The sequence below is a fragment of the Roseomonas acroporae genome, assembly GCF_023223525.1.
GTDB classification, from domain to species: domain Bacteria; phylum Pseudomonadota; class Alphaproteobacteria; order Acetobacterales; family Acetobacteraceae; genus Roseomonas_E; species Roseomonas_E acroporae.
Genome location: NZ_JALPRX010000078.1, coordinates 56,860 through 97,989, shown reverse-complemented (window position 1 = coordinate 97,989; position 41,130 = coordinate 56,860). Strand labels below are relative to the sequence as shown.

The 41,130-nt window shown below is 74.5% G+C and carries 37 protein-coding genes (1 of these 37 only partly in view); 13 read left to right on the top strand and 24 right to left on the bottom strand.

Annotation, left to right across the window (positions count from 1 at the left end; genetic code table 11):
* Positions 1-252: 252 nt before the first annotated feature.
* From M0638_RS18180 to M0638_RS18145, 8 genes are all read right to left on the bottom strand, one after another.
* On the bottom strand, positions 253-1,605 hold the full coding sequence (locus M0638_RS18180) for an MFS transporter (RefSeq protein ID WP_248668421.1): 1,353 nt from the start codon (positions 1,603-1,605) through the stop codon (positions 253-255).
* 209 nt (positions 1,606-1,814) lie between these two features.
* The gene (locus M0638_RS18175; RefSeq protein ID WP_248668420.1) at positions 1,815-2,987 is read right to left on the bottom strand and encodes a muconate/chloromuconate family cycloisomerase; all 1,173 of its coding nucleotides are present in this window, start codon (positions 2,985-2,987) and stop codon (positions 1,815-1,817) included.
* Positions 2,988-3,046: 59 nt separating this feature from the next.
* A complete protein-coding gene (gene catA, locus M0638_RS18170) occupies positions 3,047-3,976 on the bottom strand; it encodes a catechol 1,2-dioxygenase (protein ID WP_248668419.1) in 930 nt (309 codons plus the stop codon).
* Between the two features lie 79 nt (positions 3,977-4,055).
* The gene (locus M0638_RS18165; protein ID WP_248668418.1) at positions 4,056-4,874 is read right to left on the bottom strand and encodes a 1,6-dihydroxycyclohexa-2,4-diene-1-carboxylate dehydrogenase; all 819 of its coding nucleotides are present in this window, start codon (positions 4,872-4,874) and stop codon (positions 4,056-4,058) included.
* Complete coding sequence (gene benC / locus M0638_RS18160; protein ID WP_248668417.1) at positions 4,874-5,911, bottom strand: benzoate 1,2-dioxygenase electron transfer component BenC; 1,038 nt, start codon at positions 5,909-5,911, stop codon at positions 4,874-4,876. Before benC ends, M0638_RS18165 begins: the two co-directional genes overlap by 1 nt.
* A 31-nt stretch (positions 5,912-5,942) precedes the next feature.
* Positions 5,943-6,473, bottom strand: a complete 531-nt coding sequence (benB, locus tag M0638_RS18155; RefSeq protein WP_248668416.1) for a benzoate 1,2-dioxygenase small subunit — start codon at positions 6,471-6,473, stop codon at positions 5,943-5,945.
* Positions 6,474-6,476: 3 nt separating this feature from the next.
* On the bottom strand, positions 6,477-7,856 hold the full coding sequence (gene benA / locus M0638_RS18150) for a benzoate 1,2-dioxygenase large subunit (protein WP_282572128.1): 1,380 nt from the start codon (positions 7,854-7,856) through the stop codon (positions 6,477-6,479).
* A gap of 10 nt (positions 7,857-7,866) precedes the next feature.
* The gene (locus M0638_RS18145) at positions 7,867-8,064 is read right to left on the bottom strand and encodes a (2Fe-2S)-binding protein (RefSeq protein ID WP_248668415.1); all 198 of its coding nucleotides are present in this window, start codon (positions 8,062-8,064) and stop codon (positions 7,867-7,869) included.
* On the opposite strand from M0638_RS18145, the gene M0638_RS18140 reads away from it, so the two are divergent.
* Positions 8,012-9,202: a LysR family transcriptional regulator gene (locus M0638_RS18140; RefSeq protein WP_456316045.1), complete on the top strand. Its 1,191-nt coding sequence runs from the start codon at positions 8,012-8,014 to the stop codon at positions 9,200-9,202. The genes M0638_RS18145 and M0638_RS18140 overlap by 53 nt on opposite strands.
* Before the next feature lie 159 nt (positions 9,203-9,361).
* Here the strand turns inward: M0638_RS18140 and M0638_RS29140 are convergent, their stop codons facing one another.
* Positions 9,362-10,375, bottom strand: coding sequence for a helix-turn-helix domain-containing protein (locus M0638_RS29140; protein ID WP_248668413.1), 1,014 nt, complete (start codon positions 10,373-10,375; stop codon positions 9,362-9,364).
* A gap of 444 nt (positions 10,376-10,819) precedes the next feature.
* On the bottom strand, positions 10,820-11,623 hold the full coding sequence (locus M0638_RS18130; RefSeq protein WP_248668412.1) for an IclR family transcriptional regulator: 804 nt from the start codon (positions 11,621-11,623) through the stop codon (positions 10,820-10,822).
* A gap of 336 nt (positions 11,624-11,959) precedes the next feature.
* Between M0638_RS18130 and M0638_RS18125 the strand changes: the two genes are divergently transcribed.
* The 5 genes from M0638_RS18125 (at position 11,960) to M0638_RS18105 (ending at position 17,384) form a co-directional block, all read left to right on the top strand.
* Positions 11,960-13,033 carry a beta/alpha barrel domain-containing protein gene (locus M0638_RS18125; RefSeq protein WP_248668411.1) on the top strand — a complete coding sequence of 358 codons (1,074 nt, stop codon included), beginning with the start codon at positions 11,960-11,962 and terminating at the stop codon, positions 13,031-13,033.
* A 2-nt stretch (positions 13,034-13,035) separates the two neighbouring features.
* Entirely contained in the window at positions 13,036-14,100 is a 1,065-nt protein-coding gene (locus M0638_RS18120; protein WP_248668410.1) for a Bug family tripartite tricarboxylate transporter substrate binding protein, read from the top strand.
* Positions 14,101-14,202: 102 nt separating this feature from the next.
* Positions 14,203-15,255 (top strand): Bug family tripartite tricarboxylate transporter substrate binding protein, encoded by a 1,053-nt coding sequence (locus M0638_RS18115; protein ID WP_248668409.1) that lies wholly within the window; start codon positions 14,203-14,205, stop codon positions 15,253-15,255.
* A gap of 247 nt (positions 15,256-15,502) precedes the next feature.
* On the top strand, positions 15,503-16,402 hold the full coding sequence (locus M0638_RS18110) for a cupin domain-containing protein (protein ID WP_248668408.1): 900 nt from the start codon (positions 15,503-15,505) through the stop codon (positions 16,400-16,402).
* Between the two features lie 40 nt (positions 16,403-16,442).
* Positions 16,443-17,384, top strand: coding sequence for a DUF6282 family protein (locus M0638_RS18105; protein WP_248668407.1), 942 nt, complete (start codon positions 16,443-16,445; stop codon positions 17,382-17,384).
* Positions 17,385-17,554: 170 nt separating this feature from the next.
* Here M0638_RS18105 and M0638_RS18100 read toward each other — a convergent pair whose 3' ends face one another.
* The 7 genes from M0638_RS18100 to M0638_RS18070 all read right to left on the bottom strand — a co-directional run bounded on the left by M0638_RS18100 (position 17,555) and on the right by M0638_RS18070 (position 26,852).
* Positions 17,555-18,301, bottom strand: coding sequence for a response regulator (locus tag M0638_RS18100; protein ID WP_248668406.1), 747 nt, complete (start codon positions 18,299-18,301; stop codon positions 17,555-17,557).
* The gene (locus tag M0638_RS18095; RefSeq protein ID WP_248668405.1) at positions 18,298-21,006 is read right to left on the bottom strand and encodes a sensor histidine kinase; all 2,709 of its coding nucleotides are present in this window, start codon (positions 21,004-21,006) and stop codon (positions 18,298-18,300) included. The genes M0638_RS18100 and M0638_RS18095 overlap by 4 nt, the downstream gene beginning before the upstream one ends.
* 28 nt (positions 21,007-21,034) lie before the next feature.
* Positions 21,035-21,631 (bottom strand): potassium-transporting ATPase subunit KdpC, encoded by a 597-nt coding sequence (gene kdpC, locus M0638_RS18090; RefSeq protein WP_248668404.1) that lies wholly within the window; start codon positions 21,629-21,631, stop codon positions 21,035-21,037.
* 2 nt (positions 21,632-21,633) lie between these two features.
* Positions 21,634-23,724: a potassium-transporting ATPase subunit KdpB gene (kdpB, locus tag M0638_RS18085; protein ID WP_248668403.1), complete on the bottom strand. Its 2,091-nt coding sequence runs from the start codon at positions 23,722-23,724 to the stop codon at positions 21,634-21,636.
* Between the two features lie 40 nt (positions 23,725-23,764).
* Complete coding sequence (gene kdpA, locus M0638_RS18080; RefSeq protein WP_248668402.1) at positions 23,765-25,462, bottom strand: potassium-transporting ATPase subunit KdpA; 1,698 nt, start codon at positions 25,460-25,462, stop codon at positions 23,765-23,767.
* A gap of 114 nt (positions 25,463-25,576) precedes the next feature.
* Positions 25,577-25,666 (bottom strand): K(+)-transporting ATPase subunit F, encoded by a 90-nt coding sequence (kdpF, locus tag M0638_RS18075; RefSeq protein ID WP_248668401.1) that lies wholly within the window; start codon positions 25,664-25,666, stop codon positions 25,577-25,579.
* Between the two features lie 328 nt (positions 25,667-25,994).
* Complete coding sequence (locus M0638_RS18070) at positions 25,995-26,852, bottom strand: LysR substrate-binding domain-containing protein (RefSeq protein ID WP_248668400.1); 858 nt, start codon at positions 26,850-26,852, stop codon at positions 25,995-25,997.
* A 193-nt stretch (positions 26,853-27,045) separates the two neighbouring features.
* Here M0638_RS18070 and M0638_RS18065 point away from each other — a divergent pair, with 193 nt between their 5' ends.
* The 6 genes from M0638_RS18065 to M0638_RS18040 all read left to right on the top strand — a co-directional run bounded on the left by M0638_RS18065 (position 27,046) and on the right by M0638_RS18040 (position 33,863).
* The gene (locus M0638_RS18065) at positions 27,046-28,194 is read left to right on the top strand and encodes a muconate/chloromuconate family cycloisomerase (RefSeq protein WP_248668399.1); all 1,149 of its coding nucleotides are present in this window, start codon (positions 27,046-27,048) and stop codon (positions 28,192-28,194) included.
* A 145-nt stretch (positions 28,195-28,339) separates the two neighbouring features.
* Positions 28,340-28,615 carry a muconolactone Delta-isomerase gene (catC, locus tag M0638_RS18060; RefSeq protein WP_248668398.1) on the top strand — a complete coding sequence of 92 codons (276 nt, stop codon included), beginning with the start codon at positions 28,340-28,342 and terminating at the stop codon, positions 28,613-28,615.
* A 7-nt stretch (positions 28,616-28,622) separates the two neighbouring features.
* Positions 28,623-29,600: a Bug family tripartite tricarboxylate transporter substrate binding protein gene (locus tag M0638_RS18055; RefSeq protein WP_248668397.1), complete on the top strand. Its 978-nt coding sequence runs from the start codon at positions 28,623-28,625 to the stop codon at positions 29,598-29,600.
* Positions 29,601-29,830: 230 nt separating this feature from the next.
* Positions 29,831-30,922, top strand: a complete 1,092-nt coding sequence (locus tag M0638_RS18050) for a malate/lactate/ureidoglycolate dehydrogenase (protein ID WP_248668396.1) — start codon at positions 29,831-29,833, stop codon at positions 30,920-30,922.
* Between the two features lie 245 nt (positions 30,923-31,167).
* Positions 31,168-32,430, top strand: a complete 1,263-nt coding sequence (locus M0638_RS18045; RefSeq protein ID WP_248668395.1) for an MFS transporter — start codon at positions 31,168-31,170, stop codon at positions 32,428-32,430.
* 134 nt (positions 32,431-32,564) lie between these two features.
* Complete coding sequence (locus M0638_RS18040) at positions 32,565-33,863, top strand: MFS transporter (RefSeq protein WP_248668394.1); 1,299 nt, start codon at positions 32,565-32,567, stop codon at positions 33,861-33,863.
* Positions 33,864-34,127: 264 nt separating this feature from the next.
* Here M0638_RS18040 and M0638_RS18035 read toward each other — a convergent pair whose 3' ends face one another.
* The 4 genes from M0638_RS18035 to M0638_RS18020 all read right to left on the bottom strand — a co-directional run bounded on the left by M0638_RS18035 (position 34,128) and on the right by M0638_RS18020 (position 37,562).
* Complete coding sequence (locus M0638_RS18035) at positions 34,128-34,514, bottom strand: hypothetical protein (RefSeq protein WP_248668393.1); 387 nt, start codon at positions 34,512-34,514, stop codon at positions 34,128-34,130.
* Between the two features lie 821 nt (positions 34,515-35,335).
* Positions 35,336-35,731 (bottom strand): hypothetical protein, encoded by a 396-nt coding sequence (locus M0638_RS18030; RefSeq protein ID WP_248668392.1) that lies wholly within the window; start codon positions 35,729-35,731, stop codon positions 35,336-35,338.
* 124 nt (positions 35,732-35,855) lie between these two features.
* A complete protein-coding gene (locus tag M0638_RS18025; RefSeq protein WP_248668391.1) occupies positions 35,856-36,752 on the bottom strand; it encodes a metal ABC transporter solute-binding protein, Zn/Mn family in 897 nt (298 codons plus the stop codon).
* Between the two features lie 114 nt (positions 36,753-36,866).
* Positions 36,867-37,562: a hypothetical protein gene (locus tag M0638_RS18020; RefSeq protein ID WP_248668390.1), complete on the bottom strand. Its 696-nt coding sequence runs from the start codon at positions 37,560-37,562 to the stop codon at positions 36,867-36,869.
* A gap of 508 nt (positions 37,563-38,070) precedes the next feature.
* On the opposite strand from M0638_RS18020, the gene pip reads away from it, so the two are divergent.
* Positions 38,071-39,021 carry a prolyl aminopeptidase gene (gene pip / locus M0638_RS18015; RefSeq protein ID WP_248668389.1) on the top strand — a complete coding sequence of 317 codons (951 nt, stop codon included), beginning with the start codon at positions 38,071-38,073 and terminating at the stop codon, positions 39,019-39,021.
* 333 nt (positions 39,022-39,354) lie between these two features.
* Here the strand turns inward: pip and M0638_RS18010 are convergent, their stop codons facing one another.
* From M0638_RS18010 to M0638_RS18000, 3 genes are all read right to left on the bottom strand, one after another.
* Positions 39,355-39,555 (bottom strand): Flp family type IVb pilin, encoded by a 201-nt coding sequence (locus M0638_RS18010; protein ID WP_248668388.1) that lies wholly within the window; start codon positions 39,553-39,555, stop codon positions 39,355-39,357.
* 230 nt (positions 39,556-39,785) lie between these two features.
* Positions 39,786-40,475 carry a substrate-binding domain-containing protein gene (locus tag M0638_RS18005; protein WP_248668387.1) on the bottom strand — a complete coding sequence of 230 codons (690 nt, stop codon included), beginning with the start codon at positions 40,473-40,475 and terminating at the stop codon, positions 39,786-39,788.
* Between the two features lie 251 nt (positions 40,476-40,726).
* Positions 40,727-41,130 carry the end of an amidohydrolase family protein gene (locus M0638_RS18000; RefSeq protein ID WP_248668386.1) on the bottom strand. The gene runs 625 nt beyond the window's last position, so only the last 404 of its 1,029 coding nucleotides appear in the window; its start codon lies off the right edge, out of view — the gene reads right to left on this strand; the stop codon is at positions 40,727-40,729.

Genomic DNA, 41,130 nt, shown 5'->3' with positions numbered 1-41,130 from the left:
GCCCGGGGCCGACGAGGACGATCCGCGGCGCCCGCGATCGCGGGCGCCGCCTCCGCCGCCATGCCTGACGCTCGTCGGGCCCGGCGGGTACGGCCGCCCCGGAGGGGCGGGTGCCGCCACCCGCGAGAGGGGCGGCGGCGCCGCGTGCCTAGAGCCGATCCAGCCTGACTGTATCAGGCCGGAACGGCTCTAGCCTTTTGATTTTTCGCATTTTCCGAGCCGCTGAGCGAGGACGCTCAGCTTGAAAATGCTCTATCGCCCGGCGGCTTCCGCCGCCGGCACGGCGGCCGGCACCACGCGGCCGACCCGTCCCTTGGCCAGGATGGCCAGGGCGGCGATCGCGGCCGGGATGGCGGCGACGCTGAACACCGTGGCCAGGCTCCAGCCCATCGCCAGGAGCTGGCCGCCGACCATGGAGCCCAGCACCGAGCCAGTGCGGCCGACGGCATTGGCCCAGCTCACGCCCGTGGCGCGGCTCGCCGTCGGGTAGAAGGCGGCCGCGAGGGCGTTGATGCCGATCTGCGACCCGCCGGTGCCGACGCCGGCGCCGAACACCGCCAGCACCAGCATGCCGGTGGAGCCGGTCGAGGCGCCGAGCAGCAGGATGAAGGCCGCCGCGAGGGCGTAGCTGCCGGCGAGCACGGCGTGCGGGTTCAGCCGGTCCATCAGCAGGCCGATCCCGATGGCGCCGACCGTGCTGCCGATCGGCAGCATCAGCGCGATCAGCGAGGCGGAGCGGACGGTCTGGCCGCTGCCGTTCAGCAGGGTCGGCAGCCAGCTCGTCAGCAGGTAGAAGACCAGCAGGCTCATGAAGAAGGTGGTCCAGAGCAGCAGCGTGCCGGCGGCGAGCCCCGGGGCGAAGAGCTGCCGCACCGGCGAGCCCTTGCCGGGCCGGATGCCGACGAAGCGCGCCCCGTCCAGCGGCGCCGAGGGATCGACGCGGCGCAGGATGGCGGCGACCCTGGCGTCCTGGCCGCCCTTGAGCACGAGGTAGCGCACCGATTCCGGCAGGACGAACAGCAGCACCACGGCCAGCACCAGCGGCATCACGCCGCCGAGCACCAGCACGCCCTGCCAGCCGAAATCCGCGATCAGCGCCGCGGCGCTCAGCCCGCCCAGCGCGCCGCCCAGGGTGAAGCCGCAGAACATGGCCATCACGAGCAGCGAGCGGTTGCGCTCGGGGCAGTATTCCGAGGTGAGGGTGATGGCGCTCGGCATCGCGCCGCCCAGGCCGATGCCGGTCACGAAGCGCCAGAACGTCAGCATCTCGATGCTGGTCGCGGTCGCGGAGAGCACGCTGGCCAGGCCGAAGGCGGCGGTGGCGAAGATCAGCACCGCGCGCCGGCCCACCTTGTCGGCCAGCGGGCCGAAGATGAAGGCGCCGGCCATCAGGCCGAACAGCCCGGCGCCGAACAGCGGCGCGAGCTGCGGCGGCGTCACCTGCCACTGCGCCCGCAGCGCCGGGGCGATGTAGCCCACGGCGGCGGTGTCGAAGCCGTCCACGGCGACGACGAGGAAGCAGAGCACCAGCACGGTGAGCTGGTAGCCCGAGAGGCGGCGCGAGTTGATGAATTCCTGGATGTCGACGGTCCCGGCGGGCGTCATCTTGTCGTTTCTCCTTCAGAACGTTATGGCTTCAGGCCTGGTCGCGCGCGTGCCGGCAGGCGGCGCCGCGGCATTCCGGCTGGCGAGGCTGGCTGCGTCGCGAGGCGGGAGGCCGCTACCGGCGGCGAACCCCCTCGCGGGCTGGCGGCGAGGCGGCCGGTGGGCGGGCGGCGCCGGCGCGCCGCCCCGCCCGCCGGCCGCCCGCGTTCCTACGGGCGCGCGTAGCGGCGCAGGGCGGCGGGATCGAGCGTCACGCCGAGGCCCGGCCCGGACGGCAGGTGGACGTGGAAGTCCTCGAAGCGCAGCGGCTCGGTGACGAGGTCGCCGGTGAGGATCTGCGGGCCGAAATGCTCGCAGCCCCATTCCAGCGCGCGGAAGGTCGAGAAGACCTGCAGGTGCGCGGCGGCGCCGACGGAGCTTTCCAGCAGGCAGCCGCCGTAGAGGCCGATGCCGGCCGCCTCGGCCACCGACGCCACGCGGCGCAGGCCGAGCAGCCCGGCATGCTTGACCAGCTTCAGCGAGACGGCATCCGCCGCCGCCGCCTGCGCCACGGCCAGCATGTCGTGCGCGTCGAACACGCATTCGTCGGCCAGCAGCGGCGGCGTGCCCGGCCGCGCCCGCAGCCGCGCCATGGCGCCGAGGTTCCAGGCCGGCACCGGCTGCTCGACCAGCGCCACGCCCATCTCGGCGAGCTGCGGCAGGCAGCGCGCGGCGGTGGTCTCGTCCCAGGCCTGGTTGGCGTCGACGATCAGCTCGGCGCGGCCTGCCAGCGCCTGGGCCAGCCGCCGCATCCGCGCCATGTCGGCCGCCGGCGCCAGCGCGCCGATCTTGACCTTGAAGGTGCGGTGCAGCCGCGCGGCGAGCTTGCGTTCCGCCTCCTCGATCTCCTGCGCCGGATCGCCCGAGGCGAGGGTCCAGAGCACCGGGATGCGGTCGCGCGAGGCGCCGCCGAGCAGCGCGCTGACCGGCAGGCCGAGCGCCCGGCCGACCGCGTCGAAGGCCGCCGTCTCGATCGCGGCCTTGGCGGCGTTGTTGCGCTTGGCCGCCTGGTCGAGGCGCAGGCCGAGCGCCTCGAAGCGGTCGGCGGGCTGGCCGAGCACGGCGGGGGCGAGATAGGCGTCGATGTTGGCCTTCATGGCCTCGACGCTCTCCTCGCTCCAGCGCGGCCCGCCGAGGGTGGCGGCCTCGCCGATGCCCTCGGCGCCGCCCGCGAGGCGGAGCCGCACGATGACGTAGCTCTGCGCCGTGACGGAGGTCTGCGAGAGCTTGTGCCGCCGTACCGTCGGCACGTCCACGATGGTGGCGTCGATCGCGGCGATGGCGAGGTCCCGCCGCAACTCGGCCGGGGTGTCCTCGGGGGCGGCCTGGACGGTGTCGAGCATGCTGGTCTCCGGACGCTGGAGAGTGGCGGCCCGGCCGGTTCCCCGGCCGGGCCGGAGGGTCAGGCCGCCTCGGCGTGGGTGCGCTGCACCTCGGGGCTCGGGCCCTTCGCCTCGTCGCGGTTCAGCACGAAGTCGAAGGTGATCTCGGCGAAGGGCGCGTTCAGGCCGCGCCGGCGGACCTCCGCCGCGTCGTCGATGCGGCTCACGGGCGGGATCAGCTCGTCGCGCGTGGCGAAGGCGAAGTCGTCGTGCAGGTACTTGTCGCCGTCGATGTTGATCTGCGTGGTCAGCTTGCGGAAGCCCGGCGCGGTGACGAAGAAGTGGATGTGCGCCGGGCGGTTGCCGTGGCGGCCGAGATGGTTGAGCAGCGCCTGGGTCGGCCCCTCCGGCGGCAGGCCGTAGCCCGAGGGCAGGATGGAGCGGAAGCGGTAGCGCCCCTCGGCATCCGTCTCGATGCGGCGGCGGAAATTGAACGCCTCCTGCGAGGGATCGAAGAAGGAGTAGCCGCCGAGCGTGTTGGCGTGCCAGACATCCACGATGGCGCCGGCCACCGGCCGGCCCTCGGTGTCGCGCACCTGGCCTTCCATGAACAGCACCTCGCCGGCCTCGTGGCCGTTGTCGAGCCGCGCCTCGCCCTTGCTGAGCGGCGCGCCGGCGATGTAGAGCGGCCCCTCGATGGTGCGCGGCGTGCCGCCCTCGATGCCGGCCTGCTTCTCGGCCTCGTCCATGCGGATGTCGAGGAAGGTCTCGAGGCCGAGCCCGGCCACCAGCAGGCCGCCCTCGTTCGCCTGGCCCACGCGGGTCAGGTAGTCCACCGCCGCCCAGACCTCGCTCGGCTGCAGGTCGAAATCCTCGATGATCCGGAAGATGTCGGAGACGACGCGGTGCATGATCTTCTTCGCACGGTCGTCGCCCTTCGCCTGGTCGAAGCCGCTGGCCTTGTCCAGCAGCGTCCGCACCTCGGGCTTGTTCATCACGGTATCGGTCATCGGTTCCATCCCTTGCGGCCCCGGGGCATGTCGCGGGGGCCGTTCGTGTTGTGGCCGGAAGCGGTCCGGCCGCCGTTGGTCAGCCGAGGTCGCCGCCCGCCACGGGCAGGGTGACGCCCGTGACGTAGGAGGCCTCGTCGGAAGCCAGGAACAGGATCGCCGCCGCCTGCTCCTCGGTGGTGCCGTAGCGGTGCAGCAGGCTCGACGCCTTGGTCTGCGCCACCACCTCGCCCCACCAGCGCCGCTCCTGCTCGCTCTGCTCGGGCGCCGCGGCGTTGCGCGGGATGCGCCGCGGCGGCGCCTCCGTGCCGCCCGGCGCGACGGCGTTCACCCGGATGCCCTGCCCGGCATACTCCCAGGCGAGGCAGGCGGTGATCGCGTTCACCCCGCCCTTCGCCGCCGCGTAGGGCACGCGGTTGAGGCCGCGCGTCGCGACCGAGGAGACGTTGACGATCGCCCCGCCGCCCGATTCCAGCATCGCCGGCAGCGCGGCGCGGCAGCACCATAGCGTCGGGAACAGCGAGCGGCGAATCTCGGCCTCGATCTGCGCCTCGGCGTAGTGCGCGTAGGGCATGGCCCAGATCGTGCCGCCGACGTTGTTGACCAGGATGTCGAGGCGCCCGAAGCGTTCCGTCGCCCCCGACACCGCCGCCTCGGCACCGGCATAGGTCTCGAGGTCGGCGGTGACGGCGATCGCCACGGCGCCCGCCGCCTCCGCCTCGTGCCGCACCTCCTCGACCAGCGGGGAGCGGTCCACCAGCACCACGCTGCCGCCCTCGCGCGCCAGGCGCAGCGCCACGCTGCGGCCGATGCCCTGGGCCGCGCCGGTCACCAGCGCGACCTTGCCGGCGAAGCGGCCCGGGAATTCCGTCACCGAGCCCATCACGCCGCCGCCCATCACGCTGCCGCCCGGTGCGTCTCGCCGATGGCGTTCACGGCGCCGCTCGGGGAGAACTTCTCGTAGTAGAAATTGGCCGGCGTGACGCCCTGCGCGGCGAGCCAGTCGCGCACCGCGTCGACCATCGGCGGCGGACCGCAGAGGTAGATGTCCACCTCGCCGCCATGCAACTGCTCCGGCGCGATGTGCGCGGTGACGTAGCCCTTGCGCGGATGCGCGCTGGCCTCGGCCGCGACCACGGTGGCGAAGGTGAAGCCCGGGATGCGGGCGGCGTACTCCTCCAGCCGGTCCACCCCCACCAGGTCCGCGTCGTTGGTCACGCCGTAGACGAGGTGGATCGGCTGCGCGCTGCCCTCGGCGGCGATCCTGCCCAGCATGGACAGGAACGGCGCGAGCCCGGTGCCGCCGGCCAGGAACAGCAGCGGCCGGCGCGCATCGCGCAGGTAGAAGCTGCCGGAGGGGCCGACGAACTCGATCGGGGTGCCGGGCGCCGCCCCGCGCAGGAAGCTGCTCATCAGCCCGTGCGGGATGTCGCGCACCAGGAAGGACTGCGTCTCCGCTCCCGGCGGCGAGCTGAAGGAGTAGGAGCGGCGCGCCTCGGTCCCCGGCACCAGCACGTTCACGTACTGGCCCGGCAGGAAGGAGATCGGCCCCGCCCCCTCCAGGGTGAAGGCGATGGAGGTGTCCGAGAGCTTCTCCACCGATCCGATCCGCGCCTGGAAGCTCTGCCCCCTGGTCTTGCAGACCTCGGAGGAGGCGAGGATGCCCACCACGAGGTCGGTCCTCGGCCGCATCTGGCAGGCGAGGGCCAGGCCCTCGGCCGCCTCCTCGTCGGTCAGCGCGTCCTCGATGTAGCTGCCGCCGTCGTACTCGCCGGATTCCACGCGGCACTTGCAGGTGCCGCAGGCGCCGTCCCGGCAGTCGAGCGGGATGTTGATGCCCATCCGGTAGGAGGCGTCCGCCACCGTCTCGCTCGCATCGCAGTTGATGAAGCGCGTGACGCCGTCCTCGAAGTTGAGCGCGATGTTGTGGCCCATGGCCGCCTCCCCTGCCTGCCGCCGCGTCGGTTCAGATATGGTAGATGTCGACGACGTGGTGGATGTAGTCGTTCTTGAGCACGACCTTCTTGCGCTTGATGAGCGGCTGCGGCCCCGTGGTGTCGAGCATGTAGGAGGAGGTGCCGAAATAGGTGTCCGTGGTCCTGTAGCGGTAGCTGAAGGTCACCCAGTTGAAGCGTAGCTCGCAGCGCCCGCCCTCCTGCCGGAGGATCTCGACGTTGCTGATGTTGTGCGAGGTGCGCGGCTCGGGCAGGCTGGTGGCGCTGGAACGCTCGGTGCGGATGCGGAAGACGCGGTCCTCCAGCCCACCCTTGTTGCCGTACCAGATCAGCGAGACCTCGGTCTGCGGGTCGGTGACGAGCTGGTCGTCGTCGTCCCAGGCCGGCATCCAGAACTCGGCGTCCCTGGCGTAGTGCGCGAGCCAGCCGTCCCAGTCCTTGTCGTCGAGGCAGCGCGCCTCGCGGTACAGGAACTGCTGCGCCTGCTCCAGGCTCAGCACGGCCGCCGGCGTCTCCAGCGGGGCCTCCATCGTGATCGACATCGCTCAGCCCTCCCCGCCCGCGTTCTTCGCCCCGGCGCCTCTTTCCTCGGCCGCCAGCGCCCGCCGCATCGTCTCGTGCCAGTACCTGTGCTGGACGACGAACAGGCCCTCGTCCTCGGTGCGCAGGCCGCTCATCAGCGGCTTCATGCCGATCGCCTCGGCCGCCTCGTCGGCGCCGTCGATCCAGTGCTTGGCGCCGCGGGACATGTCGTTCCAGCGGGCGGTGCCGGCCTGGTAGGAGAACTGGCAGGCGCGGAACTCCTCCAGGTCGTCCGGCGTCGCCATGCCGGAGGCGTTGAAGAAATCCTCGTACTGGCGGATGCGCTGCGCCCGCGCCGCGGCATCCTCGCCTTTCGGCGCGATGCAGTAGATCGTCACCTCGGTCTTGTCGACCGCGATCGGCCGGTAGTGGCGGATCTGCGAGCCGAACTGGTCCATCAGGTACACGTTCGGATAGAGGCAGAGGTTGCGCGAGCGCTGCACCATCCAGTCCGCGCGGGCCTGGCCGAACTGCGCCGCCAGCTCCTCGCGCCGGCCCCAGTTCGGCCGGTCCTCGGGGTTGGCCCAGTTGGTCCAGAGCAGCAGGTGGCCGTGCTCGAAGGAGTAGAAGCCGCCGCCCTGCTTGGCCCAGCCGCCGGCGCTCATGGCGCGCGTGGTGTCGGCCATCTCGGCGTCGCGCAGCTTGCGCTGGTTGGTGGTGGCGGCGTAGTTCCAGTGCACCGCGCTGACGTGATAGCCGTCGGCGCCGTTCTCGGTCTGCAGCTTCCAGTTGCCGTCATAGACGTAGGTCGAGGAGCCGCGCAGCACCTCGAGACCCTCCGGCGACTGGTCCACGATCAGGTCGATGATCTTGGTGGACTCGCCGAGATGCTCGGCCAGCGGCAGCACGTCGGGGTTCAGGCTGCCGAACAGGAAGCCGCGGTAGGATTCGAAGCGCGCCACCTTCGTCAGGTCGTGCGAGCCGTCCTTGTTGAAGCCGTCGGGATAGCCCGCGCCCTCCGGGTCCTTCACCTTCAGCAGCTTGCCGGAGTTGTTGAAGGTCCAGCCGTGGAAGGGGCAGGTGTAGGTGGACTTGTTCGCGCGCTTATGGCGGCACAGCATCGCGCCGCGATGGCTGCACGCGTTGACGAAGGCGTTCAGCTCGCCGTTGCGGTTGCGCGCGATGAAGACGGGCGTGCGGCCCATGTAGGTGGTGAAGTAGTCGTTCTTGTTGGGGATCTGGCTCTCGTGCGCCAGGTAGATCCAGTTCCCCTCGAAGATGTGCTTCATCTCGAGCTCGAACAGCTCGGGATCGGTGAAGATGTTGCGCGCGACGCGGAAGACGCCCTTCCCGGCATCCTCCTCGAGCGCTGCCTCCATGGTCTTCTGGACGGAATCGAGCATCCCTGTTCTCCTATTGTTGTTGGTCGTCGCAAGCGCGGGCATTCGCGGCCGCCTCGCTCCGGAGCAGATCAAGAATTGCTGCGGTGCAGCGGCCGCATTGCGCACGGCATCCGCAGAGGGCGTAGACCTCGCCTGGCCGGACGGCGCCGTCGCCGATGGCCTGCCAGAGGCGGCGCTCGTTCAAGGCGTTGCAGAGGCATACGTACATCGGCGCCTGCCTCACCCGCAGGTGCCGGCGGCGGCACGGGCCCGGCCGCGGGGAGCGGTTGCACGGCATGACGCAGGATTTCGCTGGCGGAGCCGATGGATTGTTGCTTCTGATGTTCGGCGTTGGACCGGCATCTGGCTCATCGTTTTCCCCCTCGCCGCTAGGTGCCCTCTTTTTTCGTTGTCGGTCCAAGACCAAATTGGTTGGGACCATACCTGGGAGGTATCGTCTGGAACTCCGGCATCTACGGTACTTCGTGGCGGTTGCGCGCGAGCGGAACTTCACCCGCGCGGCGGAGGTGCTCCGGGTCGCACAGCCGCCGCTGAGCCGCCAGATCCAGCAGCTCGAGGGTGAGCTCGGCGTGACGCTGATCGAGCGCGGCAGCCGCCCGGTTCGCCTGACTGCCGCCGGCAGGCTGTTCTACGAGCAGGCCGTGCAGATCCTGGAGCGGGTGGACGAGCTCAGGTCCATGAGCCGTCGGCTGCACGAGACCGATCAGACGCATTTCAGCATCGGCTTCGTCGGATCGACGCTCTACGGCTACCTGCCGGAGGTCGTCCGGCGCTACCGGGCAGCCAGGCCGAAGGTCGAGATCACGCTGCTCGAGTTCACCACGCTCGAGCAGATCGCCGCCTTGAAGGAAGGGCGGATCGATGTCGGCTTCGGGCGGATTCCGTTCGACGATCCGGCCGTGGACCGCCTGCTGCTGCGCAACGAGAAGCTGATCACCGCCCTGCCGTCGGCGCATCCGCTCCTCGCGCGGCGCAGCCCGCTGCAGCTGGCCGACTTCGCGGACGAGCCGCTGGTCGTCTATCCCAAGTCGCCGCGCCCGAGTTACGCGGACCAGGTGCTCGCGCTGTTCCGGGAGAGCGGCGTGAAGCCGTCGGCCGTTTACGAGGTGCGCGAATTGCAGACGGCGCTCGGGCTCGTCGCGGCGGAGACCGGCGTGTGCATCGTGCCGGCCTCGGTCGAGCGCCTGCGGCGCGACAACGTGGTCTACCGCCCGCTCGCCGAGGTGGGGGCGGTCTCCCCCATCATCATGAGCACGCGCAAGGGCGACGAATCGACGGAGATCAAGCTCATCCTCAAGCTGCTCCGCGAGCTGTACCGCAAGGAGAAGATCGCCTTCGGTGCCTGAGTCCGGCCCGCACGGGTCCCGACCCGTGCGGGCCGGTATCGCGCGCGGGTTCGGTGGGGCGGCCGCGGCGCCTCGTCGAGGACCGTCCGGGAAACGTCGAAGCGCGTCGAGGCTGGCGCGCTCGGTGCCGTCAGCCGGCGGGACGGCGAGCGGAGCCGTTCACCCGATGCCGAGGCGCCGGAGCAGGACACCGAAATCGGCGGCGGCCGGATTCGCCAGCGCCTTGCCCGGCATCATCTGTCGGCCACTCAGGCCGGTCGTGCGCGCCTCGCCGGGCGTGAAGCCGAATTCGCGCCGGAAGGCGCGGCCGAAGGTGGAGGCGTCGGCGAAGCCGACCTGCTCGCCGATCGCCGCGATGGGCGTCCTGCAGGCCGGATCCGAGAGCTGCGCAAGCGCCATGCGCAGTCGCATGCCCTGGATGTAGTGCGCCACGCCGCCATGCGGCTCGAACAGCCGGTAGAGATTCGAGCGCGAGATGCCGGCGAGCCGGCAGAGCCGGCGCGCATCCAGCATGGTCGAGCCGATATGGCGACGGATGATCTGTCGCAGCCGTTCGAACTGCGCGAGCGCGGCATTCTCGGGCGTGATCGCCTGCGGCATGACGTCGGTGAGCAGGCAGGTCGTGACCATCGAGCGTGTCGCGGCGGCCAGGATGGGCACCTGCTCCGCCGTCGCCACCCGCATGCGCCGTTCCAGCAGCAGCAGGTAGTCGGCGAGGAGCGGGGCGCCGGGCATGTCGAGGCCGCCGGTCGGCAGGGTGGTCAGCCCGGCGGACAATTCCGGGAAGAAGTCGCGCGGGATGTAGAGCGACAGCCAGTCCGCCTCCGTCCTGTCGCTGTCGTAGGGCTCGCCGAGCGAGATGAGGAAGGGGATGCCCGGCCGGTTCACGAAGCACGCCGTGTCCGTGCGGTGGCGCGACCGGCCCGAGCGGGAGACCCGGATCACCCAGTGGTCGATGGAATCGCGCCGGATGTGCTGCCGTGTCCGCGTGCAGATCAGCGCAGGCGCCGTGTTGCGGCTCAGCGCCATCGCGCCGATCTGCCAGATCTCGTTGCGGCCCAGGAAATCCCGGCCGCTGTCCTCGACCGGCGTGATCTCGTTGAAGGAATCGTACTTGCAGCGCCACAGGTCGAGCCGCCGGTTCGACTCGACGGCCTCCGTCGAGAAGATCACGGCGACCGCGGGCGCCGTTTGTCCGGCGTCAGCGGTCGCGCCCGGGCCTGCTGCGGCGTCTGGACGGATGACGGCGTGCCCCGTTCCGGATTCCGTGCCGACGGCGGTTGCCGGCATGGTTCGAGGCGATGTCATTTCGTTGCCACGGCTTCCACGCCAAGCATCGGGGCGGTCTCCCAATGACGTCGAATTGAGAATGCTCCCCCGATCACTGTCAAGTTGCGATCCCCGCGGCGCCACGCCGCGGGCAAGGGGCATGTTGCCGGTGGTGCAGGACCATGGCCTGTGCCATCGAACCCCGGCATTGCGGCATCTGGGCGCCGATGCCCCGCGGATCGACCATGACAGCGCCCTCGCGGCGAGGCGGCGCCTCGACGGCAGGACAGGGGCCCTGGCAGAGCGACGTCGCACGATCCCCAACTCCCGCTTCTCGGACGGGGTGGCTCAGCCGTGACGGCCCTCGGCATTGGCGATGAGCCGCGTCGCATGCCGGGTCAGGTCCAGCACGATCCGGACGTGGTGCGCCTCCGGCACGCGCGGAAGGTGCTGAATGGATCCTACCAGGGCCAGCGCCCCGACGAGCACGCCGCGGCCGTCGCGCACCGGCGCCGCCATGGCGTTGACGCCGAGCAGCATCTCCTCCGGCGCGACGGCGTACCGGCACTGCCGGACGCGCGCCAGCTCCGCCTTCAGCGCGTCCACCGCCGTGATCGTATGCGCCGTGAAGCGCGGCAGCGGATCGGCGAGGACGCGGTCCGGCAGGTCCCCCGGCCCGAAGGCGAGGAAGACCTTGCCCTGGGCTGAGGCATGCAGGGCGAGGCTGCTGCCGAGCCGCACGCCGATATCCACCGCCTGCGTGCCGGCCAGGGTCGCGAGCACGAAGGCCCCCGCCGGCGTCGGCGTGCTCAGCACCACCGCCAGCCCCGAGGCCTCGCGCGCCTCGCGCATGGCCGGCCGCAGCAGGGCCGCCAGATCCTGCGCGGGCGGCGCCAGCCGGCCGAGCAGCGAGACACGGGGGCCGAGCTGGAAGCGGCTCGTGACGGCGTCCTGCACGAGGTAGCCGCGGTCGAGCAGGGTCCGCAGGTGGCGGAACGCGGCCCCCTTCGCGATGCCGACCGCGGCGGCGATCTGGGTGACGCCGAGCGGCTCCTCCGACCAGGCGACCGTCTCCAGCACCGACAGGACGGTGTCGGCGGCCTGGACGCCGCCCCGGCCCGGCCCGGCCTCGCCCGTCGCGCCGCCCTTCAAGGCCCGGCCGACCCGGGGAAGGGCGTCCAGGGAAAGGACACCCTGGGGAGGCAGGGGCGGCGGCCGGGGCGCCGCAGCCGGCCTTTCCTGGCGGGCCGCATCGGGAAGCGCATCGAGGAGCCCTGCTGTCGCGGTTGGGGTGACCTGCCACGGATGACGCGGCCGGGGTGCCGGGCCTGTCAAGAAACCGCTTGACGCGGCGCGGCACTTGTTGTTCCTAACATGAGAACAGCGTTCTCGACAAGAGAACGAGACAGAAGAATACGCCAAGAGCGTGACGACAGGGAGGAACGCCATGCCCGCCCGATCGCCGAACCGCCCGAACGCAGGCACGGCGTGAGCGCCGCGCTGGAGGTCACGGTCGGGTCGCTGCGCCTGAAGAACCCCGTGATCGCCGCCGCGGCGGAACACATGATCGACGCGGCGGGCGTGCGCGCCGCGATCGCGGCCGGCGCCGGCGCCGTCGTGGTGAAATCCACCAACGAGTCCGAGGCGGCGAAGGAGCAGCTCCGGCGCGCCGAGTACCTCGCGCTGGATGCGGACTGGCGGCCGGTGCCCTGGGGCCCGGCGGCGCCGCGCGACGTGACGCTCGCCACCCGCTCCGGCCTCGCGCCGCAGCCCTTCGACGCCTGGCTGGAGCAGACGGTGGCGCTGGACCGCCTCGCGCGGGCGCATGACGCGCTGCTCGTGCCCAGCCTGATCCTCGCCGATCTCGACGCGGCCCTCGGCCTCGCGCGGCGCGTCGAGCAGGCCGGGCTGCGGCTGCTGGAGTTCAACATCGGCACGCCCTATGCGAGCCAGGCGGCGAAGGGCGCGGTCTCGACCGAGCTGCTGCCCGGGCGCGTCGCCGAGATCGTCGGGCGACTGCGCGCCGCGGTGTCGCTGCCGCTCTGGATCAAGATCACCGGGCAGAGCGAGCGCGTGCCGGAGCTGGCGGCGGCCGCCTTCGGCGCGGGGGCGCAGTCGGTGGTGATGGCCGGGCGCCTGCTCGGCCTGGTGCCGGATCTCGACAGCCACGAGCCGATGCTCGGCACCAGCCTCGGCATCGGCGGCTACTGGAACCTGCCGCTCACCTGCCACTGGCTGGCGCTGTCGCGCGCGCGGCTCGGGCCCGGCGCGCCGCTGATCGGCATCAACGGCGCGCGGGACGGGCAGGACGTCGCCCGCATGATGCTGGCGGGCGCCTCGGCCGTGGGCCTCGCCTCGGCGGTGATGCTGCGCGGCTACGGCGTGCTGCCGGACAGCGTGGCGCAACTCGAACGCTACCTCGCCGGCAAGGGGATGACGGCGGCGGCGCTGATCGGTCGCGCCGCCGACCGCCGGCGCAGCTTCGCGGAGATGCCGCCGCTGGGCGAGCACTGGCGCGAATTCATCCCGCCCACCGGCATCGACGGGGCGACAGGGGAATGAGGATGTCGGCGAAGCAGGCCCGGCCGCTGCTGGCACGAAGGGCTCTCGCGGCGGGCCTGCTGGCCCTGCCCGCGCTGCTGCGGCACCGGCCCGCCGTGGCGCAGGCGAACGGGGCACAGGCGAACGGGGCGCAGGCGAACGGGACGCGGTCTGGCGAGGCGCCGCCCGGTTGGCCGGACCGGCCGATCCGCCTCGTCGTCGGCTTCGGCCCCGGCGGCGCCGGCGACATCACCGCGCGCCTGCTGGCGCCGAGGCTCGGCGAATTGCTCGGCCGGCCCGTGGTGGTCGAGAACCGGCCGGGTGCGGGCAGCCTCGTCGCGGCCGAGACGGTGGCGCGGGCGCAGCCGGACGGGCACACCTGGCTGCTCGCGACCAACACGACCGCGACCGCGCCCTTCCTGTACGAGCGCCTCTCCTTCGATCCCGCGCGCGACTTCGAGCCGGTCTCGCGCGTCTCCTTCTTCGACCACGTCATCGCGGTCACGCCCGGCCTTCCGGTACGCAGCTTGGCGGAGCTCGCCGCCTACGCCCGCGCCAATCCGGGCCGGCTGAACATCGGCTCGATCAGCGCCGGCAACGCGACGCATCTCGGCGCGGCGCTGCTGCGCACCATGCTCGGCGCGCCGGACGTGACCCTGGTGACCTACCGCAGCACGCCGGAACTGCTGAACGCGACGGCGACGGGCGAGGTGCAGGTGGCCTCCGAGATCCTGCCCGCCGCCCTGTCGCAGATCACCGGCGGGCGCATCCGCGCCATCGCCGTCGCCGCGCCGGAGCGCTTCGCGCGCCTGCCCGACGTGCCGACCGCCGCCGAGAGCGGCCTGCCGGGCTACGTCGTCCGCTCCTGGAACGGCATCGCGCTGCCCGCGCGCACGCCGCGCCCGATCGTCGAGCGGCTGAACGCCGGGATCGTCCGCGTCATGGCGCTGCCCGAGGTGCGGGAGAAGCTGCTGGACATCGGCGTCACGCCCGGCACGACGAGCCCCGAGGAATTCCGGCGCTTCTTCGCCGAGGAGGCGGCGCGCTGGGCGCGGGTGATCGCCGATGCCGGGATCGAGCGCCAGTAGCCCGCGCCCGCGCCGACCCGTCCCGTCCGGCCGGGCGGAACCGACAACCGAGTCAGGGCCGCGACTTCCCTCCCGAAGCGATGGCCGACCAGGAGACGATCCATGACCCGATGCGACGCGCCGGCGGCTTCGTTGCGCAAGCCGGACTCGATGCGGCCGGCGCCCGGCCGCCGTGCCCTGGCGCGCGCGGCGGCGGGGCTGGCGACGGCGGCGTGCCTCGGCGCCACGCTGTCGCGGCCGGCCGCCGCACAGGCCCCCTGGCCGAACCGGCCGATCCGCTGGATCGTCGGCTTCGCGCCCGGCGGGGTCGGCGACCTCACCGCACGCCTCGTCGCCACGAAGCTCGCGGCGGCGCTCGGCCAGCCCGTCGTCGTCGAGAACCGGCCGAGCGCCGGCGCCATCGTGGCGGCCGAGGCGGTCGCGCACGCGCCGCCGGACGGCCACACCATCCACCTGACCACGCAGACCGACGCGATCGCCCCGGCGCTCTACCGGCGCCTGCCCTACGACATCATGAAGGACTTCGAGTTCGTCTCGGCGATGACCTATTTCGACATCGTCCTGGCCACCGCCGCGGACTCGCCCTACCGCACGCTCGGCGACGTGCTCGCCGCGGCGCGGGCGCGGCCGGGCGCGATCAACCTGGGCTCCATCGCCGCCGGCAACGCGCAGAACCTCGCCGCCGAGATGCTGCGCAGCATGACGCGGACCGACATGACCGTCGTGACCTACCGCAGCACGCCCGACCTGCTGAACGCGACCGCCACGGGCGACGTGCAGATCGCCTGCGAGATCCTGGCGCCGGCCCTGTCGCAGATCACCGGCGGTCGGCTGCGCGGCCTGGCCGTCGCCGCGACGCGGCGCTTCCCCGGCCTGCCCGACCTGCCGACGACGGCGGAAGCCGGGGTTCCCGACTTCGTGGTGAAGTCCTGGAACGGCATCTCCGTGCCGGCGGGCACGCCGCGCCCGATCGTCGAGCGGCTGAACGCCGAGCTGGCGAAGGTGCTGCGGCTGGCGGACGTGCGGAACCGGTTCCTGGAACTGGGCGTGCTGCCCGCCGATCCCGCCCCGCCCGAGGCGTTCCGCGCCTTCGTCGCGGAGGAAGGCCGGCGCTGGGGCGCCGCGGCCGCCGAGGCGAACATCCCGCGGCAGTGACCGTGCCGGGGCCCCGTGCCAGCCATCCCGCGTGCTGCACCTTCCCGGGGCCCCGCCCCGGACCCCGCGAAGGGACGAAGTCCCCTTCGGGACCCCCTTTCCGTGGGAAGGCGGAGACTGCCTTCGGGGAAGGGATCCGGGGGCTTCGTCCCTGGCGGGAGGTGCGGGAGGGCGGCGCCCCGGACGGTCCGACGCACGCGGCCATCGGCACCCGATCCGCGACGAGCATCCTGAACGAGGAAACCCGATGTACGACGCTTCCGACCCCCGCGCCGCCCTGGCGGCGGCGCGTTCCGCCCCGGCCCCGAGCGCCTTCGCCGGCGCCGAGATCGGCCGCTTCCACGCCGAGCCGCCGCAGGAGGACGGGCCGGAGGGCAGGACCTGGTATCTCCGCGGGCAGAATTTCCTCGTCGCGCATACCGAGGCGCGGCCGGGCGCGGTGCTGCGCCGGCAGGCGCAGCCCGACGAGTACGTGCTGCTGCTGATGCGCCCGGACACGCCGGCGCGGATCACGGCCGGCGGGCAGGTCGAGACGGTGCCGGGCCATTCCCTCGTCATCGTGCCGCCGGGCGACAGCGGGATCGCGCTGCCCGAGGGCGGCGCGGTGACGCGCCTCTTCTCCACGCGGTCGGCCGACCTCGCGGCGCGCTGCGCCAACGCGGAATCCTACGCCGCGCCGCACCCGAACATCCCGCCCTTCGAGCCCTGGCCGGCGCCGCCGGACGGGTTCCGCATCCGCGCCTACCCGCTCGACGTGCCGCCCGAGCCCGGCCGCTTCGGCCGCATCTTCCGCTGCACCACGCTGATGATCAACCTGATCGACCCGATGGACGGCCCGCGCGACATCCGCAAGCTCTCGCCGCACCACCACGACGATTTCGAGCAGGGCTCGCTCGCCCTGGACGGAAGCTTCACGCACCACCTGCGCTGGCCCTGGACGCCCGACATGACGACGTGGCGGGAGGATGCGCACGTCGAATGCGGCTCGCCTTCCCTGATCGTGATCCCGCCGCCCGCGATCCACACCAGCCGCGGCACCGATGCCGGGCTGAACCAGCTCGTGGACATCTTCAGCCCGCCGCGCCGCGACTTCTCGGAAAAGCCGGGCTGGGTGCTGAACGCCGCCGACTACCCGATGCCGCGCTGACGCGACGCGCAGCGCACAACCCCCGATCCGCGAGGCCGCCATGCCCGACACCGTCACCGACGAGGCGCTGGAGCAGCGCATCAGCCGCATCCTGCGCGGCGCGATCGACCCGCACGTCCATTCCGGCCCCTCGATCGCGGCCCGCGCGGTGGACCATCTGGAGCTGGCGCAGGACTATTCGCGGGCCGGCTTCGCCGCGGCGATCACCAAGGACCACGACTACAGCGGCGTGATGACCGCGGCGCTGATCGCGCGCCACCATCCGGAGCTGACGACGAAGATCTATTCCGGCGTCACGCTGAACAACGTGGTGGGCGGCATCAACCCCTATGCGGTGGAGCACACGGCGGCGATGGGCGGCCGGATCGTCTTCCTGCCGACCCTGGCCGCCGAGAACCACCTGCGCTGGGAGAAGAACGCCTCCTTCGCGCATCCCGCCTCGACGCAGAGGATGCGCCACGCCTCGCCGGTGCCGGTGGTCACGGACGGCAGGGTCCGCGACGAGGTGAAGGAGGTGCTGGACATCGTGGCGAGGAACGACATGGCGCTGGCCAGCGGCCACATCCATGTCGGCGAGACTTGGCTGATCTTCGAGGAGGCGCAGCGGCGCGGCGTGAAGCGGCTGGTCTTCACCCATCCGGAGGAGATCGTCGGTGCCAGCCTGAACGACGTGCGCGGCATCGCGGCGATGGGCGCCTTCGTCGAGCACTCGCTCTGCATGTTCCTCGAGGGCTCGAAGTTCAAGGTCTGCGAGGGCGAGGCGCTGGGCCGGCACATCGAGGCGGCCGGCGTCGGGCAGACCATCCTGTGCTCGGATCTCGGTCAGGTCGGCGCCTTCAGCCCGCTGGAGGGGTTCCGACGCGGCGTTCGGCTCTGCCTGGAACTCGGCTACGACGACGACCAGATCCACCGGATGGTCTCGACCAACGCCGCGCGCGCCTTCGGGCTGGAAGCGGACGTGGCGCGCGTCCTCGGCGCCTGACGGCGCCTGCGCGGGCGCCGCGGCCGATGCGGGCCGGACCGCATCGGCGGGGACCGTGACGTCGCCCTGGATCCCGCGTCGGAGGATCGTCGGGGGGCGGCGCGCCCTTCGGGCCCCTCCTCCCGCAGGGCCGGTCGGGCAGTCCGCCGCCCTGCCGGGCCGCCGGGACCTCAGCCCGGCACGGGCCGCGGCGAAGCGGCGGGGCTGCCCTCGCCGCGATCATCGCCGCGATCCTCGGCCAGCAGCCGGTAGCCGACGCCCGGCTCGGTCCGCAGCAGCCTCCCCGCCTCGCCCAGCTTCTGCCGCAGCTGCCCGACATAGACGCGCAGGTACTGCGTATCCGCCTTGTGCGCCTCCCCCCAGATGGCGGTGAGCAGGCGCTGCCCGGTCACCACCTTGCCGGCGTCGCGGGCGAGCATCGCCAGCAGCTCCCATTCGCGCGGCGTCAGGTGCAGCGCCACCCCGGCCACGCGGGCCAGGCGATGCTCCAGATCCACCTGGAGCGGGCCGGTCCGCAGCACCGGCTCCGCCTTGCCCGCGCGCAGGGCGCGGCGCGCCGCGGCCCGGATGCGCGCCAGCAGCTCGGCCAGGCCGAAGGGCTTGTCGACGTAGTCGTCGGCGCCGGCATCGAGCGCCGCGACCTTCTCCGCCTCGCGGTCGCGCGCCGAGACCACGATCACCGGCACCGCCGAGAAGGCGCGCAGCCGCGCCAGCGCCTCTTTGCCGTCCATGTCCGGCAGGCCGAGGTCGAGCAGCACGCAGGCCGGGCCGCGCGCGGCGGCGAGGCGCAGCCCCTCGCGCGCCGTCTCCGCCCGCAGCGGCTCGTAGCCGGCGGCCGCGAGGGCGGGGCCGAGGAAGCGGTGGATCTGCGGCTCGTCGTCGACGACGAGCACGATCTCGGGGGCAGGTCCGCTCATGCCGGGAAGCGCGCCGTGACGCGCGTCCCGTGCCCGTCCCGGACCGGGCTTTCCGCCGCGATGGTCCCGCCCATGGCCGTCACCAGCCCGCGGCAGATGGCGAGGCCGAGGCCGGAACCCGCCGCCACCCGATCCGCCCGCGCCGCGCGGAAGAAGGGCGCGAAGACCTGGGGCAGGGCGGCGGGCGGAATCCCCGGCCCGTCATCCTCGACGGAGAAGGACACCCATGCCCCCTCGCGCCGCGCCTCGGCCAGCACGGTGCCCGACGGGCCGGAATACTTCAGCGCGTTGTCCAGCAGGTTCTCCAGCACGCGGTCGAGCAGCACCGGGTCGAGCATCGGCGCCGGCAGGCCCGGCGGCGCCGCCACCCGCACGGCGCGGCCGGGATAGGCGTGCCCGGCCCGCGCCGCCGCCTCGCGCAGCGCCCCGGCGGGATCGACCGGCTCGCGCCGCGCCTGCAATTCGCCGCTCTCCAGCCGCACCATGTCGATGATGGCCGTCATCCAGCGCGCCAGCCGCGTCGCCTCCTCCTCCACGGTGGCCAGCAGGTCGGCGCGCGTCGCCTCCGGCAGGGCGGCGCCCACGGTGCGCAGCGTCTCGGCGGCGCCGCGTATGGCGGTGAGCGGCGTGCGCAGGTCGTGGCCGAGGCTGGTTAGCAGGGCCGTGCGCAGCGCCTCGGCCTCGCCCCGCGCCCGGCGGCGGGCGCCCAGCTCGGCCAGCCGCGCCCGCTCCAGCGCCACCGCCGCCTGGTCGAGCAGCGCGTCCAGCGTCCGGTCCGCCTCGGGGTCGTCCATCCCCCGCCCGGCCTGCCCCGGCAGCAGGCCGAGCAGGCCGATCACCGCCTCCCCTTCCTCGCGCGCCGCGCGCAGCGGCAGGAAGCGCCAGGGCGTCGCCGGCAGGGTGGCGGTGCCGCGCCCGGCCTCGCGCCCGTTGGCCAGCGCCCAGCGCGCGGCGGCCATCGCCGCCTCGTCGGGCACGGCGTCGGCGGGGCTCGCGGCGCGCAGCACCGGCTCGGGCGGGCCGGACGCGCCGGGGGGCGCGTCGGGTGGCGCGAGGTCGGCGCCGAAGACGGATTGCAGCGCCGCGTCCAGCGGCAGCAGCAGGCAGGCCGGGCAGCCGGCGGCCTGGCGCGCCGCCTCGGCGATGGCGCCCTGCAATTCGGGCATCGAGGATTGCGCGTTCAGCCGCCGCGCCAGCGCCGACAGCCGGCGCAGCGCCGCGAGCCGCGCCGCCGCGGCGCGCACCGAGCGGCCGAGCCGCCCCGTGGTGCCCGAGAGCAGCGCCGCCACCACGCCGAACACCACCGCCCCCAGCACGTCCTGCGCCGAGGCGATGACGAGGGTGTAGCGCGGCGGCAGGAACAGGAAATTCCAGGCCGCGAAGGAGAGCGCCGCCCCCGCCGCCGCGTGGGCCGGGCCGAGCCAGGCCGCCAGCGCCACCACCGCCACGAGGTACACCATGCCGAAGCTGGCATCCGGCACCGTGCCGTCCAGCCCGAGGCAGACCAGCGTGGCGGCGGCCACCAGCGCCGGCACGGCGGCAAGCCCGAGCCAGCCCGGCAGGGCGCGGCGCGGCGCGGCCGGCCGGCGCGTCGCCGGCGGGGGGCCGGCGACGACGTGCAGGGTGAAGTCGGCGGCGCGCCGGGCTAGCGCGCCGATCAGGGTGCGGCCCAGCAGCCGCCGCCAGCGCGCCGGCCGGCCGCGCCCGAGCACGATGTGCGAGACGTTGCGCGCCCGCGCATGCGCCAGCACGGCGGCCGGCAGGTCGGCCGCGGCCACCACCTCGGCCTCGGCGCCGAGATCCTCGGCCAGGCGCAGCCCGGGCGCCGGGTCGCCGGTGCCGCCGGGCCGCTCGACGTGCAGCGCCAGCAGCGGCGCGCGCAGCGCGTCGGCGATGCGGCGGGCATGGTGCAGCACCGCCTCCGCCTCGGCGCCGCCCGGGATCAGCACCAGCACCCGGTCGCCCACCGGCCAGGGGCCGGCCACGGCGTTGCGGCGCATCCAGCCGGTGACGTCGGCATCCACCCGCTCGGCGGTGCGGCGCAGCGCCATCTCGCGCAGCGCGGCCAGGCTGCCTTCCCGGAAGAAGCCGCGCAGCGCGCGCTCGGCCTGGTCGGGGCGGTAGATGCGGCCCTGGCGCAGCCGCTCCAGCAGCTCGGCGGGCGGGATGTCCACCAGCGCCACCGCGTCGGCCTCGCGCAGCACCCGGTCCGGCACGGTCTCGGCCACGCGGATGCCGGTGACGCGCGCCACGGTGTCGGACAGCCCCTCCAGGTGCTGCACGTTCATCGTGGTCCAGACCTCGATGCCGGCGTCGCGCAGCTCCTCCACGTCCTGCCAGCGCTTGGGGTGGCGGGAGCCGGGGGCGTTGCTGTGCGCCAGCTCGTCCAGCAGCAGCACGGCGGGGCGGCGGGCCAGGGCGGCGTCGAGGTCGAACTCCGCCAGCGCCTGGCCGCGATACGGCACCGCCCTGCGCGGCAGCACCGGCAGCGGGCCGATGGCGGCCTCGGTCTCGGCGCGGCCATGCGTCTCGACCAGCCCGACCAGCACGTCGGTGCCGGCGGCGAGCAGGCGGCGGCCCTCGGCCAGCATCTGCACCGTCTTGCCGACGCCGGGCGCCGCGCCGAGGAAGACCTTCAGCCGGCCGCGCCCCTCCGCCGCCAGGGCGAGCAGGGCATCGGGGTCGGGGCGCGGCGGTTCGGTCATCGCGGGGCAGGGTAGCGCGGCCGCGCCCTCAGCGCAGCGCGTCGAGCGCCAGGTTCAGCCGCAGCACGTTCACCCGCGGCTCGCCGAGCAGGCCGAATTCGCGGCCCTCCGTGCCCGCCTCGACCAGCGCCGCGACGCGCGCCGGATCGAGGCCGCGCGCCGCCGCGACGCGCGCCACCTGCCGGCGCGCATTGGCCGGCGAGATGTGCGGGTCGAGGCCGGAGCCGCTGGCGGTGGCCGCGTCGGCCGGCACGGGGTCGCCGCCCGCCCCGCCCGCGGCCGCGACGCGCTCCGTCACCGCGTCGAGCAGCGCCTTCGAGGTCGGGCCGAGCTGCGAGGCGGCGGAGGCGGAGGCGTTGTAGGGGGCGGCGCGGGTCTGGCCGGGATGCGCCGGATCCGACTCGGTGGTGGCGGAGGGACGGCCGTGGAACCAGCGCGCGCCGGTGAAGGACTGGCCGATCGGCCCGGCGCCGACCACGGTGCCGTCGCGTTCGATCAGCCCGCCATTCGCGCGCCCGGGCATGACGGCCTGCGCGAGGCCGGTGACGGCGAGCGGCGCGGCGACGCCGAGCAGCAGGGTGGCGCCCAGCACCAGGGTGAGGGTGGGGCGGAGGATGGCGGCCATGGTCAGGCGATCCCGGACAGGGTGAGCAGGAGGTCGATCAGCTTGATGCCGAGGAAGGGCGCCGCGATGCCGCCCAGCCCGTAGACCAGCAGGTTGCGGCGGAGCAGCGCGGCGGCGCCGACCGGCGCGTAGCCGACGCCGCGCAGCGCCAGCGGCACCAGCGCCACGATGATCAGCGCGTTGAAGATCACCGCCGAGAGGATGGCGCTCTCCGGCGAGGTCAGGCGCATCACGTTGAGCGCCGCGAGCCCCGGATACTGCGCGACGAAGATCGCCGGCAGGATGGCGAAGTACTTCGCCACGTCGTTGGCGATGGAGAAGGTGGTCAGCGCGCCGCGCGTGATCAGCAGCCCCTTGCCGATGCCCACCACCTCGATGAGCTTGGTGGGATCGCTGTCGAGGTCGACCATGTTGCCGGCCTCGCGCGCCGCCTGCGTGCCGGTCTGCATGGCGAGGCCGACATCGGCCTGGGCCAGTGCCGGCGCGTCGTTGGTGCCGTCGCCGGCCATGGCGACGAGGCGCCCGTCGGCCTGGGCGCGGCGGATGTAGTCGAGCTTGTCCTGCGGCTTCGCCTCCGCGAGGAAGTCGTCCACCCCCGCCTCGGCGGCGATGGCGGCGGCGGTCAGGCGGTTGTCGCCCGTCACCATCACGGTGCGGATGCCCATCCGGCGCAGCGCCGCGAAGCGCTCGCGCATGCCGGGCTTGACGATGTCCTTCAGCTCGATGGCGCCGAGCAGCCGGCCGTCGCGCGCGACCGCGAGCGGCGTGCCGCCGGCCCGCGCGATGCGCTCCACGGCGGCGGCGAGATCGGCGGGCACCGCCTGCCCCAGCGCGGCCGCCAGCGCGTCCACCGCGCCCTTGCGGTAGGCGCCACGGCCGGGAAGGTCCATGCCCGAGATCCGGGTCTGCGCCGTGAAGGGCACCGCCACCGCGCCCGCCGGCAGCATGGCCGGGGCGGCGAGGCCGTGCCGGTCGCGCGCGAAGGCGAGGATCGAGCGGCCTTCCGGAGTCTCGTCGGCCAGCGAGGCGAGCACGGCGGCCTCGGCCAGCTCGCCCTCCGGCACGCCGGCGGCGGGGACGAAGGCGGCGGCCTGGCGGTTGCCCAGCGTGATCGTGCCGGTCTTGTCGAGCAGCAGCACGTCCACGTCGCCCGCCGCCTCCACGGCGCGGCCGGAGGTCGCCAGCACGTTGAAGCGCACGAGGCGGTCCATGCCGGCGATGCCGATCGCCGAGAGCAGCCCGCCGATCGTGGTCGGGATCAGCGTCACCAGCAGCGCCGCCAGCACCGTGACGGAAGGCGGCGCGCCGTTCCAGCTCGCGAAGCCCACCAGCGTCGCGACCGCGATCAGGAAGACGATGGTCATGCCGGCGAGCAGGATGTCGAGCGCGATCTCGTTCGGCGTCTTCTGCCGCGCGGCGCCTTCCACCATCGCGATCATGCGGTCGAGGAAGGTGGCGCCGGGCTCGGCGGTGATGCGCACCAGGATGCGGTCGGAGACCACCAGCGTGCCGCCGGTCACGGCCGAGCGGTCGCCGCCGGCCTCGCGGATCACGGGGGCGGATTCGCCGGTGATCGCCGCCTCGTTCACCGAGGCGATGCCCTGCACCACCTCGCCGTCCGAGGGGATCAGCTCGCCCGCCTCGACCAGCACGTGGTCGCCGCGCCCGAGCGCGGCGGCGGCGCGCGGCGCGGTGATGGCGGGGTCGGCCGGGTTCGGCACCCAGCGCGCCATGGTCTCGCCGCGGGCGCGGCGCAGGCTCTCGGCCCGCGCCTTGCCGCGGCCTTCCGCCACGGCCTCCGCGAAGGTGGCGAACAGCACGGTCAGCCACAGCCAGGCGGCGATGCCGGCCTGGAAGGCGACGGCGTGGCCGATGGCGGCGTCGCGGAGGGCCAGCACCGTGACCAGGGCGGCCACCACCTCGGTGACGAAGATGACGGGGTTGCGGAGGAGGGTGCGGGGATCGAGCTTGCGGAAGGCCTCGGCCGTGGCGCGGCGCAGGATGGCGCCGTCGAGCAGGGAGGGCGCGGCCGCCCCGGCGCCGCCGCCGGCCTGACCGGCGAGGGCGGGCGTGCCCGTTGTGGTGTCGAGCATTGGCGTATCGCCTCGGGTGCTGTCGTTTCGAAAGGTCTGGTCAGAAGGTCTGGCCGGCGCGCATCACGACGTGCTCCGCGACCGGGCCGAGGGCGAGCGAGGGCAGGAATTGCAGCCCGCCCAGGATCAGGATCACGCCCGCCAGCAGCCCGGCGAAGAGCGGCCCGTGCGCGGGCAGCGTGCCCGGCCCCTCCGGCATGCGCGGCTTGGCGGCGAGGGAGCCGGCAATGGCCAGCACCGGGACGACGAAGGCGAAGCGCCCGAGCATCATCGCCAGCGCCAGCGTGCCGTCGAGCCAGGGCGTGTCGGCGGCGAGCCCGCCGAAGGCCGAGCCGTTGTTGCCGGCGGCCGAGCTGTAGGCGTAGAGCATCTCCGTCAGCCCGTGCGGACCCGCGCCCGGGATCGAGGCCGTGGCCATCGGCAGCACCATCGAGACGGCGGCGAGGCCGAGGATCGTGGCCGGCAGCACCAGCACCGCCAGCATGGCGAGCTTGATCTCGCGCGCCTGCACCTTCTTGCCGAGATATTCCGGCGTGCGGCCGACCATCAGCCCGGCCACGAACACCGAGAGCAGCGCGAAGACCAACATGCCGTAGAGGCCGGAGCCGACGCCGCCCGGCAGCACCTCGCCGAGCTGGATCAGGAACAGCGGCACGAGGCCGCCGAGCGGCGTGAAGCTGTCGAACATCGCGTTGACGGCGCCGCAGGAGGCGCCGGTCGTGGTGGCGGTGAACAGCGCCGCCAGCGCCTGGCCGAAGCGGACATCCTTGCCCTCCATGTTGCCGAGCGCGGGATCGAGCCCGGCGGCGAGGTGCAGCGGGTTGCCCGCCGCCTCGGCGGCGTAGACGGCCAGCGTGCCGGCCAGCACGAAGCCGACCATCACGGCCAGCAGCGCGCGGCCCGGCCGCCGGTCGCCGACGAGGCGGCCGAAGGCGAGGCAGAGCGCGAAGGGGATCACCGCCTGCAGCACGATCTGCAGCGCGGTGGCGAGCGCCGACGGCCCCTCGTAGGGGTGCAGCGAATTCACGCCGAAGAAGCCGCCGCCATTGGTGCCGAGATGCTTGATGGCGAGCTGGAAGGCGACCGGACCGAGCGCGATGGCCTGCCGCGCCCCCTCCAGCGTGGTCGCCTCGGCCGAGGCGGCGAGGGTCTGCGGCACGCCCATGGCGACGAAGGCGAGGGCGGCGACGAGGGAGACCGGCAGCAGCAGCCACAGCGTCACGCGCGTCGCGTCGGCCCAGAAATTGCCGAGCGCCCGCAGCCCGCCGCCGGCGAAGGCGCGGGAGACGGCGAAGGCCAGCGCGATGCCGGTGGCGGCGGAGAGGAAGTTCTGCACCGCGAGGCCGGCCATCTGGCTGAGGTGCGACATCGCCGCCTCGCCGCTGTAGGCCTGCCAGTTCGTGTTGGTGACGAAGGAGACGGCGGTGTTGAGGGCGAGCCAGGGCGGCACGCCGTCGAAGCCCTGCGGGTTCAGCGGCAGCACGCCCTGCAGCCGCAGGATGGCGTAGAGCAGCGCGAAGCCGGCGGCGTTGCAGGCGAGCATCGCCAGCAGGTAGCCGCGCCAGTCCTGGCCTTGCGCGGCATCCACGCCGGCGGCGCGCAGGATGGCGGCATCCAGGCGCGCGAGCGGGCCGAGCCGCCCCGTTGCGAGGGCGGCGAGCCAACGCCCGGCGGGCACCGCCAGGGCGAGCACCGCGCCGAGCACGAGCGCGATCTGCGCCCAGCCGACAAGGGTCATGTCATCAGGTTCCGGAAGCCGTTCTGTTGCCGGTCCGCGACGGGGCGAACCGGCGGGATTGCCTGGTCCGGCGCCGGGCCGCCCCGTACGGGGCGGGACCTGCGCGGGGCGGCGTCAGAGGTGCTCGGGCCGCAGCAGCGCCCACAGCAGGTAGGCGATCAGGCCGAGGGCGACGGTGCCGCCGAGGATCAGGTCCAGGGTCATCGCCGGGGCCCGGTCACACCCTGCCGCAGGCTGCGGCATAGGCGGCGAGAAGGCCGAACAGGCCGAGGCCCAGGATGGGGAGAAGCAGGTCGAGCATGGCGGGTACCTCCGGCCGTGATGTGCGGCCGGAAGGCGTCAGGGGGCCATTCGGAAACGCGAGGTGCGGTGCAAGGGAGTCGTAAAGGGCGCCGCGACCGGCGTGCCGCCGCGCCGCCCGGCAGATCGCGTGCCGGCAGATCGCATGCCCGGCCCCGGCGCCGTGCCGGCCCGAGCGGAGACGCCGGTGCCGGCCGCCGGGCCCGGCCCGCGCCTTGCCGGGGGGCGCGTGTCATCGTCCGCCGAGCCGCCGCCGCGCGAGTTCCGTGAAGCGCCGCGCCGCCGCCGTCTGGTAGCGCGCCGTGGCCCAGAGCAGCGCCGCCTGGCGCATCGGCTGCGGCTCCCCGAGCGGCAGGCGGACCACCTCCCCGGCGCCGGCGGCGCGGTCGGACAGGATGGTGCCCACGGCGCCGGTGCGCACCAGCGCCAGGATGCTGGCGATCGAGGCCATCTCCGCCACGATGCGCGGCCGGAAGCGGCCGGCCAGGGCCGCGTCGATCATCCGCCGCGTCGCGAAGCGGGGCGGCAGCAGGGCGAGCGGAATGGCCGCCGGGTCGGTCCCCGCCCATTCGCTGCCGGGCGCCAGCATCAGCACCAGCGCCTCGCGGAACAGCGGCTGCACGGTGAGGCCCGCCGGATCCCGGGGAAGGAAGGCGAGGCCGAGATCCAGCTCGCCGGCCAGCAGCCGTGCCTCCACCTCGCCGGCCACCAGCTCGTGCGTCTCGACCCGCACCGCGGGGTGCGCGCGCAGGAACTCGGCCAGCAGCGTCGGCAGCAGCCGCTCGTGGAAGCTGTGGATCACGCCGAGGCGGAGCACGCCGCGCTCGGCGCGCTCCAGCTCGGCGATGGCGGCCTCGGCCGCCGCCGCCTCGGCGGCGATGCGGCGGGCGAAGTCGCGGAACAGGGCGCCGCTCTCGGTCAGCCGCAGGCCGCGCCCGACCCGGTCGAACAGGGTGGTGCCGAGCGAGCGCTCCAGCGCCGCCAGATGGTGCGACAGGGTGGAGGGCGCGAGGCCGAGCCGCTCCGCCGCCCGGCCGAGATGCCCGGTCTCGGCCAGCGCCAGCAGGGCGCGTATCTGGCGCAGCTCCATCCTTCGATTCCGTCGCACGTTGCATTCGATCGGCGGGTATTGATCGAACGGAGCGGCGTGCCGCACAAGGCGGGCCGCCAGGGACGGCCGGGCCGGCGCGCCCCACACATTGCCGCGCGGCCGCGCGCTGCCGGGGCGGAGGCCACGCCCGGCCGGTACGGTGGGGCGGCAACGGCTGCAGGAGGGTCTTCGCGTGCCCCAGACGATCGAGCGCATCGAGGCGGTCCCCGCCCGGGTTCCCACCATCCGCCCCCATCACCTGGCCTTCGTCACGGTGGAGGCGATGGACGTGGTGGTGGTGCGCGTCACCGCCGGCGGCGTCACCGGGCTCGGCGAGGCGGCCACGATCGGCGGGCCGCGCTGGGGCGAGGAGAGCCCCGAGGGTATCGCGGCGGCGGTGAACCACTACCTCGCCGAGGCGCTGCTGGGGCAGGACGCGGCCAACCTCAACGCCGTCGAGGACCGCATCGCGCGCGCGCTGCGCGGCAATTCCTTCGCCAAGAACGCCGTCTCCACCGCCGTGCACGACGCGGTGGCGCGGGCGCGCGGGGAGCGGCTGGTCGAGCTGCTGGGCGGCGCGGTGGTCGATTCCATCCCCCTCGCCTGGACGCTCGCCAGCGGCGACACGGACCGCGACATCGAGGAGGGCGAGCGCGCCCTGGCCGAGCGCCGCCACCGCCACTTCAAGATCAAGATCGGCGCCGGCGACCCGGCGCAGGACCTGCGGCACATCGCCCGCCTCGCCGCCGCCTTCGAGGGCCGCGCCACGCTGCGCGTGGACATCAACCAGGCCTGGGACGAGTCCACCGCCAGCCAGTTCGCGCCGGCGCTGGCCGAGGCCGGCGTCCTCCTGTTCGAGCAGCCGCTGCCGGCCTGGAACGTGGACGGGATGGCGCGCCTCGCCACCCGGCTGCGCGCCACGGTGATGGCCGACGAGGGCGTCGCGACGCCGCAGGACGTGCTGCGCCACGCCCAGGCCGCCGCGTGCGGTGCCGTGGCGCTGAAGCCCGGCAAGCATGGCGGCGTGGCCGGCACCCGCGCCGTGGCCGCCATCGCCCGCGCCGCCGGGCTCGGCCTCTACGGCGGCACCATGCTGGAGGGGACGATCGGCACGCTCGGCGCGCTGCACCTCTACGCCACGCTCGGCCATTTCGCCTGGGGCTGCGAGCTGTTCGGGCCGCTGCTGCTGCGCGACAGCCTCGCCACCACGCGCCCGGCGCCGCGCGACTTCGCGCTGCACCTGCCGGACGGCCCCGGCATCGGCACCGAGCTGGATGCCGACAAGCTGGCGCACTACCGCACCGACCGCGCGCGCACCGTGCTCGGCCATGGCGCACCGTAGGGGCGCGCCGTAGGGCCTGACGCGGCGGGCCCGCGCCCGCACGAGCCTGCCGGAGCGCCCGCCCTGGGCGCTCCGCCTGTCCCGGCGATCCCGAACCGCGCCGTCGGGTCGTGATCCCGGGCCGACACCCCGGGGGAGGACGAAGATGCTGTTCCACGTCGCCATGGAAGTGAACCTGCCGCCCGACATGCCGAAGGCCGAGGCCGACGACATCAAGGCGCGCGAGAAGGCCTACGCGCAGGCGCTGATGCGCACGGGCAAGTGGCCGCACATCTGGCGCGTCGCCGGGCGCTACGCCAACATCTCGGTGTTCGACGTGGCGGATGCGGACGAGCTGCACGCGCTGCTCTCCGGCCTGCCGCTGTTCCCGTACATGGACATCGAGGTGACCGCGCTGGCGCGTCACCCCTCGGCGATCTGAGGCCGCCATGCGCCGACGCACCCTGCTCGCCGCGCTGCCCGTCCTCGCCGGCGCGCCGCTGCCCGCCTCCCGGGCCTTCGCCCAGCCGCCGGCAAGCTGGCCCGACCGGCCGCTGCGGCTGATCGTGCCCTTCCCGCCGGGCGGCGCCATCGACGCCATGGCGCGGCTGCTCGGCCCGCGCCTCTCGGACTCGCTCGGCCAGCCGGTGGTGGTGGAGAACCGCGCCGGCGCCGGCGGCACCATCGGCACCGACGCCGCCGCCAAGAGCACGGACAACCACACGCTGCTGATGGTCTCCATGGCGCAGGCGGTGAACCCGGCGCTGTACCCGCGCCTGCCCTACGCCGCCGGCGACCTGGTGGGCGTCGCGCCGGTCGGGATCGTGCCCAACGTGCTGGTGGTGCCGGCGGCCTCCCCGGCGCGCGACGTGCGCGGGCTGATCGCGCTGGCGAAGAGCAAGCCCGGCGAGCTGACCTACGGCTCGGCCGGCAGCGGCACCTCGATCCACCTCGCGGGCGCGCTGTTCGCCAGCATGGCGGGCATCGACATCACGCACGTGCCCTATCGCGGCTCCGGCCCGGCGGTGGCCGACCTCGTCAGCGGCCGCATCGACATGATGTTCGACAGCGTCACCTCCTCCGCGCCGCACATCGCCTCCGGCCGGCTGCGGGCGCTGGCCGTCACCACCGGGCACCGCATCGCCGCCTTTCCCGACCTGCCCACCGTGGCCGAGGCCGGCCTGCCCGGCTACGTCGTCGATCCGTGGTTCGCGATGATGGCGCCCGCCGGGCTCGCCGCCGCGCACCGCGAGCGGGCGGGCGCCGCCGTGGCCGCGGCGCTGCGCCAGCCGGCGCTGCGCGAGAGCTTCGCCACGATCGGCGCCGAGCCGATGTCGGGCGACGGCGCCTCGCTCGACCGGCTGATCGCCGAGGAGACGGCGAAGTGGGGCGCGCTGGTGCGGCAGGCCGGCATCCGCATCGAGTAGGCCGGGACGGCGCCCCCGGGACGGCGCCCCCGAGACGGCGCCCCTGGGCCGTCGAACCCCCGGGACCTGAACGAACGGAGGCGCGGGAGGGCCTCGCCCTCCCGCCGGGATGGGTCCGGGATGGGGCGGCGCCCTGCCTGGTGCCCCGGCCAGGCCCTTGCCCCCGGCCGCCGCTCCCCCTCTCATGCGTCCCCTCGATTCCTGGAGAAGACGACGTGGGAGGAGACGACATGGCAAGCGCGACACCGCCGGTTCTCGTTCCGGCCGACCGGCTGGAGGAGGTGGTGCGCGGCATCTTCGCCGCCGCCGGCTGCGACGCGGCCGAGGCCGGGCGCATCGCCCACGAGCTGGTGGGCGCCAACCTCGCCGGCCATGACAGCCACGGCGTGGTGCGCGTGCCGCGCTACGTGGACTGGCTGAAGGACGGCCACGTGCTGGCCGGGCAGACCGCCGAGATCGTCACCGATGGCGGCGCCTTCGCGCTGCTCGACGGCAGGTACGGCTTCGGCCAGACCGTGGCGCCGCAGGCCGTCTCGCTCGGGCTGGAGCGCGCGGCGCGGCACGGCATCGCGGTGATCGGCCTGCGCAACGCCGGCCATATCGGCCGCGTCGGCGCCTATGCCGAGATGGCGATCGCGGCCGGGCTGCTCTCGATCCACTTCGTCAACGTCGGCGGCTCGGTGCTGGTGGCGCCCTTCGGCGGGGTGGAGCGGCGCTTCTCCACCGCGCCCTTCTCGGTCGGCGTGCCGCTGCCGGGGCGGCCGCTGGTGCTCGACTTCGCCACCTCGCACGTGGCCGAGGGCAAGGTGCAGGTGGCCTCCTTCGGCGGCAAGAAGCTGCCGCCCGACGCGCTGATCGAGCCCGACGGACGGCTTTCCGGCGATCCGCACACCCTGTTCGGCGACTACTCCCCGACCGGGCTGCGCGATTCCTCGAAGGGGCTCGGCGCCATCCGCGCCTTCGGCGGCCACAAGGGCTCGGGCCTCGCCTTCATGTGCGAGCTGCTGGGCGGGGCGCTGACCGGCAACGGCTGCGCCGGGCCGGTGGAGAAGCGCGGCCGCATCACCAACGGCATGCTCTCCATCTACGTCTCGCCGGAGCATTTCGGCACGCAGGCGGAATTCGAGCGGGTCGGGCGCGACTACGTGGACTGGGTGCTCTCCTCGCGTCCGGCGGTGGCGGACGAGCCGGTGATGGCGCCGGGCGACCCCGAGGCGAGGATGCGCGCGAAGCGGCTGGCGGAAGGCGTGCCGCTGCCGCCGGACAACTGGGCGGCGATCCGCGAGACGGCGCTGGCGCTGGGCGTGCCGGTCGCGGACTGACGGCGCCCCGCGCCGGGGCCGACCCGGCCGCGGTTCGCATCGTCCCGGCCATGCCTGGCGTGGCGGCGGCCTGATCCGGGCCGCGGGGCTGCGCGCCGGCCCGTCCCGGCCCGGCCCGCGAAAGCGGTTGCCAGGGCCGCGCCTTCGGCCCCACAGATCGCCTTCCGCCCGGGATGGCCGGGCCAACGACATGCCGGAACGGGCCCCGGACACCCCGTGTCGCCCGGTTCCGCGAGGAGGAAGCGATGGCGACGGCTCCGGGCGGCGACGCCCCGGCAACGGCGGTCGATTCCCGGCAGGCCTGGCTGCGGCTGGCCGTCACGGTGCTGGTCGGCACCATCGGCAGCGTCGGCATGTGGTCGGTGGTGGTGGCGCTGCCGGCGGTGCAGGCGGAGTTCGGCAGCGCGCGGGGCGCCGCCGCGCTGCCCTACACGCTGACCATGCTGGGCTTCGCCCTGGGCAGCGTGCTGATGGGGCGGCTGGTGGACCGCTTCGGCGTGGCGCCGCCGCTCGCCGGGGCGGCGGTGGCGATCGGCCTCGGCTATCTCGGCGCCGCCGCCTCCGGCAGCCTGTGGCAGTTCACCCTGGCGCAGGGGCTCGTGGTCGCGCTCTGCGGCAGCTCCATCGCCTTCAGCCCGCTGATCGCCGACATCTCCCGCTGGTTCCTGCGCCGGCGCGGCATCGCGGTGGCGGCCGTCGCCTCGGCCAACTACCTCGCCGGCACGATCTGGCCGCCGGTGGTGCAGCACTTCATCGAGGCGGTGGGCTGGCGCGCCACCCATGCCGGGATCGGGCTGCTCTGCACCGCGACGCTGCTGCCGCTGGCGCTGCTGCTGCGCCAGCGCGCCCCGGCGGCGGCCGGGCAGCCCGCCGGCGGCGCGCGCGCCGGGGGGCGGCCCGGCCTCGGCCTGCCGCCCGGCGTGCTGCAGGGGCTGCTGGTGGTGGCCGGGCTCGCCTGCTGCGTCGCCATGTCGATGCCGCAGGCCCACATCGTCGCCTATTGCGGCGACCTCGGCTACGGCGTGGCGCGCGGCACCACCATGCTGTCGCTGATGCTGGGCTTCGGCATCGTCAGCCGCCTCGCCTCCGGCCTGATCGTGGACCGGATCGGCGGGCTGCCAACGGTGCTGCTGGGCTCGTCGCTGCAGGGGGTGGCGCTGCTGCTCTACCTGTTCTTCGACGGGCTCGGCGCGCTCTACGTCGTCTCGGCGCTGTTCGGGCTGTTCCAGGGCGGCATCGTGCCGAGCTACGCGATCGTGGTGCGCGAGAACTTCCCGGCCGAGGAGGCGGGGGTGCGGGTCGGGCTGGTGCTGATGGCGACCATGCTGGGCATGGCGCTGGGCGGCTGGCTCTCGGGCGTGATCTTCGACCTCACCGGTTCCTACCACGCGGCCTTCCTGCACGGGCTGCTGTGGAACCTTCTCAACGTCTCGATCGTGGCCTGGCTGCTGCGGCGCGGCGCCACCCGCCGGGGTGCGCCGCGCGCCGCGCTCGCGGGTCTGGGCTGAGGAAAACGGGCGGGACAGGGCGCGCGGGATGCCGCAGGCAGGGGCTGCGCGCCCTGACCGGCACGGCTGACCGGCACGGCTGGCCGGCCCGGCTGACCGGGGCACGGCGCACGGCAACGGGAAGGAAACGGTCCATGTCGGTCAGCCAGGCCCGGGCGCCGCTGGCGCTCGCCCCCGCCCCTGCATCCGCCCCTGCATCACGCGCCGGCTGGACGCGGTCGGAGCGGCGGCTGCTCGCGGCGGTGTCGGGCGCGCACTGCGTCAGCCACCTGCACATCCTGGCGCTGCCGCCGCTGTTCCCCTTCCTGCGCGACCAGCTCGGCGTCGGCTTCGTCGAGCTCGGGCTGGCGCTGACGGTCTTCAACGTCGTCTCGGCCTGCACCCAGGCCCCCATGGGCTTCCTGGTCGACCGGATCGGGGCGCGGCGCCTGCTGGTCGCCGGGCTGCTGCTCGGCGGCGGCGCGCTGGCCTCGGTCGGGCTGGTCGGCGGCTACGCCTGGCTGCTGGCGGCGGCGGCGCTGGCCGGGGTCGCGAACAGCGTCTACCACCCCGCCAACTACAGCCTGCTCGCCGCCGGCATCGGCGAGGCGCGCATCGGCCGGGCCTTCTCCATCCACACCTTCGCCGGCTTCCTCGGCAACGCCGTCGCGCCGGGCCTGATGCTGGCGCTCGCCGCCTGGGGCGGGGGAGGGGCCGGCCTCGCGCTGGTCGTGGCGGGCCTCGCCGGGCCGCTCGCGGCGCTGCCGCTGCTGCGGCCGATGCCGGCCTCCACCCTTGCAGCCCCGGTCCTTGCAGCCCCGGTCCTGGCCGCGCCGGCCGCGCGCCCGGCCGGAGCCGGCCGGGCGCGCGGCGCCGCGGCGGGGGGCCTCAAGGGGGTCCTCACGCCGGCGATCCTGTCGCTGACCCTGCTGTTCCTGCTGCTCAGCCTCGGCAACGGCGCGATCCAGAACTTCTCCGTGGCCGCCCTGGTGGCCGGCGGCGGCGCGACGCTGGAGACGGCGACCGTCGCGCTCACCGCCTTCCTCCTGGCCAGCGCCTTCGGCGTGCTGGCCGGCGGCATGGTGGCGGACCGCACGCGGCGCCACGGCGAGGTCGCGGCGGCCTGCCTCGGCTTGGCGGCGGTGCTGGTCGCGGTGGTCGGGCTGGTGCCGCTCGCGCCGCTGCCGCTGACGCTGCTGCTCGGCTGCGCCGGCTTCCTGACCGGGCTCATCACCCCCTCCCGCGACATGATGGTGCGCGCCGCGGCGCCACCGGGCGGCGCGGGGCGGACCTTCGGCATCGTCTCCACCGGCTTCAACATCGGCGGCGCGCTGGGCCCGATGCTGTTCGGCTGGATCCTCGATGGCGGGCGGCCGCGCTGGATCTTCGGCGCGGCGGTGCTGTTCATGGCGGTCACCGTGGCGGTGGCGCTGCTGGGCGAGCGCCGCCGGTGACGCCGTCGCGGGCCTGACCGGGGCGTTCGCCGGGGGCCGCGCCCGGACTCCTCCCGGCGCCCGGCAGCCGGGCCGCGCGCGCCGGCCCGAACGCGCGGCACTGGCCGCGCAGCCAGGCCAGGAACACGGCGCGCGCCTCGCTCGGCGTGCCGCCATGCGTCGCGTGATAAGCGGCACGCCGCCCGCAGCGCGAGCTGGCCAGGTTGTGCCGGTGCCCGGATCGGTACGCGCCGGCGCGCCGCCGCCGGCAGCGCCGCCTCGCTATCAGTCGCAGCGCCTCGCGAGGTCGGCCTCGCCGTCCTGCTCCTCGTTCCCCCGGGCATCGACCACCCGGACGAGGCGAAGGTGATCGCCGTCGAGGCGGACCACGAACACCTTGCCGGCCAGTTCCTGCTCGCTCCGTCGGGACGCGCCGGTCACGGCGCGTACGTGGAAGCTGTGCTCCTCGCCGGCCGTCGTCCACTCGCCCTGGAGGATCAGGTTCGCCGTCAGCATGGTGACCGACCGCGGCGTCAGCACGGCCGCGCTCGGCCCGTCGCAGGCCTTGCCGACATCGGCCCAGACTCCCCACAGCGCCGGCGGCGGCACGGCGGGCTGCGCCCGGACATGGCCGGGGCCGAGCACGGCGGCACCGGCCAGGACGGCCGCCATAATCCTGACTCCGAGGCGCATGCCTGGAACTCCGCTGTCGGCTGGGCCGGGATCGGCCAGCACGGGAGCAGGCTGCGGGCAACGGGCTTGCGGCGCCATGAAGGGCTTCGCACTCCCTGCCGCCGGCGCACCGGCCAGCGACCGCCGGCCGCGGCCACCGGGCACGGCCGTGGCCCATGGCACGGCTGGCCGGCACCGGCCGGAATACCGCCGCCGCCACTACGACCCTCCGGCTCGTCCGGCCGGCAAGGAAAGGGAACGCCTCGTGTCCGTCACCAGGGAGATGCGGATCGGTGCCACGGCGCCGCGTGGCGCCGACAGGCCCATCCGCGCGGTCGGGGCCGCGACCGGCAGGGAGATGGAACCCACCTTCGGCGGCGGGGCGGCCGAGGCGAAGCGCGCCTGCGCCCTGGCCTGGGCCGCCTTCCATTCCTGCCGCGAGACCGCGCCGGAGCAGCGCGCCGCCTTCCTGGAGGCGGTCGCGCGGAACACCCTCGACATCGGCGACGAGCCGCTCGTGCGCGCCATGGCCCGGAGCGGCCTGCCGCGCTGGCGGCTGGCAGGCGGGCGTGGCCGCACCGTGGGCCGGCTCACCGCCACCATCCTGATGGACGAGGGCGACACCGAATGGACGAGGGCGACACCGAGGCCGCGCGACGGCCCCGCACCTCCCGGCCCGCCATGTCGGGCAGTGCCGGGGGCGAACGGGAAGGGCCTCGTGTCCGCCGTGGCCCCTGGAGCGCACTCCCGGCACCTTTCCTCCGGCGCCCCTCGGCGCCCCCGTGCGCAAGGTCCGGGCGGCGCGCGACGTCGCCGGCGTATCAGCGCCGCGTCACCAGCACGCCCAGCATGAAGCCCACCAGCCCCGCGCCGAGCAGCGCGGCCAGCGGCTCGTTCCGCGCCACCCTGCCGGCATAGTGCCCGGCGCGCACCCCCTGCTCGTAGGCCTGCCCGCCGGCGCGCGACACCGTTTCCTTCGCGGTCTGCGCCATCCCGGCCGCCGAGCTGCCGGCGCGGCTGGCCATGTCGGCGGCCGCATGCCCGGCCCGGCTCGCGGCTTCGGAAACCGTGCCGGCCAGATCCTCCACGCGGCGGCGGATGCCTTCGCCCTCGCCCGGCGCCCCGACGGCGTCCGGGGCATTGCCCGCCTCCACCGCGTCCTTGCTGTGCGCCGCCACCGCGGCCGCGCCCGTGCCTTCCATCGGCTTGTCGCTCATCTCCCGTCCCTCGGCGAGTTGCGGCGGGTACAACGCTTCAGGCGGCCCGGCGTCCCGCCGCCGTCGACAAAAGCCGCGCCGGCCGTCATCCCCGCCGGGCGTAGCCGCCCTCCGGCGATCCGCTCTATCCCTCGCCGCGCATCGCCGGCACCAGCAGGCCGACATTGTGACGGATCATCGCCTCGTAGGTCGGGGCGGGCCCGTCGGGGGGGGAGAGCGAGTCCGCGTAGAGGCTGCCGCGCAGCCTCACCCCGGCCTCCGCCGCCAGCCGGCGCTGCGCGGTCTGGTTGCGAAGGTTCTCGACGAAGACGGCGGTGATGTTCTCGGCGCGTATCTGCCGGATCAGCCGGCCGACCGCCGCGGCCGAGGGCTCCGCCTCGGTGCTGATGCCCTGCGCCGCGCGGAATTCCACGCCGTAGGCGGCGGCGAAGTAGCCGAAGGCGTCGTGGGTCGTCACCACCACGCGCCGCGCCGGCGGCACGGTGGCGACCTGCTCGCGCACCCAGGCGTCCAGCGCCCGCAGCCTTGCCGCCAGCGCCTCGCCCGCCGTCGCGTGGGTTGCCGCTCCGGCCGGGTCGGCCTCGGCGAGCGCGGCGGCGATGCGCCGGGCATAGAGCACGGCGTTGCCGACATCCTGCCAGGCGTGCGGGTCGACGGCGCCGCCCGGCAGGCGGCGCGGCGTCACGTCCTGCGCGGCCGTGGCCACCTTCGGGCTGCCCCCGGCGGCACGCAGCAGCCGGTCCATCCAGGGCTCGAAGCCGAGCCCGTTGCGCACGACCAGCGCCGCGTCGCGGATCGCCGCGGCATCGGAGGGACGGGGCTGGAAGTCGTGCGCGTCGGCGTCCGGCCCGACCAGCACGCGCAGGCGCGCGCGATCGCCCGCCACCTGCCGCACCAGGTCGCCCAGGATGGAGAAGGAGGCCACCACGGCGACCGGCGCCTGGGCGCGGGCGATTCCGGCGATGCCGGGGAGCAGGGCGAGGCCGAGCAGGCCGCGGCGCGGCAGGGGAGAGGAGAGCATGTTATAATATAACATGACCATGCCGCGCAGGCGAGACGGCCCGCCCCGGGCCGGCGCCCCGCGCGGGCGGACCGCGCCGCGGCGTCACCGCCGCGAGGGCGGCCGGCGCGGCGCCTATCGGCGGCGCCGCAGCAGGCGGCCGAGGCGGCCGAACAGCCCCTCGCCGCGGCTGGCGATCTTCTGGTGGCTCACATGCGGCCGCCGCGCCGGCGGCGGCATGGCCGAGGCGATGGTATGCCGGCCGGCATCGTGGTCGGCGATCAGCCGCCGCTCCAGCGTCACCACCTGCATCACCTCCTCCGGCGGATCGGTGCGGCCCAGCGCCTCGGCCGTGCTGTCGGCATCCTCGAAGGCGCCGGCACGGCGCAGCGCGTCGATCACCCGGACGGTCTGCTCGGCGTCGAGGCGCGGGCCGCCGCGCCACAGCGCCACCGCGTCCTGCCGCCAGTGCTGGGAGAGATCGTCGCGGCCGAGATCGTCGGCCACCCAGGCGGCCTGCAGCGTCGCCTCGGCGGCGGCATGCAGCGCCCCGGTCTCCTCGAGCACGTGCGCCCAGGCCAGGAAGCGGCGGGCCAGCAGCGGGTGGCTGGTCTCCACCAGCAGGGCGCGGAAGGGGGCGGCGGCCACGGCCTGCGCGGCCGCCGGGTGGGCCCGGCCGATGTCGGGCGCGGCGTAGCCGCAGCTCGGGCACTGCTGCAGCCAGCGGGGCATGGTGGAGCGCACCGGCTCGCCCGGACGCAGGTCGAGATCGGGCGGCTGCTCGGATTGCAGGGGGCGGAAGGGCGGCTGCCGGCTCTGCGTTCCGCACACGGCGCAGCGGATGCCGTCCTGCGCGGCGCCTGCTCGCGGTTGTGCCGAAGGGGACAAGGCCATGTCACAAAATCTAGGTGCAAATGTCGCAGACGCGAAGAGGGCCGTGCGTGCGTGCGCCATAATCTGCTGCCGCCACCCCCGGTCGCCCCGGTCCGGCCGGCCGGTTGCCGGTCCATCCGGCGCCGGCGGCCACCCGGGCGACGCGCGCCGGCCGTCAAGGCCTTTCCCGGCGGCGTGCACGCGCTCCGCGAATCGTGAAGCGCCGGGCCCTGCCTGGGAAACGCCGTTGCCGACGGGCGGAATTGGCCGCGGGGCCGGAAATCGTGGCTACGTGCCGCCCCGGCGGAGGCGCGCATCGCCGGGGCCGGCCGCCGTCGGCATTCCCTTTTTCCCAGCCTTCCGAGGCACTTGTCGCCGTTCCGCCGGTCCGCGGGGGCGCCTTCCCGGCGGCGCCGGCAGAAGCCGGTGCTTGCCGAGGACCGGCGGTCGCGACAATTATCGGGAAATGCCCCGTGGCGACCTGTTTCCCGATATCGCTCCCTACGAGACCGGCCTGCTGCCGTTGTCAGGCGGGCATGTCATGTACTGGGAGCAGGTCGGGAACCCGCGCGGCCAGCCGGCCCTGTTCCTGCACGGCGGCCCGGGCGCCGGCGCGGGCGCGGTGCATCGGCGCTTCTTCGATCCCGGCCACTGGCGGGTGGTGATCTTCGACCAGCGCGGCGCCGGGCGCTCCCGCCCGCTCGGCGAATTGCGGGACAACTCCACGCCCCATCTCGTGGCCGACATCGAGGCGCTGCGCCGCTTCCTCGGCATCGAGCGGTGGCTGCTGTTCGGCGGCTCCTGGGGCTCGACCCTGGCGCTCGCCTACGTGCAGGCGCACCCGGAGCGCGTGGCGGGCTGCGTGCTGCGCGGCGTGTTCCTCGGCCGTGCCAGCGAGGTGGACTGGTTCCTCTACGGGCTGCGCCGCATCTTCCCGGATGCCTGGACCTCCTTCGCCGAGCACCTGCCGGCGGAGGAGCGCGGCGATCTGCTCGCCGCCTACCTGAAGCGCCTCTGCGACCCCGATCCGCAGGTGCACCTGCCGGCGGCGCGCGCCTGGAGCCAGTACGAGGGCTCCTGCTCCACCCTGCTGCCCAACCCGGACACGGTGGCGAGCTTCGCCCAGGACCGCACCGCCCTCGGCCTCGCGCGGATCGAGGCGCACTACTTCGCGCACGACCTGTTCCTGCCGCCCGAGGGCCTGCTCGGCGGCATGGGCCGCATCGCCCACATCCCCGCCGAGATCGTGCAGGGCCGCTACGACATGGTCTGCCCGGCCGAGACCGCCTTCGACCTGGCCGCCGCCTGGCCGCGCGCGCGCCTGACCGTGGTGCCGGACGCAGGCCACTCGGCGCTGGAGCCGGGCGTGCGCACGGCGCTGGTGGCGGCGGTGGAGCGGTTCCGCCGTCGCGGCTGAGGCCGCCGCAGGGCACGCCCCCGCCGAGGGGCGCATCGCCGCCCTGCCAGCGGCCGCACGCCCCGCCGGCGGGATCGGGGCGCCGGAGGGTGCCAGGTCCGGCCGGCGCGTGCCGGTCCCGGGACCGCCGGCGGCGGCGGGAGGCGCGATCCTGCCGACGCGGCGTTCCACCGCGCGCCGGCCCGGGCGCGAGGCCGGGACCGTCCCGCCCCCGCGGGGGCCGCTTCACGGGGCGCGCCGGCGTGCGCACCGGGGCGCGGGCGATGCCCGCCGCCTCGGCTTGGTTCCGCCGCGATGCGGGGTGGGCGCCGTGCCGCCGCGCGGCGCGAGGCGTCAGCCGAGGCTCAGCTTCGCCGCGAGGCCGTTGAAGAAGGTATTGACCGAATTGCCGAAGGCGCCGACGCCGGCGGTGATCACGACGGCGATCAGGGCCGCGATCAGCCCGTACTCGATGGCGGTCACGCCGCGACGGTCCGCGCGCAGGGCGGCGAATCTCGTGGCGAGGGCGAGGGGCAGGTGTTGGAACGACAGCATCGGTGGAAAATCTCCATGGCCGCTGCAAGGCAGGCTCGGCGGCCCGAGGGGTTGCAACGGGCTTCCTGCCCAGGGTGCGGCGGCGTTCCGGACCCGACGATCCGGCAAGGCTCGCGCCGTTCGGACCCTACCGGACAGAATTTACCCTGGGTTTAAGCGGCCTCGCCGCCGGCCCCGGCCCCCGCCCCGGATCGCCCCATGCCCCGCGCCTCCTGCCGGTGGCCGGGGGGTCAACCCGGCTCCATGCCGTGGCGGCGCTTGACCGCCGCCGCCTCCGGGGCGTTCAGGGCCGCGACCAGCGCCCGGACGGCATCGGGCTGCCGGGAGGCACGGCCGATGCCGGACGAGAACAGGGTCATGGACTGGATCGGGGCGGGCAGCGGGCCGATGACGTCGATGCCGGGCAGGCCGAGCAGCTCGCTCAGCTGCTGGAAGCCGAGCTCGACCTCGCCCCGGGCGAGCAGGGTCCCGACCGGCACGCCGGGCGGCGCCTGCACGAGGCGGTCCGCGATCGCCTCGCCGATCCCCCAGCGTTCCCACAGCGCCTTCAGGTAGCTGCCGCTCGGGCCGGTGGAGAAGCCGATCCTCGGCGCCGCCAGGACCGCCTGCCGGACCGCTTCCGCGTCGCCGACAGCGGGACGGGGCGCGCCCTGGCGGATCGCCATCGCGATCCCCGACCGGGCGAAGCCCGTCCGGCTGCCGGGCACGATCCATCCCTCGCCTTCCAGCGCCTCCATCGCGTCCGACGCCAGCAGGACGAGGTCGAACGGCTCGCCGGCCCGCACCAGCCGCGCGGCCTCCACGCCGCCGACCGACCGGATCGAGACCTGGCGGCCGGTCCGCCGCTCATGCGCCGCGCCGAGCTCCGCGAGGAGCTGGCGCGTCGCCATCGAGGAGATGCCCGTGATCCGGTCGCTCATGCCGACCCTTTCCCCCGTTCCGGGCCGGCCGCGCGCCGGCCCACGCAGACGCGGACCGTCATCGGTCCACGCATCGCAGCCCGGCCCCAGCGCCGGCCCCTGGCCCCGGCGAGGGTATCGCGCCTCCCGCCGGGGGCCGGCCCGGGCGCCCCGGCGCCGGGCCGCGTGCGCCCCGCCCCCGCGTTCGCCGCCCGATCGGCGCGGGCGATGCCGCGCCGGGCGATGCCGGGTCCGGTCATGCCGCCGCCCTCCTACCTGCCGCGTGCCCTGAGCGCGGCATCGAGGCGCGGATAGACCCGGCGCGCATTGCCCTCGTAGACCTTGTGGCGATCCTCGGGGCTCAGGTTCGCCGTCGCGTCGACGTAGCGCTTCGTGTCGTCGAAGTGGTGGCCCGTCTCGGGGTCGATCCCGCGCACCGCGCCGATCATCTCGCTGGCGAACAGGATGTTGTCGACCGGGATGACCTTGGTCAGCAGGTCGATGCCGGGCTGGTGGTAGACGCAGGTGTCGAAGAAGACGTTCCGCAGCAGGTGCTCGCGCAGCAGCGGCTTCTTCAGCGCCTGGGCGAGGCCGCGGTAGCGCCCCCAGTGATAGGGCGCCGCGCCGCCGCCGTGCGGGATCACGAAGCGCAGCGTCGGGAAGTCCCTGAACAGGT

Bases quoted from the DNA above. Each gene is read 5' to 3' on its own strand.
- M0638_RS18180 (WP_248668421.1), bottom strand. From the start codon at position 1,605: ATGACGCCCGCCGGGACCGTCGACATCCAGGAATTCATCAACTCGCGC.
- M0638_RS18175 (WP_248668420.1), bottom strand. From the start codon at position 2,987: ATGCTCGACACCGTCCAGGCCGCCCCCGAGGACACCCCGGCCGAGTTG.
- catA (WP_248668419.1), bottom strand. From the start codon at position 3,976: ATGACCGATACCGTGATGAACAAGCCCGAGGTGCGGACGCTGCTGGAC.
- M0638_RS18165 (WP_248668418.1), bottom strand. From the start codon at position 4,874: ATGGGCGGCGGCGTGATGGGCTCGGTGACGGAATTCCCGGGCCGCTTC.
- benC (WP_248668417.1), bottom strand. From the start codon at position 5,911: ATGGGCCACAACATCGCGCTCAACTTCGAGGACGGCGTCACGCGCTTC.
- benB (WP_248668416.1), bottom strand. From the start codon at position 6,473: ATGTCGATCACGATGGAGGCCCCGCTGGAGACGCCGGCGGCCGTGCTG.
- benA (WP_282572128.1), bottom strand. From the start codon at position 7,856: ATGCTCGATTCCGTCCAGAAGACCATGGAGGCAGCGCTCGAGGAGGAT.
- M0638_RS18140 (WP_456316045.1), top strand. From the start codon at position 8,012: ATGGCCTGCCAGAGGCGGCGCTCGTTCAAGGCGTTGCAGAGGCATACG.
- M0638_RS18145 (WP_248668415.1), bottom strand. From the start codon at position 8,064: ATGTACGTATGCCTCTGCAACGCCTTGAACGAGCGCCGCCTCTGGCAG.
- M0638_RS18120 (WP_248668410.1), top strand. From the start codon at position 13,036: ATGTCGGCGAAGCAGGCCCGGCCGCTGCTGGCACGAAGGGCTCTCGCG.
- M0638_RS18115 (WP_248668409.1), top strand. From the start codon at position 14,203: ATGACCCGATGCGACGCGCCGGCGGCTTCGTTGCGCAAGCCGGACTCG.
- M0638_RS18110 (WP_248668408.1), top strand. From the start codon at position 15,503: ATGTACGACGCTTCCGACCCCCGCGCCGCCCTGGCGGCGGCGCGTTCC.
- M0638_RS18105 (WP_248668407.1), top strand. From the start codon at position 16,443: ATGCCCGACACCGTCACCGACGAGGCGCTGGAGCAGCGCATCAGCCGC.
- M0638_RS18100 (WP_248668406.1), bottom strand. From the start codon at position 18,301: ATGAGCGGACCTGCCCCCGAGATCGTGCTCGTCGTCGACGACGAGCCG.
- M0638_RS18095 (WP_248668405.1), bottom strand. From the start codon at position 21,006: ATGACCGAACCGCCGCGCCCCGACCCCGATGCCCTGCTCGCCCTGGCG.
- kdpC (WP_248668404.1), bottom strand. From the start codon at position 21,631: ATGGCCGCCATCCTCCGCCCCACCCTCACCCTGGTGCTGGGCGCCACC.
- kdpB (WP_248668403.1), bottom strand. From the start codon at position 23,724: ATGCTCGACACCACAACGGGCACGCCCGCCCTCGCCGGTCAGGCCGGC.
- kdpA (WP_248668402.1), bottom strand. From the start codon at position 25,462: ATGACCCTTGTCGGCTGGGCGCAGATCGCGCTCGTGCTCGGCGCGGTG.
- kdpF (WP_248668401.1), bottom strand. From the start codon at position 25,666: ATGACCCTGGACCTGATCCTCGGCGGCACCGTCGCCCTCGGCCTGATC.
- M0638_RS18070 (WP_248668400.1), bottom strand. From the start codon at position 26,852: ATGGAGCTGCGCCAGATACGCGCCCTGCTGGCGCTGGCCGAGACCGGG.
- catC (WP_248668398.1), top strand. From the start codon at position 28,340: ATGCTGTTCCACGTCGCCATGGAAGTGAACCTGCCGCCCGACATGCCG.
- M0638_RS18055 (WP_248668397.1), top strand. From the start codon at position 28,623: ATGCGCCGACGCACCCTGCTCGCCGCGCTGCCCGTCCTCGCCGGCGCG.
- M0638_RS18050 (WP_248668396.1), top strand. From the start codon at position 29,831: ATGGCAAGCGCGACACCGCCGGTTCTCGTTCCGGCCGACCGGCTGGAG.
- M0638_RS18045 (WP_248668395.1), top strand. From the start codon at position 31,168: ATGGCGACGGCTCCGGGCGGCGACGCCCCGGCAACGGCGGTCGATTCC.
- M0638_RS18040 (WP_248668394.1), top strand. From the start codon at position 32,565: ATGTCGGTCAGCCAGGCCCGGGCGCCGCTGGCGCTCGCCCCCGCCCCT.
- M0638_RS18035 (WP_248668393.1), bottom strand. From the start codon at position 34,514: ATGGCGGCCGTCCTGGCCGGTGCCGCCGTGCTCGGCCCCGGCCATGTC.
- M0638_RS18030 (WP_248668392.1), bottom strand. From the start codon at position 35,731: ATGAGCGACAAGCCGATGGAAGGCACGGGCGCGGCCGCGGTGGCGGCG.
- M0638_RS18025 (WP_248668391.1), bottom strand. From the start codon at position 36,752: ATGCTCTCCTCTCCCCTGCCGCGCCGCGGCCTGCTCGGCCTCGCCCTG.
- pip (WP_248668389.1), top strand. From the start codon at position 38,071: ATGCCCCGTGGCGACCTGTTTCCCGATATCGCTCCCTACGAGACCGGC.
- M0638_RS18010 (WP_248668388.1), bottom strand. From the start codon at position 39,555: ATGCTGTCGTTCCAACACCTGCCCCTCGCCCTCGCCACGAGATTCGCC.
- M0638_RS18005 (WP_248668387.1), bottom strand. From the start codon at position 40,475: ATGAGCGACCGGATCACGGGCATCTCCTCGATGGCGACGCGCCAGCTC.